This window comes from Shewanella sp. VK101, from assembly GCF_056497865.1.
Genome location: NZ_CM151402.1, coordinates 868,926 through 926,596, shown reverse-complemented (window position 1 = coordinate 926,596; position 57,671 = coordinate 868,926). Strand labels below are relative to the sequence as shown.

At 52.2% G+C, this 57,671-nt stretch carries 46 protein-coding genes (2 of these 46 cut by a window edge); 18 read left to right on the top strand and 28 right to left on the bottom strand.

Annotated elements, in window-relative coordinates; all coding sequences use genetic code 11:
* The 17 genes from tagH to hldE all read right to left on the bottom strand — a co-directional run.
* Positions 1–778: the 5' portion of a type VI secretion system-associated FHA domain protein TagH gene (gene tagH / locus ACSHSR_RS04150; protein ID WP_028781259.1), read on the bottom strand. Its footprint begins 551 nt before the window's first position; the window shows 778 of its 1,329 coding nt (coding positions 1–778); its start codon is at positions 776–778; the stop codon falls past the left edge of the window.
* 15 nt (positions 779–793) lie between these two features.
* The gene (gene tssG / locus ACSHSR_RS04145; RefSeq protein WP_044733760.1) at positions 794–1,804 is read right to left on the bottom strand and encodes a type VI secretion system baseplate subunit TssG; all 1,011 of its coding nucleotides are present in this window, start codon (positions 1,802–1,804) and stop codon (positions 794–796) included.
* On the bottom strand, positions 1,768–3,534 hold the full coding sequence (gene tssF / locus ACSHSR_RS04140; RefSeq protein WP_479631286.1) for a type VI secretion system baseplate subunit TssF: 1,767 nt from the start codon (positions 3,532–3,534) through the stop codon (positions 1,768–1,770). The genes tssG and tssF overlap by 37 nt, the downstream gene beginning before the upstream one ends.
* A 2-nt stretch (positions 3,535–3,536) precedes the next feature.
* Positions 3,537–3,965 carry a type VI secretion system baseplate subunit TssE gene (gene tssE / locus ACSHSR_RS04135; RefSeq protein WP_051472870.1) on the bottom strand — a complete coding sequence of 143 codons (429 nt, stop codon included), beginning with the start codon at positions 3,963–3,965 and terminating at the stop codon, positions 3,537–3,539.
* Positions 3,966–3,970: 5 nt separating this feature from the next.
* Complete coding sequence (gene tssC, locus ACSHSR_RS04130; RefSeq protein ID WP_025889984.1) at positions 3,971–5,446, bottom strand: type VI secretion system contractile sheath large subunit; 1,476 nt, start codon at positions 5,444–5,446, stop codon at positions 3,971–3,973.
* A gap of 85 nt (positions 5,447–5,531) precedes the next feature.
* A complete protein-coding gene (gene tssB / locus ACSHSR_RS04125) occupies positions 5,532–6,020 on the bottom strand; it encodes a type VI secretion system contractile sheath small subunit (RefSeq protein ID WP_025012103.1) in 489 nt (162 codons plus the stop codon).
* An 890-nt stretch (positions 6,021–6,910) separates the two neighbouring features.
* The gene (locus ACSHSR_RS04120; RefSeq protein ID WP_479631285.1) at positions 6,911–8,116 is read right to left on the bottom strand and encodes a hypothetical protein; all 1,206 of its coding nucleotides are present in this window, start codon (positions 8,114–8,116) and stop codon (positions 6,911–6,913) included.
* Between the two features lie 11 nt (positions 8,117–8,127).
* A complete protein-coding gene (locus ACSHSR_RS04115) occupies positions 8,128–9,243 on the bottom strand; it encodes a hypothetical protein (RefSeq protein ID WP_479631284.1) in 1,116 nt (371 codons plus the stop codon).
* A 479-nt stretch (positions 9,244–9,722) separates the two neighbouring features.
* Positions 9,723–10,829 carry an SEL1-like repeat protein gene (locus ACSHSR_RS04110; RefSeq protein ID WP_219018014.1) on the bottom strand — a complete coding sequence of 369 codons (1,107 nt, stop codon included), beginning with the start codon at positions 10,827–10,829 and terminating at the stop codon, positions 9,723–9,725.
* Between the two features lie 478 nt (positions 10,830–11,307).
* Complete coding sequence (locus tag ACSHSR_RS04105) at positions 11,308–12,429, bottom strand: SEL1-like repeat protein (RefSeq protein WP_219018015.1); 1,122 nt, start codon at positions 12,427–12,429, stop codon at positions 11,308–11,310.
* Positions 12,426–16,373 carry a hypothetical protein gene (locus ACSHSR_RS04100; RefSeq protein WP_274626147.1) on the bottom strand — a complete coding sequence of 1,316 codons (3,948 nt, stop codon included), beginning with the start codon at positions 16,371–16,373 and terminating at the stop codon, positions 12,426–12,428. The genes ACSHSR_RS04105 and ACSHSR_RS04100 overlap by 4 nt, the downstream gene beginning before the upstream one ends.
* A gap of 4 nt (positions 16,374–16,377) precedes the next feature.
* Entirely contained in the window at positions 16,378–16,905 is a 528-nt protein-coding gene (locus ACSHSR_RS04095; RefSeq protein WP_274626146.1) for a DUF4123 domain-containing protein, read from the bottom strand.
* 6 nt (positions 16,906–16,911) lie between these two features.
* The gene (locus ACSHSR_RS04090) at positions 16,912–18,993 is read right to left on the bottom strand and encodes a type VI secretion system Vgr family protein (RefSeq protein ID WP_479631283.1); all 2,082 of its coding nucleotides are present in this window, start codon (positions 18,991–18,993) and stop codon (positions 16,912–16,914) included.
* A gap of 313 nt (positions 18,994–19,306) precedes the next feature.
* A complete protein-coding gene (locus ACSHSR_RS04085; RefSeq protein ID WP_025890191.1) occupies positions 19,307–19,825 on the bottom strand; it encodes an Hcp family type VI secretion system effector in 519 nt (172 codons plus the stop codon).
* A gap of 372 nt (positions 19,826–20,197) precedes the next feature.
* Positions 20,198–20,677 carry a TetR family transcriptional regulator gene (locus tag ACSHSR_RS04080; RefSeq protein ID WP_025010373.1) on the bottom strand — a complete coding sequence of 160 codons (480 nt, stop codon included), beginning with the start codon at positions 20,675–20,677 and terminating at the stop codon, positions 20,198–20,200.
* A gap of 156 nt (positions 20,678–20,833) precedes the next feature.
* Positions 20,834–21,631, bottom strand: a complete 798-nt coding sequence (locus tag ACSHSR_RS04075; protein WP_479631282.1) for a hypothetical protein — start codon at positions 21,629–21,631, stop codon at positions 20,834–20,836.
* Positions 21,632–21,660: 29 nt separating this feature from the next.
* Positions 21,661–23,091, bottom strand: coding sequence for a bifunctional D-glycero-beta-D-manno-heptose-7-phosphate kinase/D-glycero-beta-D-manno-heptose 1-phosphate adenylyltransferase HldE (gene hldE, locus ACSHSR_RS04070; protein ID WP_479631281.1), 1,431 nt, complete (start codon positions 23,089–23,091; stop codon positions 21,661–21,663).
* Between the two features lie 105 nt (positions 23,092–23,196).
* Between hldE and ACSHSR_RS04065 the strand changes: the two genes are divergently transcribed.
* On the top strand, positions 23,197–24,120 hold the full coding sequence (locus ACSHSR_RS04065) for an LpxL/LpxP family Kdo(2)-lipid IV(A) lauroyl/palmitoleoyl acyltransferase (protein ID WP_045283114.1): 924 nt from the start codon (positions 23,197–23,199) through the stop codon (positions 24,118–24,120).
* A gap of 57 nt (positions 24,121–24,177) precedes the next feature.
* On the opposite strand, the gene ACSHSR_RS04060 is transcribed toward ACSHSR_RS04065, so the two are convergent.
* Positions 24,178–25,902 (bottom strand): potassium/proton antiporter, encoded by a 1,725-nt coding sequence (locus tag ACSHSR_RS04060; RefSeq protein WP_025010370.1) that lies wholly within the window; start codon positions 25,900–25,902, stop codon positions 24,178–24,180.
* A gap of 514 nt (positions 25,903–26,416) precedes the next feature.
* Between ACSHSR_RS04060 and ACSHSR_RS04055 the strand changes: the two genes are divergently transcribed.
* The 3 genes from ACSHSR_RS04055 to ACSHSR_RS04045 all read left to right on the top strand — a co-directional run bounded on the left by ACSHSR_RS04055 (position 26,417) and on the right by ACSHSR_RS04045 (position 31,322).
* Complete coding sequence (locus ACSHSR_RS04055) at positions 26,417–28,690, top strand: nitric-oxide reductase large subunit (protein ID WP_107005572.1); 2,274 nt, start codon at positions 26,417–26,419, stop codon at positions 28,688–28,690.
* Between the two features lie 85 nt (positions 28,691–28,775).
* Positions 28,776–30,296, top strand: a complete 1,521-nt coding sequence (gene norR / locus ACSHSR_RS04050) for a nitric oxide reductase transcriptional regulator NorR (protein WP_045283115.1) — start codon at positions 28,776–28,778, stop codon at positions 30,294–30,296.
* A 111-nt stretch (positions 30,297–30,407) separates the two neighbouring features.
* Positions 30,408–31,322 (top strand): L,D-transpeptidase family protein, encoded by a 915-nt coding sequence (locus ACSHSR_RS04045; protein ID WP_025890079.1) that lies wholly within the window; start codon positions 30,408–30,410, stop codon positions 31,320–31,322.
* A 68-nt stretch (positions 31,323–31,390) separates the two neighbouring features.
* On the opposite strand, the gene ACSHSR_RS04040 is transcribed toward ACSHSR_RS04045, so the two are convergent.
* Positions 31,391–32,212, bottom strand: a complete 822-nt coding sequence (locus ACSHSR_RS04040; RefSeq protein WP_115389205.1) for an N-acetyl-ornithine deacetylase — start codon at positions 32,210–32,212, stop codon at positions 31,391–31,393.
* A gap of 100 nt (positions 32,213–32,312) precedes the next feature.
* Positions 32,313–32,654, bottom strand: coding sequence for an FKBP-type peptidyl-prolyl cis-trans isomerase (locus tag ACSHSR_RS04035; RefSeq protein ID WP_025890081.1), 342 nt, complete (start codon positions 32,652–32,654; stop codon positions 32,313–32,315).
* A gap of 184 nt (positions 32,655–32,838) precedes the next feature.
* Here ACSHSR_RS04035 and zapE point away from each other — a divergent pair, with 184 nt between their 5' ends.
* Positions 32,839–33,957, top strand: coding sequence for a cell division protein ZapE (gene zapE, locus ACSHSR_RS04030; protein ID WP_479631280.1), 1,119 nt, complete (start codon positions 32,839–32,841; stop codon positions 33,955–33,957).
* Here the strand turns inward: zapE and ACSHSR_RS04025 are convergent.
* The 3 genes from ACSHSR_RS04025 to ACSHSR_RS04015 all read right to left on the bottom strand — a co-directional run bounded on the left by ACSHSR_RS04025 (position 33,928) and on the right by ACSHSR_RS04015 (position 37,331).
* The gene (locus tag ACSHSR_RS04025) at positions 33,928–35,367 is read right to left on the bottom strand and encodes an amidohydrolase family protein (protein WP_208124215.1); all 1,440 of its coding nucleotides are present in this window, start codon (positions 35,365–35,367) and stop codon (positions 33,928–33,930) included. The genes zapE and ACSHSR_RS04025 overlap by 30 nt on opposite strands.
* Positions 35,368–35,478: 111 nt before the next feature.
* Complete coding sequence (locus ACSHSR_RS04020; protein ID WP_208170590.1) at positions 35,479–36,807, bottom strand: MFS transporter; 1,329 nt, start codon at positions 36,805–36,807, stop codon at positions 35,479–35,481.
* Complete coding sequence (locus ACSHSR_RS04015; protein WP_051472794.1) at positions 36,804–37,331, bottom strand: nucleoside deaminase; 528 nt, start codon at positions 37,329–37,331, stop codon at positions 36,804–36,806. The genes ACSHSR_RS04020 and ACSHSR_RS04015 overlap by 4 nt, the downstream gene beginning before the upstream one ends.
* 107 nt (positions 37,332–37,438) lie before the next feature.
* On the opposite strand from ACSHSR_RS04015, the gene ACSHSR_RS04010 reads away from it, so the two are divergent.
* Positions 37,439–38,311 carry a LysR family transcriptional regulator gene (locus ACSHSR_RS04010; protein ID WP_479631279.1) on the top strand — a complete coding sequence of 291 codons (873 nt, stop codon included), beginning with the start codon at positions 37,439–37,441 and terminating at the stop codon, positions 38,309–38,311.
* Positions 38,312–38,332: 21 nt separating this feature from the next.
* Here ACSHSR_RS04010 and ACSHSR_RS04005 read toward each other — a convergent pair whose 3' ends face one another.
* From ACSHSR_RS04005 to glnE, 3 genes are all read right to left on the bottom strand, one after another.
* Entirely contained in the window at positions 38,333–39,121 is a 789-nt protein-coding gene (locus ACSHSR_RS04005) for a sensor domain-containing diguanylate cyclase (protein ID WP_082052689.1), read from the bottom strand.
* Positions 39,122–39,305: 184 nt separating this feature from the next.
* Positions 39,306–39,560, bottom strand: a complete 255-nt coding sequence (locus ACSHSR_RS04000) for a hypothetical protein (protein ID WP_096142556.1) — start codon at positions 39,558–39,560, stop codon at positions 39,306–39,308.
* A gap of 83 nt (positions 39,561–39,643) precedes the next feature.
* Positions 39,644–42,499, bottom strand: a complete 2,856-nt coding sequence (gene glnE, locus ACSHSR_RS03995) for a bifunctional [glutamate--ammonia ligase]-adenylyl-L-tyrosine phosphorylase/[glutamate--ammonia-ligase] adenylyltransferase (protein ID WP_479631278.1) — start codon at positions 42,497–42,499, stop codon at positions 39,644–39,646.
* Positions 42,500–42,735: 236 nt separating this feature from the next.
* On the opposite strand from glnE, the gene ACSHSR_RS03990 reads away from it, so the two are divergent.
* The 8 genes from ACSHSR_RS03990 (at position 42,736) to ACSHSR_RS03955 (ending at position 49,402) form a co-directional block, all read left to right on the top strand.
* Positions 42,736–43,686 (top strand): hypothetical protein, encoded by a 951-nt coding sequence (locus tag ACSHSR_RS03990; protein WP_044733743.1) that lies wholly within the window; start codon positions 42,736–42,738, stop codon positions 43,684–43,686.
* A gap of 31 nt (positions 43,687–43,717) precedes the next feature.
* Entirely contained in the window at positions 43,718–44,617 is a 900-nt protein-coding gene (locus tag ACSHSR_RS03985) for a DUF350 domain-containing protein (RefSeq protein ID WP_025010360.1), read from the top strand.
* Between the two features lie 4 nt (positions 44,618–44,621).
* Positions 44,622–46,349 (top strand): polyamine aminopropyltransferase, encoded by a 1,728-nt coding sequence (locus ACSHSR_RS03980; RefSeq protein ID WP_479631277.1) that lies wholly within the window; start codon positions 44,622–44,624, stop codon positions 46,347–46,349.
* Positions 46,350–46,428: 79 nt separating this feature from the next.
* Positions 46,429–46,842, top strand: coding sequence for a YjfI family protein (locus ACSHSR_RS03975; protein ID WP_025010359.1), 414 nt, complete (start codon positions 46,429–46,431; stop codon positions 46,840–46,842).
* An 11-nt stretch (positions 46,843–46,853) separates the two neighbouring features.
* On the top strand, positions 46,854–47,543 hold the full coding sequence (locus ACSHSR_RS03970) for a PspA/IM30 family protein (RefSeq protein ID WP_025010358.1): 690 nt from the start codon (positions 46,854–46,856) through the stop codon (positions 47,541–47,543).
* 6 nt (positions 47,544–47,549) lie between these two features.
* Positions 47,550–48,200 (top strand): hypothetical protein, encoded by a 651-nt coding sequence (locus tag ACSHSR_RS03965; protein ID WP_025010357.1) that lies wholly within the window; start codon positions 47,550–47,552, stop codon positions 48,198–48,200.
* Between the two features lie 6 nt (positions 48,201–48,206).
* Entirely contained in the window at positions 48,207–48,533 is a 327-nt protein-coding gene (locus ACSHSR_RS03960) for a hypothetical protein (protein ID WP_025010356.1), read from the top strand.
* Between the two features lie 71 nt (positions 48,534–48,604).
* Entirely contained in the window at positions 48,605–49,402 is a 798-nt protein-coding gene (locus ACSHSR_RS03955; protein WP_144191759.1) for an ion transporter, read from the top strand.
* Positions 49,403–49,481: 79 nt separating this feature from the next.
* Here ACSHSR_RS03955 and ACSHSR_RS03950 read toward each other — a convergent pair whose 3' ends face one another.
* Positions 49,482–50,966 carry a CYTH domain-containing protein gene (locus ACSHSR_RS03950; RefSeq protein ID WP_037436941.1) on the bottom strand — a complete coding sequence of 495 codons (1,485 nt, stop codon included), beginning with the start codon at positions 50,964–50,966 and terminating at the stop codon, positions 49,482–49,484.
* 232 nt (positions 50,967–51,198) lie between these two features.
* On the opposite strand from ACSHSR_RS03950, the gene ACSHSR_RS03945 reads away from it, so the two are divergent.
* The 4 genes from ACSHSR_RS03945 to putA all read left to right on the top strand — a co-directional run bounded on the left by ACSHSR_RS03945 (position 51,199) and on the right by putA (position 57,328).
* Complete coding sequence (locus ACSHSR_RS03945) at positions 51,199–51,879, top strand: TIGR00153 family protein (protein WP_025010354.1); 681 nt, start codon at positions 51,199–51,201, stop codon at positions 51,877–51,879.
* Between the two features lie 27 nt (positions 51,880–51,906).
* On the top strand, positions 51,907–53,175 hold the full coding sequence (locus tag ACSHSR_RS03940) for an inorganic phosphate transporter (protein ID WP_025010353.1): 1,269 nt from the start codon (positions 51,907–51,909) through the stop codon (positions 53,173–53,175).
* A 127-nt stretch (positions 53,176–53,302) separates the two neighbouring features.
* Entirely contained in the window at positions 53,303–53,881 is a 579-nt protein-coding gene (locus ACSHSR_RS03935) for a TIGR04211 family SH3 domain-containing protein (protein WP_025010352.1), read from the top strand.
* A 255-nt stretch (positions 53,882–54,136) separates the two neighbouring features.
* Positions 54,137–57,328, top strand: coding sequence for a bifunctional proline dehydrogenase/L-glutamate gamma-semialdehyde dehydrogenase PutA (gene putA / locus ACSHSR_RS03930; RefSeq protein ID WP_170946755.1), 3,192 nt, complete (start codon positions 54,137–54,139; stop codon positions 57,326–57,328).
* A gap of 75 nt (positions 57,329–57,403) precedes the next feature.
* On the opposite strand, the gene ACSHSR_RS03925 is transcribed toward putA, so the two are convergent.
* Positions 57,404–57,671: the 3' portion of a dicarboxylate/amino acid:cation symporter gene (locus ACSHSR_RS03925; RefSeq protein WP_025010350.1), read on the bottom strand. The gene runs 962 nt beyond the window's last position; only the last 268 of its 1,230 coding nucleotides appear in the window; the start codon falls outside the window, past its right edge; the stop codon is at positions 57,404–57,406.

Genomic DNA, 57,671 nt, shown 5'->3' with positions numbered 1-57,671 from the left:
GTACCCCTAAGCCGCGCAGCATAGGGCCGGTGGCGATATGGGTGCCTTCATCGGCGGGCCAATCATTGCCCAGGCCGTTTTTGACTTCAGATTCCAGTAAGTCCAGTGCATTCTCGTCCATAATATTGTCCATTTTCGCTCGTTTGTTCAGATGAATAGCCGAACCGGTATCGAAGTCCGTGTCGGCCTGGGCGGTAAAATTCTTGCCTTGCCAGTAGAGTTCCTTGGCCAGCAGGGATTCGGCGTTTTCCTGCTCTTTGGTCACAGATTCCTGGTCAAATTCAACGCTTTTGACCGCGGCCTGTTGTTGCCTGTCCAGTGCCAGTAAAGGGTCATCCAGGCTGGCATCGGTTTCTTCCTCTTCTTCGGCGGTTTCAGCCTGAATAAGTGAACCGTTCTCAGACTTGAACCATTCAGAAAGCTGGCCGGTTACCGGGTCATCGGCCTGCTCGCTGTCGAGCAGCGTCACCCGTACTTTGTAGGGGCCAATGGCGATATGATCGTTCTCATTCAGCCGGGCTTTGCGATCCCGCCCCAGCTCCACGGTGGAGCCGTTGAGAAACACCCGGCCGCAGAGATCTTCAATACAGAAATGACCGTCCAACCAGAGGATGCGACAGAAGTAGTCGCCTATGGTGCGCTCCCTGTCCCTGAGCACCCATTCGCAACCTGGGCCGGCGCCTATCAGGCCGCCGTCCTTGTTCATTCTTGTGTGGGGCACCAGGCCTGACTCCAACAGCTGGGAGTTCACCACATTCAACGCAATCAAATTACTCAAGAGGCCAACCTCCCTTTATTGCCTGATTTGAATCAATACGCTCTTGCGCGTGCTATCGCCCTTGCCGAGGAAAGAGGACCATCCCAATTGGCCGCCCTTTTCTTCCCCCAGTTGCAGCAGCGGGGCTTCATCTTCCCTGAGCGTCAGCTCAAGGTCATAGGCCATCTGTTCCCGCAGGATCACTTCCATCACCTTGCAAAGTGGCTGGAACTCCCTCCCGGATGGCAGAAAATCGCGAAAACGCTCTAACGACAGCTCTTCCATACAGAGCACAAACTTGCCGCAAAGATCGCCGACCCGCTCCCCAAGCATGGTGTCTTCCCCCAGCCTGGAGTTAGCCATCCCCAAACGGCAACGCTGGGACTCGGGGATCTCCACCTGTCGCAGTTGCCATTGGCGAATGCTCACCTGGGGCAGGTCGAAACAGTGCGCCACTATGCCGGCAACCGCCTGGGGCGAGCGGCTGCGACCGGCGAGCATGCCGGCGTAGGCCAGCATCTTGCACCAGTTGATTGGTGTGTCGCCGCGGATATCCTCGTTGGCCAGCCCCACCAGGGCGTAGACCTGGGCCGAAAAACTGTCGCTGGCATCGTCCTGAAAACGCACGTAATAACGGTATTTGCGCCACAGGCGATACAACAAGGAAATCAATCTGTTATTAAAGAAATCCAGAAAGTTGCGCCGAATGCCGTCTTCATCGTCGAGCAGCATATCCAGCAGGTAACTGGGCAGCGGCGACTGGGCGCCATTGAGACCGAGAAAACAGGTCTCCAGCCGCAGGCGCCCATCCCCCAGAGACTCGAGCATGGAGATATCCGCCGGCGCAAATCCAAGGCTTGGATTGGCGCTGAACTGCAACTCACCGGCCAGTTCCCACTGGGCATCTTCCGGATCTCTGCCTTCCAGTTGGTGCAATAACTCCACCAACTGGAAAAAGCTGTACTCACGGTAGTCCTGCGGCAGCCTGCTGCCCCCCGGCTCCGGAAAGGTTATATCAGCGGTTGTTGACCGCTCTGGATATCCCATGTGTACCTTTCCTTGTTATGAGCATTGATAACCACCAACTCATGAAACGAGTTGATGCTGGCGTAGAGGGCAAAAAAGTGGTTCAGCACAGTGCCGAACAGGTAAAGATCGCCCTCGGAGCCGAAATACTGTTGGTCGAGCACCAGCTCTGTCTTGAGGCCGCGAACCGGCAATCCCCTGACAATTCTTTCGGTCGGCCCGGACTGAATACTGCTGATGCCGTCGAGTCGCATCCGGGTGACCCGCTCGGCTTGTCTGTCGACCAACGCCTTGAAGTCATAGGCGCGGATGATGGAACAGATGGCATCACGGGACAGCAGTGACAGATAGTTGAGCGACAAATTGGAGATCAGGGTCCACAGCAAACTGCCATCGAGCACAGGTCGCAAAGGGTGGCTGGGCTCGGTGATATTGCTGAAACGGGCAAAGCTTGGCGATGTATCTGTGGCGACGCAGATGTCGCCCTTGCCCAACTTGGTCGGCAGTTGCCGGTTGGAGCAGGTCAGTGTCACCGACACGGCTTCTGTCATGTCCAGGCACTGGGTTTCATCGCTGCGCACAAATGAGAGGCAATGATCCAGGCCGTCGTTGCGCATGCTGTCGCGCACCCGCATCCGGTAATAAAGCGCGGTGCGATTACGGGCGCGCTCCACTTCATGTTGGAAGCTCTCAAACGGCGAATAGATCCGCTGTTGGCCGCGCATTCTGCCTTCATTGGAGTCCAGCCAACCCTGCACCTTGTCGACACTGAAGATTTCAAAGTGAGATGGATGGCGACTGGAAGGCACAATCGGGTATTCGACCCGCTTGCCGTTGAGATCGATAGGATCGGCGTCGTGCTCAAACAGGTTGATAGCCGGAACACAGTAGAGCAGGAAAGTATCCTGACGCACATGCACGTCGGCAGGCAACGTCTTGGAAAAAGTGAGTTTGAGGCTGAAGTCACCCTTGAGATATTCGGGGATACACTTGGCGATTCCCTTGATATCGAAGAAATGAAACGCCTCGGGGAATGTCAGGTACTCCTGCAGGATCCGATAGCCTTCATAGACGTTTTTCGGATAGGGCAAGATACCGCTGCCGGCCTCAAATCCTACTGACGCAAAGCTGCTGCGCGGCAAGCGATAACTGCCATGGGCGCCGACAATTTCGATAGAGTCCAGATAATGATTCAACCAAAGATACAGCATCTGGGCACTGTAGCTTTGGCCTCCCAGATAAAACCTGAGGCTTTCCAGCCCCATTTCAAGCAGGGAAAGGTCGCTGTTGTTATCAAAATCCAATTGAATAATAGAGGCTTCCCGGGAATGGGAAGCATCTATATGACGGATTTGCACCGGATAAACATCAACAGGACGACAGGTTCGAAAATGGCAGATCTGCCCTTCAACCGGATGACTGTCCAGCATACAACCGACCGCAATCTCCTGCCTGTGGGTGATCCCCTTCTCATGCGGATAGAAGCGCATGATGGTATGACTGGGAATAGGCCTGAGATAGTTGGGCCACAGCATGCTGATCATCGAGTGAGTAAACTCGGGGAATTCATCGTCAATCTTTTCCCTGAGTCGACCGGTCAGAAAAGCAAAGCCCTCAAGCAAACGCTCGATATCGGGATCAGTGTGGTTACCGTGAAGATAACGCGCCAACTGCGGATGGATATCCGAAAATTCCCGCCCCTGCTCTCTCAAGAAAGCAAGTTCATCCCTGAAGTATTTGTCCTGAGGCACTGCTAAACCACTCTGTATCTGCGACTGTTATCCAATAACAAATCGATCTTCAACTTATCCTTGTTGGAAGCCACTCTGATGCTGCCGTAGATGTGGAACCTGAGGTTCATCGGATTGCCCTCATCGAACAACACGCTGACATCAATATCTGTCAGCCTGGGTTCAAAGCGGCTCAGGCAAGCCTTGATTCCGTTACGCATCCTCAGGCCAAGATCCACACTGCCGGAACTGGCATCATTGAAATCGAACAGTCCCAGTTCAGGACAGCTCTGGCTTTCTCCAATGCGGGTATTGAGAATATGTGAAACATTACGTTTGATGGAATCGACGACAGCATCCAAGCTGCTGTCGCCATATCCACTTTGGCGTTCGGCTCCCAAGCGTTCAAAGAAGCCGACACCAAAAGTTCCGGAGAAATCATCGTTCAACAACGTGATTACTCCTGATCCAAACGTCCTACCAGCGACAGTTCAAAGTTGGCACCCATGTACTTGAAGTGCGGACGCACAGCCATGGAAACCTGATACCAACCTGGATCGCCCTGAACATCCATCACCTCAACCTTGGCGGCACGCAAAGGACGACGGCTACGAACATCTGCCGGTGGGTTTTCCTGATCGGCGACATACTGTTTGATCCAGTTGTTCAGCTCGCGCTCCAGATCCTGACGCTCTTTCCAGGAACCAATCTGCTCACGCTGCAACACCTTGATGTAGTGTGCCAGGCGGTTGATGATCATCATGTAAGGGATCTGGGTACCCAACTTGTAGTTGGTCTCGGCTTCCTTGCCTTCCTTGGTGTTGGGGAACACCTTGGGCTTTTGAATTGAGTTGGCAGAGAAGAAGGCCGCATTGTCACTGCCCTTACGCATAGTCAGGCTGATAAAGCCTTCATCGGCCAGTTCAAATTCCTTGCGGTCGGTGATCAAGACTTCGGTCGGGATCTTGGACTGCAAAGCGCCCATGGATTCAAACACGTGTACCGGCAGATCTTCCACCGCACCACCGCTCTGTGGGCCAATGATGTTAGGACACCAGCGATACTTGGCGAAGCTCTCGGTCAAACGGGTAGCCAGAGCAAACGCTGTATTACCCCAGAGGTAATCTTCGTGGCTGGCGCTGACATTTTCACGATAGTTAAAGCTGCGAACCGGGTTATCGATTGGGTCATAAGGCACACGCAGCAGGAAGCGAGGCGCCGTCAGGCCTATGTAGCGCGCATCTTCAGACTCACGCAGCCCACGCCACTTGGTGTACTTGGGGCTTTCGAAAGTAGACTTGAGGTCCTTGAGATTCGGCAGCTCTTCAAACGAGTCGACACCGAAGAATTCAGGCGCAACTGAAGACAGGAATGGCGCATGAGCCATGGCCCCAACAGCACCAACGTACTGCAGCAGCTTCATATCCTGAGTCGAAGGGGTGAAGGCATAGTTACCGACGATAGCGCCGACAGGCTCACCACCGAATTGGCCGTAACCGGCAGAATAAACATGCTTATACAGACCGGACTGAGCAGTTTCCGGTGAAAATTCAAAATCATCCAGCAACTCGTCTTTGGTAACGTGCAGCAATTCAATTTTGATATTCTCACGGAAATCGGTTCTGTCGACCAACAGCTTGAGGCTGCGCCAGGCTGATTCTATCTGCTGCACCTTTTCATTGTGCAGAATGGCATCCATCTGCTGGCTGATCTTCTTGTCCAGCTCAACCAACATCTTATCGACCAGAGCCTTGTTGACCGGCTCGGCAGTGTTGTCTGTCTCCAGAATGTTACCGATGAAAGCAGCAACACCACGGCGAGCAATGTCATAGCCTTCATCCACCGGCGCCATCCGGGTTTGTGCCATTATCTGATCGAGCAGCGTTGCATTGGCACTTTGGGAAGCGCCTGATGTTTGATTTTGAACATCCATGAATTTTGATTCCTCAATTACACTTGTGTCTATATCCGAGACATAATCCACAGCCTATCTCCATAACGGCTTATATTGGCTTGAATTATTGTTCCATCTGCTGCAATTCACTCAGCAGCTTTTCTCTAGACTCTTCCGTTGCAATTAATTCCTGCAACTTGGCTCTGAAGGCAGGAATATTTCCCAATGGTCCCTTAAGTGCAACCAAAGCTTCACGAAGTTCGATTAACTTTTGAATTTCAGGAACCTGCTCACCGATAGAATCAGGTGAGAAATCTTTGAGGGAATCGAATTTAAGATCAACAGACAACTCAGCACCATCTTCATCTGTCAATTTATTGTCAACTGTCGCAGAAATTGACAGATTGGCTTCTTTCATAACGGATTCAAAATTAGATTTATCAACTTGAACCGTCTTACGCTCTTCCAATTGAGAGTCTTCAGGATGACCCTTAAAGTCACCTAAAACCAACAACTTAAGAGGAAGTTCCATTTCACTCTGTTGATCACCCGTAGAGGGAACATATTTGATGTTAATACGTTCCTTCGGAGCGACTGAACCATCTTTCGCCATGAGATTATCTCCATATAAGATCTTTTACGACTGGTAAGTCCATTTCAAAAGCAGACCTAACTTACAAGCCCAACAAGTTATAGTCAATCGGCGTTTCAGACCTTAGTATAATAGGCGTAATCACATTTAATTAACAAAGGAAACAATAATATTAAAACATATAATACTTTAGTTGGGTAGATATTATCCCAAAAGGCTAAATTTAAGAACATTAGATAATCAAAACTACTTTTTTATAGAGATGGCATGACCTTAAAAAGTCAGTTTTAAATGCAAAAAGTAAGAGATCTCTTACAGTGAATAAAGAAAGATCCGTGGCATATTCTGCAAAAGCGGGAAAAAACCAAGACCTAAGTATTAGCGTTTGTTAAATTACAGTAACCGATCAAAACCCCATGCCAGAGACCAGAGACTAGAGAGCAGAGAGTCACCAAGGAAGCAAAGGAGCATTAAGGAAGCTACCTATGGGTCCCATACGCGCTCTACATAGGTAAACAGAAGTGGGTGCGAAGCGAGTCTCGCCGCGAATGCTACAAACAGTGACCACTTTTCTTTGCCCATTGTTTCCTGCTTTGGCACATCATTCTAGCTGCCCGGCATCTTGGATGGCGGCAGAGGTCCCAAACCTATTCGATACAAGCTAGAAAAGTGTTATCGCTAAGCAGCCTCGACAAGGAAGTGAGTGGTGCCAAGGATCCCCAAAAAAATCAGCACCTTTTCGCTGGATCTGGAGTGACTTCTTTAAACAGGTAAATGCTGCAGGAAGGCCCGAATGGTTAGGGACTCCTTCAAGGCCAAGAGTTCCTTATTTGCAGGGATGGGTTGCTAAGATCTCTGCTGAGATATAACTACATCAGCAGAGATCTTATCTTGTCGTATCCATGCTCTTGCTAGTGATAGGCTTCCACATCGTAAATTGCATCGATATAAATAACCGGCGTCATTTCCTCGACAATTCTCTTTGTCTTTTCTTCAGCCGCTGCAAGCTCTTCTTCGGTAATAGGTTCACCTACATTATCTAGCTCATATTCTAAAACATCTAAAGCTGACTGATCTCTAAAAAAATCTTTCTCAACTAATACATATGGAAGGGCTTTTATTAAATAGCTTCGATCGGAATTAATTTTAAACTCATCTATATTTCTGAATAGAATTCCGAGAACTGAATTATTGCCCAATTTTATAGCCCTATTTGCCCAGTAAGTGGCTCGTTCATAACCTAAAACAGGAGCAAAAACGCTGCTCAATAAATCCATTGCGGGTGTAAAATTATCATTGGCAGCCATAATCAAGAGGGAGACGACTTTTCTGGCCTTCTCATCGCTTAGTTTTCCATCTTCATAGCTCTTCCCATAGCCTTTCGCTAAATAGACCAATGGCGCATAGTACTTTTGCTTTGCCGCTTCAGCTGCCCTGTCGGCATCCATGGAGGCCGCATAACGACTCAGTACATCATCAGGATTGGCTCGCAAGCGCTGCAGGAAAGCTTCCCGCGCCTTATCAGCCCAGGCATCGTCGCAGTAACTGCCCAGATACCATTCACAATCCTGAAGGGTTTCTCCCGCCGGAACCAAGCGCCGCATCGCATAGGGGTTTCCAGCCATAGCAGCCTCATGGATCCATTTGTCTCCACCAGACAGAACACTGGAACGCAAGACCGTCATACCATACCATAACATGGCATCACTGCTCCCTGCCTCGGCCAGCGGCAAGAGTGCCTTTTCGGCCAAATCCCTTCTCAACGACTGCAACTCATATAAACCTTTGAATAAAGGATCACCGGGTTTGACCAAGCTACTGGCATAGATATCCGGATTGGGCTGACTCTCGGCCGCCAAAGCCAGTAACTCGTCATTATCAATAATCGCAGCATGGTGGCTGGGTTGTGCACTCTGGCCGCCATATAACCACAGCCCGAGCAAACATATCGATAACACCAATGCTGCAATGATTAATTTATGGGTTTTATTAAATTTTGATCTTTGAATCTGCACCATCAAAACAAGCCCTCTGTTTTCAGGATGGAGGAAAATGTCTCCCTTCGGGGCCAATTTACGGATGACACCTACTCTTCCCTCGCATCCTCGCTCGCTCATTATCTAAACATTTAGTAGTTATAAGACTCGACATCATAAATCTCATCGATATAAATAACCGGCGTTATTTCTGAGATAATTTTTTCAGCCTGTTTTTTAGCAACTGAAATTTCAGCATCAGTCACAGGTTCTTCACTCTTATTAAGTCTGTCTATAACCCTAAAGTCGACGTTACTTTCTCTATAATACTTTTCTGCCGCATATATATAGGATAAAGCGACCAGCATTTCATCTCGATTCGTTCCTTTAAGCCACTCTTTCTTATTCACGTGGATAATGGCATCTAAAGAGTTAAAACCTAAATGAAATGCTCTTTTGGCATAATAATTAGCCATTTCAAAACCGATAACCTTGTAAAAAGTCCCCGCCAGCATATCCATTGCCGGTGCAAAGTTATCATTGGCCGCCATTTTGAGTAGAGTCACCACCTTGGCTGCATCGGCTTCGTTGAGTTCACCAGCCTCATAAGCCCGGCCATATTTATGCGCCTGGCTAACCATAGGGGCATAATACTTCTGCTTGGCCGCTTCAGTTGCCCTGTCGGCATCCATGGAGGCGGCATAGCGACTCAACACATCATCGGGGTTGGCTTGCAAGCGCTGCAGGAAAGCTTCCCGCGCCTTGTCTGCCCAAGCGTCGTCGCAGTAACTGCCCAGATACCATTCACAATTTTGCAGGGTTTCTCCCGCCGGTACCAAGCGCCGCATCGCATAGGGGTTTCCTTGCTGAGCCGCTTTGTTAATCCACTCTACAGCTGAAGCAGTACCGTATACACCGGCGCCCATATTGGTCAGTCCATACCATAACATGGCACCTATGTTCCCTTCCTCAGCCATCTTACCGAAAACCTCAACGGCAATATCATCCTTACCCTCCTGCAACGCCTTTAAACCTACAAACAAAGGATCACCGGGTTTGATCAAGCTACTGGCATAGATATCCGGATTGGGCTGACTCTCGGCTGCCAAAGCCAGTAACTCGTCATTATCAATAATCGCAGCATGGGGGCTGGGTTGTGCACTCTGGCCGCCATATAACCACAGCCCGAGCAAACATATCGATAACACCAGTGCTGCAATGATTAATTTATGGTTTTTATTAAGTTTTGAACTTTGAGTTTGCATCATCAAAGCAAGCCCTCTGTTTTCTTTGTTCTGGAAGGGGGAAGCAGGGTATCCAACTCAGTCAGGCTCCAAGTTCTTTGCTTGAACAAGCCATTCCGCCGGTGTTCGAACATGGCCAAGTTTTCTGCCTCACTCACGGATTCTTGCAAAGTCCGGTATTTTTGGCTATCGGGAGCAACTATTTTACATCGACCATAGCCTACCCCCTTCCTACTTGAAGCTGCAGCGGTGTTGGCGACGTTCTATCACCCCAATCACATAGTGTATCTATGCTCATGGGGATTCACTCACTTGCCGCCTAGCTGCAGCTCCAATTAGTTTGGGGGTAACATCTCTGAGTCAGATAACAGCCATAGGCACTCTTACGACTGACATTTGCTTTGCCATTGAGGCCTGACCCTGGCTAATTCCATGAGTTGGTGATGCGAATAGCTAAGATCTCTGCTGAGATATAGTCTTGTATTGCCGCATCCATGCTCTTGCTAGTGATAGGCTTCTACATCGTAAATTGCATCGATATAAATAACCGGTGTTATTTCTGAGATGATTTTTTCGGCTTGTTCTTTAGCTTTGGATTCTTCTTTGCTTGTAAGTATGTACTTATTATCTTCCAAACGATATTTTATAAGCATTAAGAAACGATCTTCTCTAAAATAGTTTTTAGCAACATAAGCATATGGCAACAATGATTTCAGTTCATCTATATTTCCGGTAGAATCAAATGACCTCCGCCCTTCCACATAAATAGATACAATTGAGTTATACCCTAACATCAGTGCTTTCTCAGCATAAAACAATGATTCTTCCTTCCCCAAGTATTTACTGAATGATGCAGATAGCATATACATAGCTGGCGCAAAATTATCATTGGCCGCCATTTTGAGTAGAGTTACCACCTTGGCAGCATCGACTTCACTGAGTTCACCAGCCTCATAAGCCTGACCATATTTCAGCGCCAGCTTGACCATAGGGGCATAATACTTCTGCTTGGCCGCTTCAGCCGCCCTGTCGGCATCCATGGAGGCGGCATAACGACTCAGTACATCATCGGGGTTGGCTTGCAAGCGCTGCTGGAAAGCTTCCTGCGCCTTGTCGGCCCAGGCGTCGTCGCAGTATTTACCTAAATACCACTCACAGTTTTGCAGGGTTTCTCCCGCCGGTACCAAGCGCCGCATCGCATAGGGGTTTCCGGCCATAGCAGCATCATGGATCCATTTGTCTCCACCAGACAGAACACTGAGTCGTAAGACTGTCATGCCATACCATAACATGGCATCACTGTTGCCTGCCTCGGCCAGCGGCAAGAGTGCCTCTGCGGCCAAATCCTTTCTCAGCGACTGCAACTCATATAAACCTTTGAATAAAGGATCACCGGGTTTGACCAAGCTACTGGCATAGATATCCGGATTGGGCTGACTCTCGGCTGCCAAAGCCAGTAACTCGTCATTATCAATAATCGCAGCATGGGGGCAGGGTTGTGCACTCTGGCCGCCATATAGCCACAGCCCGAGCAGGCATATTAATAACACCAGTGTTGCAATGATTAATTTATGGGTTTTATTAATTTTTGATCTTTGAATCTGCACCATCAAAACAAGCCCTCTATTTTCTTTGTTCTGGAAGGGGAAGTAGGGTATCCAACTCAGTCAGGCTCCAAGTTCTTTGCTTGAACGTGCCATTCCGCCGGCGTTCGAACATGGCCAAGCTTTCTGCCTCACTCACGGATTCTTGCAGAGTCTGGTATTTGCAGCTATTGGGAGCAACTATTTTACATCGACCATAGCCTACCCCCTTCCTACTTGAAGCTGCAGCTGTGTTGGCGACGTTCAATCACCCCAATCACATAGTGTACCTATGCTCATGGGGATTCACTCACTTGCCGCCTAGCTGCAGCTCCAATTAGTTTGGGGGTAACATCTCTGAGTCAGATAACAGCCATAGACACTCTTACGACTGACCTTTGCTTTGCCATTGAGGCCTGACCCTGGCTAATTCCATGAGTTGGTGATGCGAATAGCTAAGATCTCTGCTGAGATATAGTCTTGTCTTGCCGCATCCATGCTCTTGCTAGTGATACGCTTCCACATCGTAAATTGCATCGATATAAATAACCGGCGTTATTTCTGAGATGATTTTTTCGGCTTGTTCTTTAGCTGCAGAAATTTCATCTTCAGTGAGTGGTGAATTCAATTCTCTTGCATGATACTGTATAAGCATTACATATGAATCATCCCTAAAGTAATCTTTAGAAACATATACATAAGGAAGGAGCAACAAAATATCTTCTCTCCCAATTACATTATCACCGTATCCTATATATGCTGCATAAATAGAACGAATAGCATTAGAATTGTATCCCAGTGCCAAGGCCCTCTTGGCGTAAACCAGTGCTTCATCCTGACCAATGTACTTTCTAAATGATGTGGATAACCTATACATAGCTGGCGCGAAGTTATCATTGGCCGCCATTTTGAGTAGAGTTACCACCTTGGCAGCATCGGCTTCACTGAGTTCACCAGCCTCATAAGCCTGACCATATTTCAGTGCCAGCTTGACCATAGGGGCATAATACTTCTGCTTGACCGCTTCAGCCGCCCTGTCGGCATCCATAGAGGCTGCATAGCGACTCAGTACATCATCAGGATTGGCTTGCAAGCGCTGCTGGAAAGCTTCCCGCGCCTTGTCCGCCCAGGCATCGTCGCAGTATTTACCTAAATACCACTCACAGTTTTGCAGGGTTTCTCCCGCCGGTACCAAGCGCCGCATCGCATAGGGGTTTCCTTGCTGAGCCGCTTTATTAATCCACTCTACAGCCGAGGCTGTACCGTATACACCGGCGCCCATATTGGTTAGCCCATACCATAACATCGCATCTGTATTTCCATCCTCGGCCATCTTACCGAAAACCTCAACGGCAATATCATCCTTACCCTCCTGCAACGCCTTTAAACCGGCAAACAAAGGATCGCCCGGCTTGACCAAACTACTGGCATAGATATCCGGATTGGGCTGACTCTCGGCCGCCAAGGCCAGTAACTCGTCATTATCAATAATCGCAGCATGGGGACTGGGTTGTGCACTCTGGCCGCCATATAGCCACAGCCCGAGCAAACATATCGATAACACCAGTGCTGCAATAATTAATTTATGGGTTTTATTAAATTTTGAACTTTGAGTTTGCACTATCAAAACAAGCCCTCTATTTTCTTTGTTCTGGAAGGGGGAAGCAGGGTATCCAACTCAGTCAGGCTCCAAGTTCTTTGCTTGAACGTGCCATTCCGTCGGCGTTCGAAAATGGCCAGGTTTTCTGCTTCACTCACGGATTCTTGCAGAATCTGATATTTTTGGCTATTTGGATTAATTATTTGGGCAGTGACCATGGCCTGTAATCCTTCTGAGGTCAGATAACAGCCATAGACACTCTCGCGGCGGACCTGTGGTTTGCCATCGCGACCAATCCCTGGCTCATCCCATTCGTTGGAATACCAAGTCATATGCTGACATAAGAAAAAGCTTAATGAATTGAACTTATTGAACGAAATAATTTGAGCAGAATCTTCTTCATAGTTAGCTTGAACTATAAATGAAGCCAATTTCAACCAGCTATCTAGCACTCTTTGCCAACGCCTGAGATAGGAGGCGGCCTCCTGGCCCTCCTTCACTCCCATTAACTCCAGCGCCTTGGTAAATTGGCGGCGGCGCAATACAACCTCCCTTGTATCGTCTCCCGGTTGCAGTTGCTGCATAATAAACAACAATGCTTCGACCTGAATGCCACTACTCTTGCCCCCAGGCATTGCAATCAAGGCATCAAAGAGCGGCGCCAAAGATTCTGGAGGTAGATTAAGCAACCAACTCTGCATTTTTTTCTGCTTGTCCACCTTCAAAATATTTTTAGCGATGATAGGCGCATAATCTTCCTGAGTCGACTTATGCAGCCAATCTGCGTAAACCCTTGGAGGGAATAGTAATATATCGGCCAGACTGAGCCCTGTGGCGATTGCCAAGGTCAATCTTTGGTTGAGTATATAAAAAAGCTTGGAGTCTTCATCGTCAAAGACGGCCAAGCGACTAAAGCCACTCTGCTTTAGCATGTTCAACAAACAGCCAACAAAAAGATCTGTACTGAAAGGGTCGATTGCAATATTCAAGCTGCCCTTTACCCCAGGGCCACAAACGACCTTGGCGCCGACGACCAAGAAGAAACAACCCGCGTCATAGCCCAAACGAAATGTCCCTTCAACACCAATACCTATCCCTGCAGCGCCGCCGGCAGTTATTGAACCGAGCTTTCGCCACTGATTGGTGTTTAATTGCTCCTTATATTGCTTCGTCTCTTTCGCTTCCTTCTCTTGCTTCTTATCAAGAACATCGGAAGACATTGGGGGTTTCCAATGAACTTCTCCTGTTACCGTGCCGCCGACCTCAGCACCGGCAAACAATTCAGCCGTGGCCCCAACTTGGGCGGCCCCTTCAAGATTAACCTTTTCCGGATTCCAAGCCTCTGTTTTTGAGCGATTATAGCCTGAGGGTCGAAATGCCGAGCCTCTAACGCCTATCTCTTTCTTATCTGAACTGGAACCTATGCTGATGTTTGTGGCCAAATTCAAACTGGCTGCTATAAGGCCGTATGTGGTTACCTGTAGCCAAAAACAAATTTCACCGGCTTGATACAGTTGCTTGACTTCACTACCTGAACCTGACTTGCGCGCAATATAGGGAAAATCAAGCTGTAACCCTTTCACTGGCATGGGGTTATAAGGCACATAAGCGTTCCCAGGAGCCTTGTTTCCCAAAGGAAACCAGGCACTGAAACCCAATTGTGCTCTGGCCAGATCCAGAGATAGATTAAGCGCAGTGTCTCCACTGAGTCTTTTGGCTACTTCAGAACCTTGGATAGCCAACCCCGGAGCCGTTAAAGAACTGGTTGCCGATGAGGTGAAACGCATAAGTTGGGCATCGGCGGAAACAGTATAGCCATCCATACTGGTGTTGGATTGGTAAGCCCAATCCTTGCCCAGTAAAGAATGCTCATTTTGAAAATGAATCAAGGACATATCAAGAGAAAGTTGTTTATTCTCAGAAATTTGATTCATAAACTTCTTGTATGCATCTTTAGGCAGTCGGACTTTTGTCTGTTTGACTGTCTCGGCCACATCCTTGGGAAATTGGTTCAGCTTAGGTTCTTTCTGCTGCGCTTCAGCCGCATTTAATTCGTCACGCTCCTCCTTGGATTCAACCGCTTTGGTTGAGGCTGATAAGGCCACCCGCTGAGAAATGTCTTTAACATGCCCCTTGCCTGAACTAACCAGGTGCTTTTCCGAGGATGCGGGTAGCAACCAAGATGGGGTTCTGAGGTAGAAAGGGGTACCTTCATCTCCTTCTGAGAGCAGATAACATTCAACAACCCTGAGATCATTGTTATCAGGCAGATTCATTATCATGCCCGGGTGCTTTACGGCAGGTCTCCAGTCTTCAAAATTCCAAAGCACTGAATAGGATTCCTTGTTGACTTTCTTACTGATATTGCTCACATCGCCCTTTTGAGCTCTGGAGTTTGCAAGCGTCTTCCAGTAATCCATTCGAACTTTACAGGCTTTCTTGATTAACAAAGGTTTTTCAAAGAAATCCGGAATGGATTCCAGTTTTATCTGCCGTAGGTCTTTAACTTGCTTCTCCCAAAAAGCATCCAGCTTAATATCCAGAGCTACCGTATCCCAATAGCCCCACTGAAAACCGCCACTCTCCATGAAAGCCTTGAGCCAGACATAGTCATCCGATTGCTCAAAATGCTTTTGTTTTCGATCCTTCTGTAACAGTTCAAAAAGAAGTTCTACCTGTTCATTATTCAGTTCATCATTACCCCAAAATGATGAACGCCGAACATTAATAACAGCATTATATTTTTTTGAATACTGCCTATATGAAGAAAACATTTCTTTATATAGATTATTATTATTCAACTCTTCTAATGTAAGACATTGTTCCTTGAGGACCATACCGGAAAGATTAAACATCAAAAGATTCCAGTAAAAACCATATTTCCTAGCATCATAGCCTAAAGAATCACTAAGGCTACTTAATTTAGACCAGGAAATTTCTGGCTCATTAAAAATATCATCATACTGAAAGAACTCTTCTCCCCAGAAATAGTTAAATGTTTTAGCAGCCTCACTATCACTTTGGGAAATTAATGACTTATACTCAAATCCCAAGGTGCGTTTCAGGCTGCTGACATAGAGACCTATATTCTTCTCTTTATCACTGGTAAAGTAATTTAAATTTTCATCATAAATAAACTTAGTGCCATCATCGGTTTCCCAACCATTGGCCTGTTTTTTGGCTTTATCTTCCAGCTTTTTGCATTCAGCCAACACATATTCTTTCAGTTCTAATTCAATTTTTTTTCTGGCCTCGCCCAAGACATATTGGGTATTCAAGCTATCCAAAGAGCCTGATGGGTAATGATTAGCCGCTCTTACGCGCAACTCAACCTCACTCTTGATAAAAGAATGTTTAGCCAGCAACTCAAAGCCTACGCTGCGGGCATAATCATCCAACTCATTAAGTTCAGCCTTTACCCAGAGTCCCAGCCCTTGGGTCCATTTGAGCAACCATAATGTTTTGTACCTTTCTTTATCTGCCGCATCAGAAAGAAATATCTCATACGGTAAATAGTCATAACGAGAGAGCAACCCAAGCTCATTGAGCTTTTGCAGCATCTTTTCATTAAAGTCGGGCGCATTGATATCCATGTCACTGAGCTGCAAATGCTGTCTTTCTTGCTTGAGTCTTTCTAACGCTTCAGAGGTCAGGGCATACCAATAGCGCTTCCCATCCTTTGGATGATTTGGCACATAGAGTACGTCTTCATACTCCACATAGGCACCTTCACAGGTTGTAATTCCTTTTCCACAGGCCCCATCCTCTGGAGGCTTAACGGTAGGCAGATGCTTGTTGACGTCAATAGGTACGACTTCATACTTCCAACTGATGAATTTATTCTGCAGCTCCAGAGTATTCATGTTCGCCAATTCGGCATAATCCATTTTGTGATAGTCGGCCAACATTCTCAGGCATTCATCCTGGACGTTTTGGCAGGCCCTAAGTGCCAAGTTATCTTTATGATTCATTTCACTAAATCCATTTACTAAAAACGGCTGAATTAAAGCTATAGCTTTCAACGGCTTTGGGTGTGTGTTTCAGAGACCTGATTTCGCCCTGCTGTGAGGCCCACCAAAGCGCCGAGGCTGGCCCCAGAAGGGTGTCCCTGTCATCGGCATCCAGTTCAGAGTACAAGGGGTCCAGCGTTTGATTGCTGTAATATCTGAAGATGGTCTGGCGCCCCAGGATCCTGGGCTGTAACAGGGCCAGCAAGTGTTGTTTCAGTGTGTCGAACGCCCCAGCCTGGCTGCCAAAAATCACCGCCGAGCTGCGCCAGAGGGAGTCATTTTGCCATATGGGCAACAGGCTGCTGTCGTGGCGCAAACGAAAGATGACCGGGCTCTGTGGCATCAGGTAGGCAAATGGACTATTGATGAAGAGATCGGCCAATTCGGGAGCCGCTTCATGTTGATAAGCCAGCTGCATCACCTTGGGATAACGAATTTTGTCGGTCAGCATCCAATATTCGACACCGGCCAATTCAGGCAGTAACTCACTCATGGCCCATTACCCCTTGTGCTTCAAGCAGGGGCAATCTTCCAGAGGACAACTGCCATCGGTTTGCTTTTGGCACAAGCGAGCCACGGCGACATTGTTGTAGGAGAGCATTTCCATGCTGGCGGGAGCCAATTGTAGAGGTAAGGGATTAGGAAGCTCAGCAGCGGCCACTTCTCCCGGAAGCTCCGGCGCTTTACCGCCATAACCACTGCCTGATGCCGCGCCGCCGCCGGCATTAAGGTTGATCCCTGGGCCGGAAAGATGCACCCCGGCCGGGTCCACTTTGACAAAACTGCCACCGGCTTTGACCGTGATTTCAGAGGAAGACTCCAACACCACCTTTTGCCCCGCCTTGATATGAATTTCATCACCGGTTTCATTGACCCACACGGAGCCGGCTTTTAGATGTAAGCAGCCATCCACTATTAGGCTCTTATCACCCGTTACCTGCTGACGGGACTCGCCCAACACTGTCAGGTGGTCGTTGCCGCCGATGCGGCTGCGCCTTTCATTGTCCACATCCAGGTGGCTGTCGTGCTTGATATGCTCGTGTCTGTCATTCTCGGTCAGTAGGTTCAGGTCTTTCTGCGCGTGCAGGTAAATCTCCTCTTCCCCCGCTTCATCCTCAAACCTCAGCTCGTTGCTGCCCTCGCCCTTGTGGCTCTGGGTCTTCAGCACAGTGCGGGTCTTGTGGGCCGGCAGCGCGTAAGGCACCTGGTTCACCGCATGGAAGGCCCGGCCGGTGATGATGGGTTGGTCCGGGTCGCCGTCCAGAAACGACACTATCACTTCATGCCCTATCCGTGGCAGTGCCATAAAGCCATATTGACCACCGGCCCAGCCCTGGCTGACCCGTATCCAGCAACTGCCGTGCTCGTCACCCCTGGCATATCTGTCCCAGGGGAATTGCACCTTCACCCGGCCGTATTCGTCACAAAATATCTCTTCATCCTTCGGCCCCACCACGGTCGCTATCTGCGGCCCCGCCATCTGCGGTTTGGTCTTCGGCTCCGCCTGCCATTGCATGGAGGATGGCACCGCCACTATCTCGTTACTGTAAGTCGTGCCGCGGCTGCTGTTGTCCTCTTCCGCCGCATTGCCCTGCTCGCCGGTGTGGCTGACCCCCACTATCACCCATTCGCGATTAAGGCTCGCATCCGGGTGTTCGCTCAGGGCAAACTTCTGCCCGCTCAACGCCTGCAGTTGGTCACTCTTGAGCAGCAGCTGTTCGCTCTCCCGTCGCAGTCCCGCCAGGCGCACCTTGCTGAACAGTTTGCCGTCGGCATCGTCCTTGTAACGCCCCGGGTAGTCGAAGTGTTCATAGCCGCTCTGTTGCCAGTCTGCATCCTCTGTGCTCGGTTGCAAGAAGCTGTAGGCCGGTTTGCGGAAGCTGTAGTCCTTGAGGGTGGCCCCGCTCTCGGCACGGCGGTGGCGGTATTCGGCGCTGCGGACACTCGCCTGCTCGGCGAGTCCTCCCGCCAGGGCGTTGTAGGGGTAGCTGTGGGAGCTCAGGCTCAGTTTGTCCAGTGCATCGCACAGCACCAGGGTGTGTTTGTCGCTGCTGTGCTCGAAGTAGTAGAACAGTCCCGCTTCGCGGGTCAGGCGCTCGAAGAAGTCAAAGTCGCTCTCGCCATACTGCACGCAGTATTCCCGTTTGCGGCTTTCATGGCGCGGGTCACAGCGAAAGGCGTAATCGGTAATGCCCATTTCACCGAACAGTACCGCGATGATGTCGGTCAGGCTCTTTTCCTGGAAGATGCGGCTGTTGCGCCGCAGTTGCAGGCGGCTCAGGGCCGGCTCCAGTCTCAGCCGGTAGCGGGTCTGTCTGTGGCCGCTGTCGCCGCGGCCAAAGCGGCTTACTATGCCGTGCAATTCTCGCTGGCATTCGCCGTCCTGCCACCAACTCAGTACCCCGCTCTGGTCCACCAAGTCACTCGCCTTGATATCGTCCCGGCGACTCAGCAACTCAAGCTCAACCACATAAGGACTCGACAGCGATTCTTTCAGCTTGAACGACAGCACCGACAGGCTATCCTCTGCCAAACTGCCTGCCTTGAATCCAAAACGCATGCCGCTCCCTTGATGACTCATCTTCGCTGTCCTTATTGTCCCTGTCCTTTCGCGGTACTCTTGCTGCTCAGGCTTGTTACTTAAGCTACTGCCTGGCTTGCCTCAGCCCTGACCTTCTTTTGGGCTTGCTCGCTGTCGCCGAGTGCCGTTTTGCTCTTGGTTTAAATGCGATTGACTCGAATGTCTGTTGAATGTCCGTTTAGCCGAATTGCACCAAAAGCCATTGGCCTGCTCTCTGGCTCTCAATCAACTATTTACACTGTCAGTTGACGTCCCCGCCAGAAAACACCCCAATGGCAAACAGCCACCGCAAGGCGGTGGCTGACACACACTATCAGGCTTCGATGGGCTTGCGCCAGTCATCCGCACCTGAAGTACCGGCACTCACGTGGTCCCAGTCTATCTTGCGATAGGCCATTGACACCTCAACCAATTGAGTGAAATCCGCCTTGTTCGGGTCCTGGCAGTGTGGCATGTGGCAGTTGATGTCCACTATCGTCGCACCTTCAAGCTTGGTGGTGAAGAAGTGCTCCTGCTTGCCCTCGATAGAGGTGCGGTACCACTTCAGCTCAACCTTGTTCAGCTTCTCACCGGATGACAGCGAGTTGTACATCAAAGGCACCGCCTTGTTCAGCGCCACGGTGAACTTGAACGGCTTGTGCACCCGTTGACCCGAAGGCATACCTGACTGTGGGTCGGTCGGCACTGTCACCACATGGTTGAATTCCTGAACCAGCATCTCGTCTTCATGACCTTCCACAAAGATGTCGCCCACTGACTCGGCCGTAAACGCGCCTGCAGTGATGTTGCCCTGGGTTTGGCCTTCGATGGAGATATAACATGGTGTTGGCATGGTTAATTCCTTTTACTGTTGAATGAGTGATAAAACCTCATCACCCAATGCCAGAAGCATGCCAAATCGTAAGCCACTGTTTTACAACAACATCCAAACCCACTCCCACTCACCGGGCAATTTCTTGCCCGAACCCGGGCAATTTTTTGCTCGCCGGGCAACTTCTTGCCCGAAGAGAGTTGCCTGAAAGAGTTGCCCGAAAGGGATGCTCGAAAAGAGTGGCCCAAGGAATAAGCGGAAGTCGATTGGATTTTGTGTACCAATAACGCGTAATTCGATAAGAAAATGAATGGATAAAAAAACAGCAAGCCTTAGCTTGCTGTCTCAATTATCTCTACGAATCGCTTGAATGAGAGTCGCTTAAACGGAATTTCAAGCGGCGCAGGCGATACCGGGATCGGAAAGCAACATAACGGCGCTGCGTCCCAGGAGATCGTTGATCATCTGCTCGCCCTTTTCACCCAGCTCTATCTGGGCATTTTCCCTGGCCATGGCCACGGCGCGAAACAGGGTAATCTCAGGATTGTTGTGTCCACAGAGACTAAAGAAGAGTCTCAATACTGCCCTGTGCTCTGCTTGTTGCAGCGCCTGCATCCAGGATTTTTCGAGTGCTTCAACACTGGAAAAATCCAGAGCGGCCAAAAACAGCCGACCAATGCGCACATCCAACCTGGCAAGAAAATCGATTTTGCGCGGAAAATGGTGACTGATCCCCGTGCGGCTAATCCCCGTTGCTTCTGAAAGAGTTGTGTAAGACATAGCCTCAAAACCAATAGTTAAGATTTGTTTGAGAGCTTCGTCCATAATCTGATTGATAGTCAGCTCAGTCTGAGCCTTTGAACGCTTGGCCATTCTTGTCTGCCTCTTATCCCCGTTGTTTTTATTGCCAACGAGCTTATCAAAGGCATAGAGAGAATACTGCCAAAAAGAGGGGTGTTAACAGCGTTTTTCACTTTTGTTCAGCAAGGGTTCAGCTAGGACAGCTGAAAAAAAGCCTTATTTGTCACATTATTGCAACATTTTTTCTTTAACCAACCAACGATTGGCCATTTCAGTTCCCACCAACTGTTTCAGAGTGGGTTGCAGCACTTTGCCCAGTTGCTCACGACGCCAAAACATATAGCCAGGAAGGGTTTGCCGACCAGCCCGGTTAAAGAGATGCTGCAGCAAGCTGGAAAACTCTGCCACTTCACCTGGAGAATAATGGCGGATCTCTGGATAAAAACTGAGCACAAATGTAGCAAAATCAGCAAATTCCGCGATTTGCTTCAGATCATACTTATTTAACACTTGTATCAGATAAAGTGGACTCCAATGTGACAAATTGCCGATATCGGAAAATACTGCCAGGTTACGACGGTGGTATTGTTGCCACACAAGTTCCAGACTGTTCCATTCTTTAGCACAACGCCAAGCCAGATAGGTATCAGCCAACCACTCGTGGTCCAATTCAGACAACTCGGCAGGCAGAATGTTTCCCTGCAAGCGCTTTACTTCCAGATGCCCTAATTCATGCCACAGGGTTAGTTGCGGCTGATGCTGCAACAAGAGTTCATGGTTTTGGCCATTCCAGATAGCAGTTTGACTTTGTGGGAGATAGTGCGGCGCCCAGAGAACGATACCGGCAACGCTTTCATCTTCGACGGGCAGAGACATGGCGCCTCTCATTCCCAGTGCATCGAAGAAAGCCTTTTGAGACAGGGGCAGTTGTTGTTTGACTCTATCGGGGAGTTGTTGCAGACACAGTGACAGTTCCGATGGCGGGCATATCAAGGCTTGTTTTGGACCTACATCAGCCCAAAACAAGCTTCCCGATAGCAACACCGCCATCAACATCAGGGCTTGGCCATAATATTCTGAATAATGGCGGTAGTGGAGATACCATCTTCGAACCCCAGCACCTTGACACTGCCACCGGCGGCGATCACCTCTTCACCTCCGGCTATCTCCTCCACCCGGTAGTCGCCCCCCTTGACCAGGAGATCGGGCAGCAATCTAGAGATCACTCGCTGCGGTGTATCTTCACTGAAAGGCACCACCCAATCGACAGCGGCCAGCCCCGCCAGTACTGCCATTCGCCGCTCAAGACTATTGACCGGACGCCCATCGCCCTTGAGCCGTTTAACCGAAGCGTCATCATTGACCGCCACAATCAATCTATCGCCCAAGGCACGGGCTTCTTTGAGGTAACTGACGTGCCCGGCATGGAGTATGTCAAAGCAACCATTGGTCATCACCACCCGCTCACCTCTGAGCTTGGCTTGCTGCATGGCGTACAGCAGTTGATCTTCGCTGACCACACCAAAGCCTGATTCTCCCTGATGTTGAGCCAGGGCCTCGATGAGTTCAATGCGGCTGACTGTGGAAGTGCCCAGTTTGCCAACCACCACACCGGCGGCGGTATTGGCAATGGCACAGGCTTGCGGCAGGTCGCTGCCGGCCGCCAAAGCTGTGGCGAGTGCCGAGATCACAGTATCTCCGGCGCCGGTCACATCATAGACTTCCCGTGCCACTGTAGGGATATGCAGCTCATCCCCTTCGCTGGTGATCAGTGTCATACCCTTTTCAGAGCGGGTAACCAGAATCGCTCCCAGTTGATGCTTGCTAATCAAAGCCTGGGCCTTGGCCACCAGATCGGCCTCAGAGCTGACAGTACCCACCACAGCCTCAAACTCACTCATGTTGGGAGTAATTAAACTGGCACCGGCATAACGGCCGAAATCGCTGCCCTTGGGGTCCACCAAGACACTGATCCCCTTGGCTCTAGCCTTGGCGATAAAGGCCTGAGGCTCAAAGATGGCACCCTTGGCATAGTCAGACAGCACCAGCACCTTGCAATCGTCCAGTAGAGCTTCGCTCTGCGCCAATAGCGCCTGGCTCTGCTCCTGGGCAAAGGTCTCTTCGAAATCCAAGCGAATAAGCTGTTGGTTACGACTCAGTACCCGCAGTTTGGTGATTGTGGGTTTATCTTCAACCGTCAGCCACTTAGGCTCCACACCTAGAGTACTGACACCTGTATTCAGAGCCGATGCGGCTTCATCGACTCCGACAATACCGGCCAGTTGCACCGAGCCGCCCAGCGCCGCGATATTCAGCGCCACGTTGGCTGCTCCGCCGGGCCTATCCTCTATCTGATTGATACGTACCACAGGTACAGGCGCCTCGGGTGAAATACGGCCGGTTGGGCCAACCCAGTAACGGTCGAGCATCACATCACCAACCACCAGAACCTTGGCTTTTTCAAATGGGGGCAGAGTTACCTTCATAACGGACTTGTCTTATTAGGCAAAATAAACCCCGATTGTACCTAATTTTCACACTGAATTGGGTTAGAATATGCGGTAATTTTTCCTGTAAACGGGTTTATCGTTTTGGTAGAGAAAGCACAATTTTCCGCTCACTTGTATCACCCTAAATTCTGGTTGCTGTGGCTGGCTGTCGGTCTGGCCAGGCTGACCCTCCTACTGCCTCTCAAGTGGCAGATGAAGCTTGGCAGTGGCATAGGTCTGCTGGCAATGAAGCTGGCCGGAAGCCGGGTTAACACCGCCAAACGCAACCTGGAGTTGTGTTTTCCACAAATGAGTGAGGCCGAGCGAGAGACGCTGCTCAGACGTAATTTCCAGGAAACCGGCAAAGCGATTTTCGATACCATCAATGCCTGGTGGTGGAGCAACGACAAAGTGCAGAAGCACATGCAGATAAAGGGCCAGGAGCATGTGGAGCAGACACTGGCTGCCGGTCAGGGAGTTATTCTGTTTGCGGTTCACTGCTTGCCGCTGGAAATGGGTGCAAGAATATTTGGCCAATTTCAGCCCGGGGTTGGTGTGTACCGCCCCCACAACAACCCTGTAATGGAATATCTGCAGGTGAAGGGCCGTTTGCGTTCAAACAAGGCGCTGGTTCCCAAGCGGGATCTAAGGCAGATGGTGCGTTGCCTGCGTAACCCTGATGTCATTTGGTACACAGCAGATCAGGACTTTGGCCGCTCCAGCGCCATCTTTATCCCCTTCTTCGCCGTTCCCGATGCTGCCACCATCACCGGCGGCACCACTTTGGCCAAGCTGGGTAAAGCCAAAGTGCTGCCCTTCTTTGTTGAGCGCAACACCGACGATACGGGTTACAACATAGAGATCCAGGCGCCGCTGGATAACTTCCCCGGCGAAAATGAGGTGGAAGACGCCAAACGCGGTAACGGCATTGTCGAGCAGTTGATCAGCCGTAATCCGGCGCAGTACATGTGGCTGCACCGCAGGTTCAAGACCCGCCCCAATGAGAGTGATCCCTCGCTCTATTGAGAAAGTAGCCGTAAAAATGCCGACTCAAGGTCGGCATTTCTTCGTTCTTCGCTTTTTTCAGTCTTCAGAGGGCAATCTCAAACCAACCCGGCTGACTGTCCCTTCCTGCACCTCGGCGACTATCCAGTCCAGCCCTTGCCAGAGGAATTGATCCCCCACTACAGGGTGACTGCCGAGTTGCTGTAGCAGTAAGTCGGCAACCCGCATCTGCTCATATTCGGGTTCCAGCTGCATGCCGTAAATCGGTGCCATATCGGCCAGCATCACATCCACTGAAATAAAGAAGTCACCAAAGAAGCGGGGCGCCTCGCGTTTTTCTGGCGCCTCACTGAACAGCTGACTCAGAGGCTCCAAATCGTCCTCTTGCCCCAGCACACAAAGAATGTCATCGGCCATCAGCCTGGTACTCCCCGAAGGGTGCAACAGTTCGTTATTGCGAAATACGGCAGCAATCCGGGTTCCCGCCGGCATGGCAAGACGCCTCAGAGGCTCACCGATACACCATTTATTTTCACTGAGACGATAGACAAATATCTCCCATTCACTGGTGGGATAAATTTCCACCCCGGCGCGGGAAATAGGTGCCGGTTTGGGTGGCAACTCCACCTTGGCCAGCTGCGCCGCCTTGGACAAGGTACTGCCCTGCAGCAGCAAGGAAACCATCACCACGAAGAAGGCCAGGTTGAAGTAAAGCTGCGCTTGTGGCAGCCCCGCCATCATGGGAAATACCGCCAGAATAATGGGCACTGCGCCGCGCAGCCCGACCCAGGAGATAAACCATCTGTCTCTGTCATGGAAGCTGCGAAACGGTAGCAAACTGAGCCAAACCGCAATCGGCCGCGCCAGAAAGATCATCCCGAACGCCAGTGCCAAACCCGGTAAGGCGATATCTTTCAGATCCGATGGCGTCAGCAAGAGTCCCAGTACCAGGAACATGCCTATCTGACTGAGCCAGGTCATACCATCGAGCACGTTGAGAATCGAGTGTTTGCCACGGGTCGCCTTGTTACCGAGAAATAGACCCACCAGATAAATAGACAGAATACCACTGCCTCCCAGGGCATTGGAGATAGCGAAGATCATCAGTCCGCCACTCAGCACCAAAATGGAGTAGAGGCCTTCCGGCAATTGATTGCGATTGATAACCTGCCACAACAGCCAACCGCCGCCGACACCGAGGATCCCGCCCAGGCCAAACTGTTTGATAAAGCTCAGTGCCAAATAGCTGCCCGAGAGTTCATCGCCACTGCTGCCGAGAATGGCAATCAGAGTCACGGTCAAAAACACAGCCATGGGGTCGTTACAACCGGATTCGATTTCCAGTGTCGAACCGACACGCTCATTCACGTTTTTGCCTTTAAGCAGGCTAAATACCGCCGCGGCATCGGTCGAACCGACAATGGCTCCCACCAACATGCCCTGGAGTAAATTGAGATCGAATAACCAGGCAGCCAACAAACCTGTCAGCGTGGTGGTTAACGCCACCCCAAAAGTGGCCAATGACAAGGCCGGCCACAATGCCACCCTGAAACTGGCAACCCGGGTACGCATGCCACCATCGAGCAGAATAACCGCCAGAGCCAGGTTGCTGACCAAATAAGCAACTGAATAGTCATTGAATACTATGCCGCCTGGGCCATCTTCACCGGCAAAGATACCCACCGCCAGAAATACCACCAAAATAGGAATACCGAGTCGCGAAGACAATGGGCTGAGCAGCACGCTGACTGCAATAAGCAAGGCCCCGACAAGGAAAAAGCTGTTGATGATATCTGCGTTCAAATGACCCTCCAGTTGAAAATGCGGGGAAGCTAATAAAAGAGAAACCTGGCTCTAACGAGACTCCGGAAAACACGTGGGTTACAGACGGGATTATATCATTAATTCGGGTTATTTTTCAGTAGAAACAGTTGACTTATTTTTACTGCCAGCGAAAAAGACCAGTAAAAGAAGCCAGGTAAACCCTTAAAAAATGGAAAATTTACCTATAAAACATCAAATCTTGACCCAAAGAAACATAAACTCAAATTAATGAAAAAAACTTTATTTTTTCAAATAATTAAAGAATTTGAAATCCAAGAATTCTCGTCAAGATATCAGTTATGGCCTCTGGACAAACAACCAGTGTCATAATGACAGCTACCAATGTTAAAAAGACACTTTAAACACAATCAAGATGACACCATCAAAAACACACAAACAAGTAATGCACTGATTAAAAACAAGAATAAAAGTTGGCACGTTGGCTGCTCTATGTAGGAAAACCTATCAAATAGACTTTGTCAGAGGGATGCCAATGAGCAGACAAAAATTCACCCTGATCGCACTGTTACTTGTGTTGGTCGCTTCTTTCACTGTACTTCTCAGTATCGGCAGTGAAATCTATCGGGAAAAACCACCGATTGCCGATGTCTATAGCGACAGCCAGGGCCAAGTGGTTTTCAGCGACAAGGACATAGAACAAGGGCAGTTGGTTTGGCGCTCCATGGGCGGACATCAACTTGGCTCAGTCTGGGGCCATGGCGCCTATGTGGCTCCGGATTGGACCGCAGACTGGCTACACCGTGAGGCCGAAGCCTGGCTGGATATTCGAGCCAAGGAGACATACAACAAGCCTTTCAATAGCCTGGACAAGAGTGCTCAGGCCGCATTGGAGCAAGCTTTAAGGGACGATTTGCGCCATAACACTGTCACTACAGACGAGAGAGGTCACACCCGGGTGGTGCTTTCCGACACCCGTATCGCCGCCATGGCGCAAGTGAGTCAGCACTATCAATCTTTGTTTGGTGACGATCCCGCGCTGAATGAGCTTCGGGAAGCCTATGCGATGAAAACCAATACCATAGGTTCTGCCGAGCGCCGTCAACAGCTCAATGCCTTCCTGTTTTGGGGCGCTTGGGCCGCAGTGACCGAGCGCCCGGATGCCAATTACAGCTACACCAATAATTGGCCCTACGATCCACAACTGGGCAATACACCGACATCAGACAATATCGTCTGGTCGATTCTGAGCATAGTGACTCTGCTGGCCGGTATCGGTGCCCTGGTTTGGTATCATGCCGCCGGCAAACATGAAGCCCTGCCAGCTCCTGCCACTGAAGATCCCCTGTTCAGACACAAACCCACCCCTTCACAAAAGGCCACGGGTAAATACTTCATTACCGCTATCGGCCTATTTCTGCTGCAAATACTGCTCGGTGGCGTCACGGCGCACTATGCGGTTGAGGGCCAGGAGTTTTACGGTATTCCCTTGAGTGAGATCCTGCCTTATTCAGTGACCCGCACCTGGCATACTCAACTGGCAGTATTCTGGATAGCGACGGCCTGGCTCGGTACCGGGCTCTATATCGCACCGGCGCTTTCCGGCCACGAGCCCAAATATCAACGCTTCGGTGTCAACCTATTGTGGGTCGCTCTGCTGGTAGTGGTGCTGGGCTCCATGGCCGGTGAATGGCTGGGGGTACAACAATACTTCTCACTGGACAACAACTTCCTCTTCGGTCACCAGGGATATGAATACATAGATCTCGGCCGGGTTTGGCAATTGCTGCTGTTGGCCGGATTGATGATCTGGCTGGCGCTGGTGAGCCGCGCTATGTTGCCCGCCCTGAAACAGGAATCTGAGCTAAAGCCTGTGCTCTGGGTACTCTACGCCTCTTGTGTTGCTATCGGCCTCTTCTATGGTGCCGGGCTGTTTATGGGTAAACACACTAACCTTGCCATCGCCGAATATTGGCGTTGGTGGGTAGTACATCTGTGGGTTGAAGGCTTCTTTGAAACCTTTGCCACCTCGGTTATCGCCCTGATGTTTGTGCGTCTTGGCCTTATCCGTGCCCGCAGTGCCAATGGTGCGGTACTCTTCTCTACCCTGATCTTCCTGACCGGAGGCCTGATAGGCACACTGCATCACCTCTATTTCACCGGCACCCCCACTTCGGTCATCGCCTGGGGCGCTATCTTCTCGGCGCTGGAAGTGGTGCCTCTGGCCCTTATCGGTTTTGAAGCGGTGGAAAGCTATCGCCTGCGCCGGGCCGCTCCCTGGATGCAACGCTATCACTGGGCCATCATGTTCTTTGTTGCCACCGCTTTCTGGAATCTGGTGGGCGCCGGTGTACTGGGCTTCCTGATCAATCCACCGATTGCCCTCTATTACATTCAAGGGCTGAATACCACTGCCACCCACGCCCACGGCGCCTTTATGGGAGTCTACGGCATGTTGGGGATAGGCCTGATGTTGTTCTGCCTGTCAGGACTTGCCGGTAAACTGCGCTGGGAAGACAAGTGGCTCAAGGGGGCATTCTGGAGCCTGAATCTGGGACTGGCCGCCATGCTGTTCCTGTCATTGCTGCCGGTGGGCATAGTGCAGTTCTTTGCCGTGCTGGATCATGGCTACTGGTTTGCCCGCTCGGCAGAGGTGATCCACAGCCCGCTGGTAGAACGCCTGGTATGGATGCGGATGTTCGGTGACATCATCTTCTCCGTCGGCGGTTTATTGCTGGGCGCCTTCCTGCTGGGATTGTTGCGACAGGCGGTCAAGGCCAAACGCTTGGCCATTGCTACCAGTCACTAGCCACTCACACTGAAAAATAATGTCAAAATGACATTCCACTGTCCCTGGGGTAGACTCACCCCAGGGATTTTATTCAGGTCAGCTTATGCCACTCAGCCATTCCGATCTCACCCGTATCGCGCTGGATATCACCTCAGGTTTGCCAAACAGCGACAGATTCAGCCGTCTGCTGGCGACGGTACGGGACAATCTCCATTGTGATGCCGCCGCTCTGCTGCGATTTCAGGGCAATAGCTTTATCCCACTGGCAATCGACGGCCTCAGGGCCGATGTACTCGGTCGCAGCTTCAACATCACAGAGCACCCGAGACTGGAGGCCATCGCCCGCGCCGGCGATCTGGTGCGCTTTCCGGCAGACAGCCAATTGCCGGATCCCTACGATGGCCTGATAGCCGCCCACACAGATAAGCTCAAGGTGCATGCCTGTATCGGCCTGCCGCTGCTGGACAAGGAACAACTGATAGGCGCCTTGACCATAGATGGTCTGGACCCTTGCCAGTTCGACGATTTCAGCGATGAAGAGTTGCGAAGCCTGAGCGCCATCGCCGCCGCCTCCCTCGGCAATGCCCTGCTGCTGGATAAGTTGGAAAGCCTGTCGCTACAGAGCCAGAGTCAACCGCTGCCGGAAACCGGCCACAGTGAACTTCTGGGGGAAAGCCCGCAGATGTTGGCGCTGAAGCGGGAAATTGCCGTGGTCGCTCCCAGCGACCTGAACGTGTTGATCCTCGGTGAAACCGGCACGGGTAAGGAGCTGGTTGCCAAGGCAGTACACGCCGCCTCGCCCAGAGGCAACAAGGCTCTGGTGTACCTCAACTGCGCCGCCCTGCCAGAGTCGGTCGCCGAGAGTGAACTCTTCGGTCATGTCAAAGGCGCCTTTACCGGCGCCATCAGCAATCGCGCCGGTAAGTTTGAATTGGCCGACAAGGGGACTTTGTTTCTCGACGAGATAGGCGAGCTCAGCCTACCGCTGCAGGCCAAGTTACTCAGGGTGCTGCAATACGGCGATCTGCAACGGGTTGGCGAAGATAGAAGCCTGACAGTGGATGTGCGGGTTATCGCCGCCACCAATAAGGATCTCAAAACCGAGGTGGTTGAAGGCCGCTTTCGCGCCGATCTCTACCACAGGCTGAGTGTTTTCCCGCTACTTGTGCCGCCACTGAGAGAAAGGGGCCGCGACATACTGCTGCTTGCCGGGCATTTTCTTGAACGTTGCCGCAGCAAGCTGGGGCTGGAGCGTCTGAGTCTGTCCGCCGAATCGGAAGCCTGGCTGCTGGCCAACGACTGGCCCGGCAACGTCAGGGAACTGGAGCACCTGTTGCACCGTGCCAGCGTGTTGGCGCGCGCCGCCAGTGACCATAACCAATGCCAGTTGCAACTGGGTGAGTTGCAGTCAAAGAGCCCCTCTCCAAGTGCGCTGCCGCGCCAGTTGGACACCACAGTGCCTGCAGAAGCCATCACGCTCAAGCAAGCTACAGCGGAGTTCCAAAGACAGCTGCTGCGCAGTGTGTTGGAACGGCACCAATACAACTGGGCCGCCAGTGCCCGCGAGTTGGGTGTCGACCCTGGCAACCTGCATCGACTGGCAAAACGCCTGCAACTGAAATAGTTTTTTTGCCGCAATCTGTTGAAATCTGCGCCGGAAAAGGTAAGGATGCCTGCTCGACTCTGATGCCTGAAACCATGGCGACTGACAGCGTTTAATGAAGAAAAATATCCTATGACAAGAATTCCCCGCCTCGCCCTGTTACTGGGCCTGTTGCTTCCCGCCTGCCTGTCGCAGGCCGTTGAATATCCTCTGCCGCCAGAGGGCAGCAGTATCGTCGGTGACAACCAGTATTATGTGGTGCCCGATGACAAGCGCACACTGGAGAGTGTTGCCGACGAATATCAACTGGGGCTGACCAACATGACCGAGGCCAACCCAGGGGTCGACCCTTTTCTTCCCAAGCCCCGCAGCACATTGCTGATCCCTCACAAGCTGATCCTGCCGGATGCCCCCCGTAAGGGGATAGTGATAAACGTGGCCGAAATGCGCCTCTACTACTATCCCAAAGACAGCAATACGGTACAGGTCTTACCCATAGGCATAGGCCAGATAGGTCGGGATACCCCGGAAAACTGGGTGACCAAGGTTTATCGCAAACGCGCCAACCCCACCTGGACCCCAACGGCCAGGATCCGCAAGGAATATGCCGCCAACGGTATCACCCTGCCCAAGGTCTGGCCCGCAGGCCCGGATAACCCCATGGGCTTGTATGCGCTTTATATCGGTAACCTGTATGCCATTCACGGCACCAATGCCAGCTTCGGTATAGGCCTGCGTGTCAGCCAGGGGTGTGTCCGCCTGCGTAATCAGGATATCGAGCATCTGTTCAATACTGTGCCCAACGGCACCCGGGTACAGTTTGTCAATCAGCCGATAAAGGCCAGCCTGGAGCCTGATGGCGGTCGCTATCTGGAAGTGCATCAGCCGCTGTCGCGCACCGAGGCCGAGTTTGAATCCACCGCACCTGTGGTATTGAAGATGACCCCGGCCATCAGCCGCTTTATCGCCCATGCCGACACCGATTCGACCGTGCTCAAACGCCTGTTGGATGACAGAAGCGGTATTCCGACCCGCCTCAATCCCTGAAAGCCTTTCAAAAGCAAGACCCCAGCCTAGGCTGGGGTCTTGCTTTTGAGCGGTATCGCTTTTGGCTGTTACCCCTTGATGGGAGCCAACTGCTGCTGCACAAAGGCGTGCATCACGGCGCTGTTGGCCAGAATTCGCTGATCCAGGTTCTGGGTTGCCGGTGTTTCACTGCAAACACCCACCTTGGCACCGGTGCGAACCAGCCAGGCCTCGAACGAAGTATCAAAGTGGTTGAAGATGACCCCGTCTTGCACCGGACAGCCATCGATATCACCATCGGCGGCAATATCAAAGAAACGCCCCAGAGTATCACGCAGCTGCAAACTGAACTGGCCGGGTGATTGTCTGGGCTCAAAAGAATAGATATAGGTGTGCTGCTGCAACACATCTTCATGACAGGTCAATATGCCTTCACGGCTGGCGCCCTGCAGCAGTTGGCCATATTCCAGTAGCAGCTTGCCTTCAACCGAAGGTGAACTGGCTTCGCCCTCTTTGGGCTGTAAAAACCCCCGGTTGGGGTTTTCACCGAACTTATTGAATCTGTGCCCCTTGGCAAAGCCAGTGGGGTTGACCAAAGGCAACAAGCTTAGATTAATTCGCTCGAAAATATCCTGTTGCAGTTCACTGAGGAAATGCAGCATCCCCCAAGGGCCGGCAGCCTCTTCACCGTGGAATCCGGCACTGATCAACACAGAGGGCAGCTCCGCCGTCGCTGAGGGCGACTGATACAGCTCCAGTGGATAATCACCTATTTCGCCCAGCTTCTTGCGCCCCAACTGCAGACGCTCAACTTCCTGTTGCAGTTGGGCATAGAAATGTTCGATATCCGTACTGTCGCAGGCAAAAATGTCTGAATGCCATTGAAAAGATGCGAAGGGGGAACGGCTCATAGTGCTTTTATGACTCAGATGAATGAAGGGCAAAGCTATAATATCAGCTTTATATAAAAACAAAATCCATCTGAGCCAATAGCGCTCAAAAGCCCTGGACTCAATCGTCGCGGGTCAGAACTTCCAGCAGTTCAATTTCAAATTCAAGATCTGAATTCGGCTTGATCAGCGCCCCAACCTGGCGTTCACCATAAGCCAGATGTGCCGGAACCTTGAGTCGGCGTTTGCCACCGACCTTCATCCCCATCAAGCCCAGATCCCAGCCCTTGATCACCCGCCCTGTGCCAATGACACACTGAAAGGGACGCCCCTTGTCCCAGGAAGAATCAAATTGAGTACCGTCACTCAACCAACCTCGGTAGTGAGCCGTAATAAGCGCTCCTTTCACCGCGGCTTTGCCCTGACCTTCCTCAATATCTATGATTGCCAATTCTGCCGTCATGGCTTGTTCCTCAACCTATGGCTCAAAAGGCGCATCTTATCCGTAAAAGGAACTGAACACTATTCCACGGATAGATGAAGCGGCATGGCAGGCACTTTTCCTTCAGGCTCAAGCCCTTGCTATACTGGCCGCCCGCGGCACTTATATGGCACTTAAATAACAGTCACAGGATGGGACGTCCAGAATGAAGCACACAATTTCCCCCTCTGAACGCTATGCCCAAGGCCCTTGGCAGCAAGACCCCGCCCAGTTGCCTGCGCTGGCAGCGCTTGATAAGCATTTTCAGGCGCTCGGTCAGGGAAACAAAGTCCCCGGGCTCTACCTGTGGGGGGATGTCGGCCGCGGCAAGACCATGTTGATGGATCTCTTTTTCAATGCCGTCGAGGGGCAGCCCAAGCTCAGACTGCATTTTCATCACTTTATGGCCAGGGTTCACAGAGATCTGAACCGCATCAGCGGCACCCGTGAGCCTTTGGATCAGATTGCCGCCACACTGGCCAAAGAATGCCGCCTGCTGTGCTTCGATGAGTTTTTCGTCTCGGATATCGGCGACGCCATTATTCTCGGACGTTTACTCGAAGGCCTGTTTAACCGTGGCGTTATGCTGGTCAGCACTTCCAATACGCCAATCGAGCGCCTCTATGAAAACGGCCTGCAGCGAGAGCGCTTTTTACCGACTATCGACTTGTTGCAACAGAAGATGGAATCGCTGCACCTCAATGGCGAGCAGGACCATCGCCTCACCAAAGGCGCGCCCCATGCCCAGGCGGCACTTCCCCTGCTGCAGCTTGGCAATGAACCTGACTTCAGCCAGTGGTTTTCAAAAAACGCCTCGGGCCCAGGGCAACTCTGCATCATGGGCAGACCGCTTTTTTTCCAAGCTATGGAAGCCACACAATCCCTGGCCTGGTTTCGCTTCGATCAGCTCTGCGAAGGGCCGAGATCCACTCTGGATTATATGGAGCTGGCCGAAACACTGAATACTCTGCTGCTGAGCCATGTGCCCAAGCTTGGCGGTGAGCGCCGCGGCTGGATCCGCGCCCGCGGCACCGAATATGCTGCCGAAGCCGTCAGCACAGGCGATAGAAAACTCAGTTATGCGCCAGAGGATGATGCCGCCCGGCGCTTTATCGCCCTGATAGATGAGTTTTATGACAGGGGTAAACAACTGGTGCTACATGCCCAAGTACCACTGGAGCAGCTTTATCAGGGCGGCGCCCTCAGCTTCGAGTTTCGCCGCACCTACAGTCGCTTAACCGAGATGCTGGGCAGCTCAGAGCTGGCGCCTGGCGTTATCCAATAGGCGCACTGACTCGGCCGCCTCGGTACGCATAGCGTCCAGCGCTTTGCTATCAAACAAGGTACCGCGATAGAAGAGCCCTCTTATCGATTGAGTGGCACCTATGTCCTGCAGCGGATTGTCCTGCAGCCATAGCAGTTCTGCCTTTTTGCCGACTTCAATGCTGCCATAGTCCTTGCTCTGGCCCATGAAGCGGGCGCCATTAATGGTAGCCGAACGCAGAATATCGGCATTGTTCACCCCAGCCTGTTGCCAGAGTTGCAGCTCAGTGTGCAACCCTTCGGCGGGGTAAACATAAGTGTTGAGCGCAGCAGAATCGCTGCCCGCCAGCAGGGTAACCCCGGCCTGCAACAGTTTTGGCAACTCGGCAGCCAGCGCATGATAGTGTTGCTTACGTGTCTGCCACTGCTGAGGTGTTTGCGCTCCCATACGCTCAATTCGCCAACGATATTTGTCGGTAAAAGCTTGGGTCAGAAACGCCATGAAAGGATCTTGGTTGTGATCTTGAGTATCGAGCCAGGCCAACTGGTGGCCGCCAATCAAGGTTGGTGTCACGGCAACGCCTTTGGCTGCCAACATGCGGTAACCCAGCTGCGCCTGCTCCGGGTCGAACCCATCACGATACGCCTGGCTCGCCTGCTTAGTGCTCATGCGTCCGGCCGCAACCGCAGCAGCAATTTGAGGCTCTTGGGCATTTCCCAGCCTAAGTACATATGAAGCATGTTCTATGCTGGACAGCCCGCTCTTGGCGGCTTCGAAAATGCTGACCCCATAGGGAATATGGCTGGATACCAGATGTCCACGGGTACGGGCCTCTTTGAGTGTTTCCAGATAGAGAGCCGCCGGCATGGTATTTTCAGTGATCTTGATAAAGTCGACCGCCATACTCTCAAGCTTGTCCATGCCTTGACGCATTTCGGCGCCATCGGCCACTTCCAGATCGCCATTCCAGACAGAGTCCGGACCTTCAAACTTCTGCCCGGCGCTGAAAATTCTCGGCCCCAAACGGTTACCGGACTCAATCTGTTTACGCCATAACAGCACTTCCGGCGCCAGATCGCTGGCCGCTTCACGCACCGCGGTAATGCCGTAGCTTAAGTAAAGCGGCAGTAACAGGGCATTGTCCTCCACCAGTTCTCGGCCTTCGAAGTGCACATGCATGTCCCACAAAGATGGCATCAAAATGCCGCCCTGAAGATCCACAGTGCGCTCAGCCGTTAACTTGGCAGAGCTGTCTTCAATGGCGCTGATCCGGCCCTCATCGATCGCCAGTTGTTTACCTGATAGCAAACGCCCCTGCTCCACATCCAGCAAACTGAAATTGGTCAGCAGCCACTCATGGGGTTTGGCCTGCAGCGGCGGGGTAAATGATGTGGCCAAGAGACATAACAGCGACAGTTTTTTCAATGACATTCCGGCTTCCTTAATTATTATTTTAGGTCTAATAAACAAATTGTTACCAACAGTTCCAGGTCTCTGGAGAGTCACAATACCAACCTCTCCCGCCGAGGAATGATTTCGGCCTTATTGAGCATGAACCTTGGAGACTCCTTGCTGCTCATCTGTCACCCGGTGCGCAGGCAAACCTGATGGACCAAAACCAAAACAAAGCACGGTCACCACCAAGACAAACAACCAATGCAACAACCACAGTGGAGCAAAATCGGTACTGCTCTGCATCACAGGCGCTGCGCCATCAAGCAACAAGGGCGGTAAGATCAAGGGAGGCAGCGCCGCCAGCAGGAAGCCGCCGCCCTGCACCATGGCACTGAGGCCGACCGTCTGCTCGGCGCCGCGGTATTCTTCATGCACCAGGACCAAGGTAAGTGAAAAGCTGCCGCCAAGCCCCACGCCAAGCAGAAGACTCCAAAGCACAGGGGCGCCCTGAGGCCACAAAGCCAAGGCCATAAAGCCTACTAATTGCGCGATAAGAGCCAACCATAACCAGGGACGGCGGTCGGCTTTTGCTTGCTTGCCGGCGAAACGACCTACCAGCAGCGGCAACGTCAGGGCTGAAAACATCTGTGCCAGCGCCATCAGGGCCACCAGCCGCCCACTTGCAAGCTGAGACATGCCCAGTTTCTGATAGCTGAGCGGTAACCAAGCCACCAGGCTGGCATAGCCTCCATTGATAAGCCCGAAACTCAGCAACAAATACCAGGCCTTTGCCCGGCGCCATGGCAAGCTTGGTTTAGCGGGCGCGGGATTATCCTCCTCTGATGTACTCACAATAGAGCCTTCAGTCAGAGGTGCGACTCTGGAAACAGCCGGTTGAGAGTCACGCCTGGCCAACCAAAGTGCGAGTAACAACACAGGTATGCAAGGCAGCGCCCATAATGCCAACACCGAAGCCCCCTCTGAAAACAGCGTTATCAACCAAGGAGTGACTCCAGCGCCCAGAGCGCCGCCGCCCATCAACAGCGCCGAGTATCCCCCCATTAATACCGGCAAGTGTCCGGCGAAATGCTGTTTGATAAGCCCTGGTAACAGCAGTTGCATCCAAGCTACGGCAAGCCCGGCCAGCAAGGTGGAGAGCCAAAGCAGTGGCATGGTAACTCTTGCTCTGAGTACTAGCGCCAAAGTCAGCAAGCCGAGGCTAAGAGCCACACCGGGCAAGCTGGAGAGCCTTTTAGGTAACCAAGGGGCAGTCAGTGCTCCAACCCCCATCAGCAACATTGGCATTGAGGTCAGCCATCCCAGAGCCTGCACCTCAATACCAAGCTCGCTACTGAGCTGTGCCAGCAAAGGCCCGGGCGATGTCAGAAAAGGCCTCAACGCCAGTGCACCACCAAACAATAACAGCAGCAGAGCCACTGCTTTCAGCCTGGTCAAATACGGCTGTTGAAGTGTCATTGCTCTTCGCTATCCCCAGTTGGATTTGCCTGAGCATCATGTGCCAAAGCGCCATAGAGCCAGGCAGGTTCAAAGGAGCTTTGACAACGACGAATGGTAAACCCCGGGCTTTGTGCAAGCTTTTGGCTCTCCAAACCCAGCAAACCATAGCTGGCTTCACTGGAGAATCCCCAGAATTCGGCATCGTGATTATCGAATACATAGCGTATCTCACGTATGCCTGCCATCAAGGCGGCAGCCAAACACATGGGGCAAGGGTGACCACTGGCGTAGAGCACGGCACCATCGAGTTGTGTCGTCTCTAATGACTTGGCCGCCGCACGTATGGCCTGCATTTCGGCGTGAGCCGAAGGGTCGCAGTCGGCTGCGACTCGGTTGACACCTTGTGCAATAATCTCCCCGTCTTTCAGCAACAGGGCGGCAAAGGGTCTGGCGCCGGACAGCAGATTATCTTTGGCCTTGATCACCAAGTGTTCTATTAGATCGGCTTCTGTCAGCGGCATGCTTGTGAGTGTTGCTTTCATTCTGTGGTTTCCAGGCAAATTTTCCATCCAGTCTAAAAACTGCCTATTTGATTTGGAAATTAAATAATGAAATATTCATCAGTGGAATTCTCACTAATCCGGTACTGATGAAAACACCTCATTCTCCCGCCAACCTGGCACTGCTCGATCCTGTATTACTGCGGGCCTTTGTCGCCGTCGCCGACAGTGGCAGTTTCACCCGCGCCGCGGCCGCCACTCACCTGACCCAGTCAACAGTTAGCCAGCAGCTTCGCCGTCTGGAGCAACAATTGGGTTATCCTTTACTGGATCGCAGTGGCCGTTATGCCCAAACCACACCTGAAGGTGAGCGACTGCTTACTTATGCCAGACAGATACTGGCGCTGATGCGGGAAGCCGGAGGTCGAACACAAGAGGCGTTTACCCCACTTCGATTGGGAGTGCCGGAAGATTTTGCCGGTGAGGTACTGACCCTGGTGTTGGCCGAGCTGCAACGCCAGGAGCCGACATTACAACTGGAACTGACATCGGGGCTGAGCCAAGGCCTTTATGAAGCATTTCGTGATGGCAAACTGGATATAGTGCTGGTGAAACAACGCCTCGGCGCCAGTCGCGGCGTCGCCTGCTGGCCAGAACCTGTTTGCTGGTTCGACAGTCGCAGCCACTCGCTGGCAGAAAAGCGCCCGCTACCTTTGGTGGCCTTTCCCAATGGTGGTTTATATCGAAGTGAGATGATCCAGCTGCTTGATGAAACCGGGATAGAGTGGCAAATGGTGCAAGTCAGTAATTCACTGTCACAGGTGAAAGCCGCTGTAGCCGCAGGCATAGGAGTGAGCCTGTTGCCCAAACGCCTGCTCACAGACGCTCATATTCAGCAAGAGACTCTGCCACCGCCATTACCGATGGAACTGGTACTGCATGCTGCGCCCAGCCTGAACCATATGGGCAAGCGGTTAATTCAGGACTTGGTCGCCCGTTGCAATGACTTGATGGTTACTTAAGAAAACAAAACGCAAACCCAGCTAATCGCGCCCCGGCTTTCTGCGGTACATCAAGCCGTCGGCCTGAGCCATCAACTCGGCCAAGCTCCTGGGTTGGGCCGGATCGTATAGGGCTTCTCCGAGGCTGGCACGGATCTGATAGGGTTTTGCCAAGCGGAAGTTGAGTTCGGCCAAGGCTTTACGGAACCTCAACTTGATGGCCCTGACATCCAATGGTCGCAAATGGGTCAGCAGTACGGCAAACTCATCACCTCCAAGCCTGGCTACCACATCCGACTCGCGGAAACAGCTCACCAGCATGGCGGCAAAGGCCTGCAACACGGCATCACCTTCACTGTGACCATAGGTATCATTAATGGGCTTGAATTCGTTGAGATCCAGATACAGCAAGGCACCGTAGAAACTTTCACGACAACAGGAAGACAGTGCCATCTCCCCCAGTAACTCAAAGCCCCGGCGGTTGGCCACGCCGGTGAGTTCATCCTGACAGACCTCTTCCATATGCTGCAGTTCGTTTTCCACCATATGGCCGAGATCTTCCAGACACAGCTTATCTTCCTGGGACAGTTCTCTTGGGCGTACATCTATGATGCAGAAGGTGCCAACCCGACAACCATTGCGCATAGTCAAAGGATAACCGGCATAAAAGCGGATATGGGGAGCGCCGGTAACCAGAGGGTTGTCGGCAAAACGAGGGTCCTTGAGAGTATCCGGGATCAGCATGGATTCAGGCGACAGGATGGCATGACCACAAAACGACTGATCTCTGGGTGTCTCCCTGAGGGAGATACCTAAGGAAGGTGCGAACAAGTCCCATGCGTGCTCTGCGTCGGCTTACAGGCCTGGATGCAAGGCGTGGTTCGCAGCAAATGGCCCTAGTCCTTTGCAAGAAGCACAACACAGCAGGCAGGCTTGTAAGCCACGCCCTTTGGGGCTTTCACAGCAACCGGCTCTCTGCGTTATCCGACTTCGACAGGCCCCGGCATGCCTTCAGTCAGATGCCTTGAACGCCAATTGCTGTGTCAGCCAGAGTGCCGCGAGGACTTATTCGCACCTTCCCTAAGCTGGACTTGAACCATTGTCGTTTGGCATCAACCAAACTAACCAAACAGATGGGTACTTCAAACAGTCGCTGCGCCATGCGGCTGATGCGATCAAAGCGCTCCTCTGCTTCGGTATCCAACACCCCGAGTCCTTGCAGGGTAGCCAGCCTTAGTGGCTCATCCAAGGGCTTTGGGGGTCTTGGCATAGGCATTCCTCAACAGTGGCTTCAGGCAAAGCAATCGACAAAACTTCTCCGTTAACTATAGATAGCCTGAGCGCACCGGTAAACTATTGCCCCAGGATAAGCTCATAGATGTTACTGACCCGTTCGGCCGGCTCCGCCACTTTTTCCTGTGCCACCAGCCCAGGCAAACCGGCCAGAGTCAACCTGTGGTTTTCATCCCTCAGCATGCAATAGGCCTGGGTCAGATGCTGCGCCGACATCAAGGGCAGCAGCTCAAGCTCGGCCAACACCTCAAAAATCCGCACATTATCAGACCAGATACACAGCTCGGGGTGCTTATGGGCATGGGCCAGCACCAAATACTGAGCGATAAACTCAATATCGGCGATACCGCCAACGCTTTGTTTAAGATCGAACATTCCCTGCGGCGCTTTGAGCAGATGGTCGCGCATCTTAAGGCGCATCTCACGCACTTCGCTGGCTAGCTGTTTCCTGTCTCTTGCTTGGCGCAGCACGCTGTCACGCACCGCCTGAAATTCCTGCGCCAGGGCGTTATCGCCGAAGACAAAGCGAGCACGAACCAAAGCCTGATGTTCCCAGGTCCAGGCCTCCTGCTGCTGATACTCGCCGAAATGCCCAATTTCACTGACCAAGAGCCCGGAGGCGCCCGATGGTCGCAGGCGCATGTCTACCTCGTAAAGCTCGCCCGACATGGTGCGGGTGGAAAACAGGTGTAATATCCGCTGCGCCAGTTTGAGATAGAAGTGCCCTACATCCAACGGCTTGTCACCGTCAGTCGAACCGCCCTTGGCATTGTGCAGAAACACCAGGTCGAGATCCGAGCCGTAGCCCAGCTCAATGCCACCCAGCTTGCCATAGCCGACGACGGCAAAACCTATCTCCCCTTCAGCCAGGCCAGGCGGCACGCCGTGGCGCTCTGTCATTTGCTGCCAGGCCTGTTGCACTACTTGCTCTATGATGGCTTCGGCAAGAAAAGTCAGGTGATCGCTGACCTGCATGATAGGTAAGACCCCGGTGACATCCGCGGCGGCAATTTTCAACTGTTGCGACAGTTTAAACTGCCTGAGCGCCTCCATCTGCTGCTCCATATCCTCTTCCGGAACCCGCAGCAGGTATTGGCGCAGTTCACTGCCGTAGTCATCCAGAGAGGTGGTGTCATAAAGCTGCGCCGGATCGATCAGTTCATCCAGCAACATGGGGAATTTCGCCAGCTGCTGGGCAATCCAGGGACTGGCACAACACAGGCTCACCAATTGTTGGCGGGCGCCAGGGTTTTCACACAGAAGTTCAAGATAAGTGGTACGGGTGAGGATCTGCTCCAGTACGCCGGTTACCGGCTTGAATGCCTTCCCGGGATTGGGCTGCAGCGTCAGCTCCTCAAGCATTTTCGGCATCAGCTTATCCAGGGTATCCCGCCCTCTTGGCCCTATGGCCCGACGTGATACCGTCTCGCGCCAATGAGCCAGACTGCTCCAGAGTTCATTGTCTTCTATGCCTCGCTCGGCCAGCAGCGATTGTATGTCTCCCTCGCTGTCACAGACCCAAAGCTGACAGGCCCAGCTGTCGCTTTGCTCCTCATTGTCTTCATCACCGCCGACGGTATCGCGAAAATGGCGATGAATCTTGAACATAGCGGCCTCAACCTCACTGCGCAGTTCTGCTTCATTGGCCATCTCCAACGCGTAGCAGAGACGATGCCAATCCAGGCCGTTATCCGGCAGGGTCTGGGTCTGTTTATCCCCTATGGCCTGCAACAGGTTTTCTACCCGGCGCAGCAGCAGATAACTCTGCTTGAGTTCATCTACCGCCAGATACTCAAGTTGCCCCAAACTAAAGAGGGTATCTATGGCATCGAACAAGCTTTGACTGCGCAGCGCCGGCTCCCGGCCGCCGCGGATAAGCTGAAAACTCTGCACCACGAACTCCACTTCGCGGATACCGCCGGCACCGAGTTTGATGTTGTCCTTGAGCTGGCGCCGCCGCACTTCCTGGGCAATCAGGCGCTTCATCCGCCTTAAGGAATCTATGGCGGAAAAGTCGATATAACGCCGGTAAACAAAGGGGCGTAGCAGGTCGTGAAGCTCATCCGAGTATTGAGTCCAGGGACCAAGCGCGCGGGCTTTGACCATGGCGTAACGCTCCCAGTCACGCCCCTGCTCCTGATAATAATCCTCAAGGGCGCTGTAGCTGACCACCAGCGGGCCACTCTCTCCATAGGGGCGCAAACGCATGTCGACCCGGAACACAAAGCCATCGACTGTGACCTGCCCCAGCAGATTGACCAGGCGTTGCCCCATGCGGATAAAGAACTGCTGGTTATCCAGGCTGCGCCGACCGCCCTGGGTCTCACCGTGTTCCGGAAAGGTAAAGATCAAGTCGATATCAGATGAGAAGTTCAGCTCACGGCCGCCCAGCTTACCCATCCCCAGGATCATCAAAGGTTGTGGCTTGCCGTCGCAGTCACAGGGGGTTCCCAGACTCTGGCACATTTCGCGATAGAGCCAGTCTCTGGCGCCAATTATCAGTGCCTCTGCCAATACAGAGAGATCGAGCAGTGACTCCTGCAGCGGGCTATAACCCATGAAGTCGCGCCAGGCGAGGCGCACCATTTGCCGGTTGCGATAGTTTCGCAGCACTGACTTGGCGGTTTCTTCCTGGGTGACAGGGTCGAGCTGGGATTGGATTTCGTCGGCAAAGTCTTGTCTATCCAGGCGAGTGAGCTGGCCGCTAAAGAAGGGGGCAATCCATTCAGGGTGGCGGCACAGCTGAGTGGCAACATAATCACTCAAGCCCATAACCCGCTGCAGCTCCTGCTGCTCTATGAGGCTGAGCTCGGTGACCACCTCAGGCCAGCGCTCCACCAGCAGGTGCCAATGCTTACCGGCCTGTTTGCACAGCAACTCGGAAAACGGCTTTTGACTGTCACACCCCAATTCCATAGTTATCCCTGTTCGATTGTATTCAAGACCATTTAGACATATTATGTCATCTTTGCCGCACAAACGTCCGCTCGACATGGATTTTAACCGGCCGATGCAGATGATTCTGACTTCACCCCAATTCTTGTGGGTGATACTCTGTGCACAGATTACACCAACTTGCACTGACGGCCTACGGGGACCAGAGGTTTTAGCACCGTTTGCCTGGCTCAAGTGCTTATCATAATGGAGAAAACATGGCAGGAATGCTGATCCGTATTCTCAGTCTGCTGATGCTGTTATCACTGACAGCCTGCGGTGACGACAGACCCGAGCAGATTGCCCAGTTGCAACAGCTGAATGACCAACGTCTGGAAAAACTCGGCCAGATGCTGGACAAAGACCAGCTGCGCAATGGCATCTTACTCAAACAGTATGGTCAAATTCTGGCGCAGCAGCGGCCGGAGCTACAGCCGCTGGTGGAGCAACTAACACTGGATGCCACCAGTAAGGGACCACTGTACAAGTCACTGGAAAGCAGGGTGAAAGACGCCAAGGTGGCGAGCAACTTTGTCAATCTTGACCAACAGTTGGAAGAGGGAAACAACCTCTATCAAGCGCTGGACTCTAGCCTGTTCAACGACATGCTGTCAGATCCCGTCAATGTGATTGCCGATATGTCAGAGGGCAAACTCGCCAGGGTCAACGCCATCAGCCGCGAGGCTTCAACCCTGGCCAATGGCTCGGAAGACTTTGGTGCCGGCAGCCAGTTAGTAGGTAACCCCGCCTATGGCCAGTGGCAAACCGATTCCAACGGCATGTCCTTTTGGGCCTGGTATGGCATGTACTCCATGTTTTCCAACCTGTTCCACAGGCCGGTTTATTATGACAACTGGTCCAGAGGCAGGGATTACAGTTACTACAATGATGTGGGGCGCTATCGCTATACCTCCCCCAAGCAGGCTAAGGCCCAAACCCAGGTCTATGAGCGCACCAAAAAACGTTTCGACTCTCAAGGCAAACGCTTTGACAGCCCTTATGCCAAGTCCCGCTCCGGCTCAAGCGCCCTCTCTCGTCAGAGCAGCGCCGCACCCAAGCCATCCAGCAGTGGGCAAACGGCCAGTAAGTTTCGCTCTAATTACTCTAAAGACAGCAGTTTCCGTAATTCTGGCAGTCGCACCAGCCGTGGTGTCAGCCGGGGCAAATAACTCAGCCAGGATCACAACTTAAGGAATGAACATGACTCTATTTCAGGAATTCGGCATCACTCAGGAACTGGCCGTCATACTCGCCATCGACCTTTCTATCGCCGTGGTACTGCTCACTCTGACCCGCTACCTGCAGGGCTGGAGTGTTCGGGTAAACAGCAGTGAAGAGCTGGCAGTCAGAGACAACTTCGCCTTCGGCATCAGCACCGCCGGCGCTGTGGCGGCACTGGGTATAGTACTGACCGGCGCCATTACCGGCGCCGCCGCTCACAGTTATCTGCAGGAAGCCATCGGCATGAGCGCCTACGGCCTGTTTGGTCTAGTGCTAATCAAACTGGGGCGCTTTTTGCACGATAAAATCGCCTTGAATAATATCGACAAGAATGCCCTGGTACTTAAAGGCAATGTGTCGGTTGCCATAGTCGATGCCTCGGCCGCTATCGCCACTGCGATTATTATCCGCGCCGTGCTGCTATGGGCCGAAGATCTGACCCTGGATACCTTTATTGCCATCCTCAGCGCCTTTGCTATTTCTCAATTGATGCTGGTGTTACTGACCCGCCTCAGAGAGAATCGCTACGCCGCCCGCAACCAAGACAGCTCAATGCAGCAAGCGCTGGCGCAGGGAAATACCGCCCTGGCGATACGCCATGCCGGGGCGATGATCGCCATGGCGCTGAGCTTCAATGCCGCCAGTCACTTTATCGTCTTCAGCCCTGAAGCCTATGTCACCAACGCCCTTGGCTGGCTGGTGTTCTCCTTCATTATGTTGGTGGTACTGAGCCTGTTGCTACCCTTGGTCAAACTCCTGGTGCTGGCAAAAATTGACCTCGCCGATGAGGTGGAGAAGCAGCACAACATAGGCTTGGCCGCAGTTGAAATGGCGATCAGCATAGCGGTTGCGCTGATCCTCACCGCTTTGATGGCCTGATCCAGTGGCATTAAGTAGTCACACCAACACCCAAGAGCCCAACAGACGTCACTTAGGTGCCCTCGATGATGCCTTGCTTCTGGGGATCATGGGGGTACTGGCGGCCTGTGGTCTGATATACGAATACCTGTTTTCCCATTATGCCGGGCGCATTTTGGGCGCCCTCGAGGCGGCCATCTACACCATGATAGGCTTGATGATAGTCTCCATGGGCTTGGGGGCCTTTGCCGCCCGCAAGATAAAGTGCGCCTTCAGTGGCTTTGCAGTATTGGAATTGACTGTCGCCTTGCTGGGCTCACTGGCGATTCTGATCACCGCGGCCGTCATCGGCTTTGGCCACGAGCTGCCGGAACTGATAGGACGAACTCTGGGGCTACCGCCGGATCATCTGCCTCAGGGTGGCTTTATCGGCCGTTTTCAGGAGTTGTCCCGCTACCTGCCCTATTTCTGGGGTGTGTTGCTCGGTTTGATGATAGGCATGGAGATCCCGCTCATTGCCAGGGTGCGTCAGGCACTGTCCGATGAACACCTGCTGCACAATGCCGGCACCATTTATGGCGCCGACTATATAGGTGCCGGTGTGGGTGCGGCGCTCTGGGTCGGCTTTATGCTGGCGCTGGATATCCAGCTGGCTGCAGCCATGACCGCCGCCTTTAACCTCTTGGCCGGGTTTATCTTTATCATTCGCTTCAGGGACAGGATCCGCGCCGCCAACTGGTTACTGGCGGCACACGTACTGGCCACAGGAGTGCTGCTGATGCTAGCCATCAAGGGGCCGACCTGGGAGCAAGGATTCAACAACCTCCTGTATCAAGACAAGGTGGTCTATGCCAAGGCTACCCGGTTTCAGCAACTGACACTGACCAAGCGCCTGATGGGTAACCATCTGCCACCGGTTTACTCCCTCTATATCAATGGCAGGCTGCAGTTCTCCTCCAGTGATGAACATATCTATCACGCCTTTCTGGTACATCCGACTCTGGCTGCGAGTGCCCGTCACGATAAGGTGTTGATCATAGGCGGCGGTGATGGATTGGGCTTGAAACAGGTACTGAAATGGCAACCCAAGCAGGTCACTCTGGTGGATCTCGATGCCGAGATGGTCAAGCTATTCAAAGAACCCGGGGCTGACGTACCGGAAGATCTCAGGACAGCATTGCTCGGCCTCAACGGCAACGCCTTTGCCGATCCCAGGGTGGAAACGGTTTTCGACGATGCCTTTAACGGTGTCGACCGCTTGCTGGCCCGCGGCGATAAATACGATGCCATCATAGTGGATCTGCCTGATCCCTCACATCCGGATCTCAATAAGCTCTATTCAGACCTGTTTTATAAAAAACTCAGGGAACTTCTGAGCGCAGATGGAGCCATCAGTATACAGTCCACCTCGCCTTACCATGCGACCAAGGCCTTTATCTCTGTAGGCAAGACCCTGGCGCTGGCGGGATTCAAGGTGAATCAGTATCACCACAATGTGCCCAGCTTTGGCGAATGGGGCTGGACCATAGGGACACTCAATGGCCAGGATGCCAAGAGTCGGCTGCAGCAGATGCAGCAACTGCCGGTGGAGGATGACTGGTTGACGCCTGGGCTTATCCGCGGAGCCTTCGAGTTTCCGAAACAGTTTTACACTAAGATGGACCAGGTTCAGCCCAACACCATAGGCTCACTGCAGCTGTATTACTACCACCTGCAGGCATGGACAGATGAACAAGGTGTAGCAACCTTTTAAACAGGCAAAGATAACGCTTGACATATTATGTCTCGGTGTTATCTTTAAACGCAGACATAATATGTCAAAGAGGACAAATATGAATATTCACACTATTGCCAATCATTTAAATGGACTTGGCGACAACAGCTCTACTGGGTTCCAGTTTGACTGTTACCCCATTGAAGGGGATGTAGAAGTGTTGCAGGTCAATGTGGTTGGCCGTGAAGAGATCCCCGTATTTGTTTCGGTAACGGAAAACCAAATCCTCTGCATCAGTTATCTCTGGGGAGAGGATGAACTCAAGCAGGAACGCCGTGCCGAGATGTTTGAAACCATGTTGGAACTCAACATCCCTATGCCACTGTCTTCATTCGCCAAGATTGACGATAAATATGTGGTTTACGGTGCACTCTCCCTGCAATCGAGCATGCTGGAAATAGAGCAGGAACTCTCTGTCCTGTCTGACAACTGTCTCGAAGTCATTGACGAACTGGTCGACTTTTTGAAATAAGGAGCCAAATCATGGGCATACTGAACAAAATTCTTACAGCATTCCGCGGTGGGGCCAACGAAGTCGGCCAAAGCATAGTGGATGCCAATTCAACCCGCATCTTCGAACAGGAGATCCGTGACGCCGAGAAACACCTCACCAAGGCCAAGCGTGAACTGACAGATGTGATGGCCAAAGAGATGCAAGCCAGCCGTGAAATCGATCGCATTAAGCGTGCTGTCGCCGAGCATGAAGGCTATGCCACTCAGGCACTGGAAAAAGGCAATGAAACTCTGGCACTGGAAGTGGCCGAGAAAATTGCCCAGCTGGAAATGGAACTGGCCGAGCAACAAACTGCCAATGACAGCTTCAGCGCCCATGCTGCCCGCCTGAAAGATCTGGTGAAGAAGACCGAACGTCAGCTGGCCGACTATCAGCGTCAGTTGAGCATGGTCAAGACCACTGAAAGCGTGCAAAAGGCCACGGCTTCTATTACCGACTCTTTCGCGTCAAGCAACTCCAAGCTGCTCAACGCCAAAGACTCACTGGAGCGTATCAAGGCACGTCAGCAACAGTTTGACGACCGCTTGAAGGCTGCCGAAAACCTGGAAGCCGAGAACAGCGACCAATCGCTGAAAGCCAAGCTGGCTGAAGCCGGTATCGGCGAGCAAAAGAGCAACGCCAGCGATGTGCTCGAGCGTTTGAAAGCCAAGAAAGGCTGATAACCTATGGGATTCTTTGGCAGCCTGTTTGGCAAAAAAGAAACTCCAGTGCGTCAGCTTAAGCACCCATCAGAGCTGCAAAAGGGCGATATGATCTCCCTTGATGACAGCTTTGCCCTGCCCGCGCATCTGCGCGGGCAGCAGCTTAGGGTCGAAGCCGTCAATACCTATGAGTATCAGCGCAGTCAGTCGACTGAGTGGGTACTCAAGGGGCACAGCGGCGAAGCCATCTATCTGGGGCTGGATGAAGACGACGAAACCTGGCTGGCTTTCTCGCTGAAGATAAGCCGCGCTCAGGTCGATGCCTTATTCGATCTGGATGATTTCTCCGCGATCTTCGATGAGCCGGGGAAAGCAGAGCTGAGTACCAAGGCACTCACTGCCGAGACTGAGATGCTTGAGCAATGGCTCGGGAAACACTACCATCAGGTCAGTTTTGCTGAGTTTGGCTATTTCCACCGGGAAGATTACCGTGGACTCAGGCCGCCTCAGGATGCTGACGGTGCAACAGGTGATGCCTTCGAAAGCTATCAGTTGCTGGATGACGATGAGTCTCGCGCTCTGGATATCGAAGTCTATGAAGGCGGCGAAACCGACGTTGCGCTGACCCTTTACCGCCCCCTCAGCGATATTCGTGACTACTGGCCAGGAGAATAATGCGGCATGAGCAAGAACCACCCTTATCCGGAAAAATGGTTACAAAACCAAAAGGCTGCCAAGGCGACTCAGGTAGCTTTTGATCTGGATGAAAGGTTTCAATACTCCATCCGCAAGGCGGCCCTGGATACAGGTGTCAGCCCTTCAGATCAGATACGCATGATATTGGGTTTATCCGTGGCCAAGCGTCCCAAGCGGCCACGGTTAACCGTTTCGCTCAGCCCCACCGATTATGTCCAGCTCGCCGAAAAATACGGCCTTGCTCCGGATGCGCAATTGGAAATCAAAAAACGGGTATTGGAAGACCTGGTACAATTCGTAGACGAGCAATAAACAAGCGCGTTTACAGCTAACGGCAAGTCTTTTACCCTGAAAGGATACAAAGTTTCTCAATGGAAGAACCAATGCCGGATAAATCTCGCTGGTTCCTGAAACCGCCTGTTCAGGTCTCCCCTTTCGAATTGGCGATGATGATGTTGTCGCTGATCTCTGTGGTTGTGATCCTTATCATGACCTTTGTCCCTGTCGATCCTGAAACCCACAAGTTGTTGTTTTATATCGATACGGGTATCTGCTTTATCTTTATGAGTTATTTCCTGGTGGGTCTGTTCCGGGCAGAGAATAAACTCACCTATATCAAGTCTCACTGGGTCGACTTTGTCGCCAGTATTCCGGCGATTGAAGCACTGCGCTTTGCCCGTTTATTTCAGATCCTCAGGGTATTGAGGCTCATTCGCATGAGTCGTTCCCTGATAGGGCCACTGCTGAAGCAAAGGCGTCAGGCCACCATCGCCAGCTTGCTGGTATCCATGGTCACCATCATCACCATAGCCTCGGTATTGATGTTGCTGGTGGAAAGCGGCGTCGAAGGTGCCAATATTCAAACCGCCGAAAACGCCATCTGGTGGGCAATAGTGACCATTTCCACCGTAGGTTACGGTGACTTTTACCCTGTGACTACAGTAGGCCATGTAATAGGTGGCGTGGTCATCGTCTGCGGGGTCAGTTTCTTCGGGGTTATTTCCGGTTATATGGCATCACTGTTTGTCGCTCCCGATGAGCAGGAGAGCCTGGAAAACCAAAGCAAGGTCATCAAGAGCGAGTTGGATCTGGTACTCGAACGCATGGAAGCCAACCAACAACAGATGCTGACGGAAATCGCCGACTTGAAACAGAAGCTGGCGCAGCAGCAACGGGACTAATCAATCGACTAAAAAGGACGCCGAGGCGTCCTTCTTTGTGCTTACTTCCGGGCTATTCGTCCGGAACTCTTACCAGGCATCAGCGCCAGTAGGGTTGCTGCTGCAGTGCCATCTTGCGGGATTGTTCCATGGCAAAAATCAGACTCTGCTGTTTGTCTGCCAAAGCCTCGGCAAGCTCTGGCGCCAACTGCTCGGCCATAGCATAAGCGCCAAGACTGATGATCCCCTGACTCAAGTCCTGCCAGGGCGCGCGGAAACTATCGCGAGCCTTGGATGAGTAGAGACTGCCATAGGCCAGCCCCACCAGAATGCCTTCATCCAAGGGAGCTGCCAGCTTGAGATAATCATCACGGCTGAGTTCGTCTCCCGGCATGGCCGCCAGCAGTTTTTGCCAGGAAGCCTCCTGCAGACCGTCACAGGTTCCCTTCAAGCCCCCTGCCACGGCTATCTGCATCTCGCCACTGGCCAGCTCAAGCAACATATTCACCAGTTGCAACTGCAGCTGACCATAACGGCAATCCTGCCATAGCGCTTGCAAGCGGCTGCGGAAATCCATCTTTTGCAACTGTTGCACGGCTCGCTCGCGCACGCTCTCGGCATTGGCCAACTTACCAAGCAACAATTTATCCTGGGCCAGACGCGTGAGAGAGTTGGCTTCTGTTACAAAGGCGAGTTGCTGCTCCAGCCAGGAAAATCCCGCATCTGTCTGGCTGTTGCCCAGAGTAAACTGGCCCAGGGTCAAGCGCAGCAGGCGCACACAGGAGCGCAGACGCTGCCACAATAACGCTTGCCCTGCCGGGTCATCCAAACTCTCGGCAATCATGCCCTCCAACAGCTGCCAACGCTCCAGCGCCGTTTCCAGCACCACCAGGAGGGTAGCTTTGATATCACTGTCGCAGGGCAGGCTGATATATTGCAGCGCCTCCAACGCCAGCGGACTGGCCTGCTGCGCCAGACGATAACCTCGCTGCGCCTTGCTGGCCTTCCCAAGACGCATGGGCAGATTGGCAGCAACCTGCTGTGCCAACGGCAAGAGATCGGCCGCCCGGCCACGCTTGAGTTCAAACTCCAACTCACAAAGCGATTCGCTCTGGCCCCCGGCGGCGATAGTGCCGGTATCCAGAGCCAGTTCTATCAGGCTCTCCCCCTGAACCACCAACCAGCGGCAACGCTGAAAATCGGTATGAAACAGGCAGGTAAGCCGGGCCTGCAACGCATCGATGTCGGAATTCTCAGGCCAAATTTCGGCGGGAAATAGCGACAAAACCGGGCTATTGGCGTCTATATCGACATTGTATTCCGGCCGACTGTGGATCCCACCGCTGACACGACCGGCCGTTTTTATGGTTTGCTCCCGCTTGCCATCACATCCGCGGACTCTAAGGCCCATATCCAGCTGACGCAGTGCCAGCTCGGGCGTATCATAATAGCCATTACTTAGCTGCTGGCACCCTTGGGATGTGGCAGCGGGTAAGGAGTTCAGAAATGTGGTCAGGCGACTGACTTCCGTGGCGGGGAAAAAGAGCTTAAGTTCTATCTCATTTTGTTGATTGTCGGCATCCATGGTGCACTACTGCTCATTTTGTCATCAAAAATTCATCATCTCGTCATTTCGAGGTCACAATGTCATATTGTTGTCACAAAAATGACCTAGGATTATCCTGTCGGGTGATATATAACCCGATAGAATAAGAACTGACGTGTTTTCTGTAAAAACACAGTTTCAATAAGCGGACGCTTGGGTTAACATTCGCCCGCTTTTCCAATAGTGGAATAACCTAAATAGGTAAACGGCTATGCCAGTAAACTCTATTTTAGGCGTGTTTGCAAAATCGCCGATAAAACCTCTGCAAGAGCATATAGACAAAGTATACGATTGCGCTTCGTTACTTGTGCCCTTCTTCGAAGCAACCATAGCTGAAGATTGGGACAATGCGGTCACTATTCGCAAGAAGATCAGCCAAGAGGAAAAAGAAGCTGACTCACTGAAACGCGAAATCCGCCTGACACTGCCAGGTGGTTTGTTTATGCCAGTAGAAAGGACTGACTTGCTGGAGCTCCTGACTCAACAGGACAAAATCGCCAATAAAGCCAAAGATATTTCAGGTCGAATCATCGGCCGCCAACTGCTTGTCCCTCAAACCATCCAAACCCCTTTCATCGCTTATTTGCAGCGCTGCCTGGATGCAGTCGCCCTGGCCAAAGAAGCGATCAACGAGCTCGATGATCTGCTGGAAGCAGGCTTCCGTGGCCGTGAAGTGGATTTGGTAGCCAAAATGATCAGTGAACTCGATGCCATCGAAGAAGACACTGATGATCTGCAAATTCAGGTGCGTCGACAGCTGTTCGCTATGGAAGCTGAACTGAATCCTATCGATGTCATGTTTCTCTATAAGATAATTGAGTGGGTTGGTGACCTGGCAGATCTTGCCGAACGTGTCGGTTCCCGCCTTGAGCTGATGCTGGCTCGCGTCTAACAAACAAAAGGTTATCAAGGTAACAACATGGTTGATGTATTAGTCACCTATGGCCCCTGGCTCATAGGTATCGCGGCTGTTTTCGGGTTTCTTATGGCCTGGGGCATTGGAGCCAACGACGTGGCGAATGCAATGGGTACGTCTGTTGGTTCAAACGCAATTACCATTAAGCAAGCGATCATTATCGCAATGATCTTTGAATTCGCCGGGGCCTATCTAGCCGGTGGCGAAGTCACCAGCACCATTCGCAATGGGATCATAGATTCCAGCTACTTTACCGAAGTGCCGGAACTCCTGGTCTACGGCATGATAGCTTCGCTACTGGCCGCAGGCATTTGGCTGGTCGCCGCATCAGCTCTGGGCTGGCCGGTTTCCACCACTCACTCTATCGTGGGTGCCATCATAGGTTTTGCCGCCGTGGGCGTGGGCACTGAAGCCGTTGCCTGGGGCAAAGTCGTTGGTATCGTTGGCTCTTGGGTCATCACCCCTGCGATTTCCGGCTTTATCGCCTTTATGATTTTCCAGAGCGTACAAAAACTGATTTTCAACACCGAAGATCCTCTGGGTAACGCCAAACGTTATGTGCCTTTCTACATGGCCTTTGCCGGCTTTGTAATGTCTTTGGTCACCATCACCAAAGGATTGAAACACGTTGGTCTCAAGTTCAGCACTGTCGAAGCCTATCTGCTGGCACTGGCGATTGCCATTCTGGTGGGTATCGCAGGTAAAATTGCCATCAGCCGCCTGAAAATGAGCAGCAAAAATGACCGCCAAACTCAATTTGGTAACGTGGAAAGAGTCTTCGCTATCCTGATGGTAGTGACTGCCTGTTGTATGGCTTTTGCCCATGGTTCCAATGACGTGGCCAACGCCATCGGCCCATTGGCCGCGGTAGTCTCTGTAGTCAGCAGTGGCGGAGAAATCGGCTCTAAGTCAGCTTTGGTTTGGTGGATTCTGCCTCTAGGCGCCGTCGGTATCGTTATGGGACTGGCCATATTCGGTAAGCGCGTAATGACCACCATAGGCAAAAATATTACTCACCTGACCCCAAGTCGCGGCTTTGCCGCCGAGCTGGCTGCTGCGTCAACCGTGGTTATCGCCTCGGGTACAGGTTTGCCTATCTCCACCACTCAAACTCTGGTGGGTGCGGTACTGGGTGTGGGCATGGCCAGGGGTATTGCCGCCATCAATATCGGTGTGGTTCGCAACATTGTGGTCTCTTGGGTCGTCACCCTGCCAGCCGGTGCCGGCTTGTCTATTCTGTTCTTCTTCACCATTAAAGGTGTGTTCGGCTAACAGAAATAGCTGTAGAAATCACGGTAAATATCATGATTATAAGAGGGAAGTCGAATGACTTCCCTCTTGCATTGGCGCCCTCAAATCCCTAGCATGTGGGCAGTATTTTGCGACAGAGAATGACTAAGTGTTAAGACTCCTGACTCTCATAGGGATGATGCTCCTGTCTCCCACCCTATTGGCCCAAGGCCAGACGCGCTATATTTCGGACGATGTCTTCATCTATATTCATGGTGGACCCGGCACTCAATACCGGATCCTGGGTAGTGTCGAAGCCGGTCAGCAGATAAGCGTGTTGCCTGAGCGCCAAGGCGATTACACCAAGATTATCGACCATAAGGATCGTGAAGGCTGGGTATTGACCAGCATGATCTCCAAGGACAAGTCGCTGCGTTTTCGCGTCTCAGAACTGGAAAGCCAGTTGGCCGAAGCCAAAGGCCAGCTCACAGGACTTCAGAGCGAAAATGGTGACTTCAAGGGCGAGCTTGGCAGCCTCAAGTCTCAGCTGAGCAAGGCCCAGGCGGAACTGGCTGAAGCCAGCACAGAACGCGACGAAGCCATAGCTAAGCTCAAGTCGATGAAAGACAATGAACGTTTCCGTATGTGGCAGGAAGGCGGACTCATCGCCGCCCTGGGTTTAATCCTCGGGGTCATTCTGGTTTACATGCCAAGACCACAGCGACGCAAGAAAGATCGTTGGATGTAATAGCATTTTTTCCCTTCTCAAAGGCCAGTGTTTAAAACCACTGGCCTTTTGTTTATGTGACTTTACAGCTGGGCTACGTAAAGCCAATTAAACAATTTTCACATTCCCGCCAAGATTGGTGTCACAGATCACATTTTGATTGTATAATCGGCGCGCGCAAGCGCCAATATTGTATACAAAAATAATAAAGCGTCTTTTGCGTCAGACATATTCCAGGTAATTCGAGCAGTCCTTAACTGCCCCCAACCGGCTTAGATGGAAGCGATAACTATGTTCAAAGCGAGTGAAGTTCTGGCAGGCCACTATGATAGCGCCAATCTCGACGAACTCTTTAAAGCCATCAGTGACAACTATATTGTCGACGAAGAGCAATATCTGTCCGATCTGATCAAGCTAGTCCCGTCGAGTGACGAAACCATAGAGCGTGTGACCCGTCGCGCCCACGACTTGGTCAGCAAGGTTCGTCAATATGACAAAAAAGGTCTGATGGTAGGTATAGACGCTTTTTTACAGCAATACAGCCTTGAGACTCAGGAAGGCATCATACTCATGTGCCTGGCCGAAGCCCTGCTGCGGATCCCGGATCCGGAAACGGCCGATGCCCTGATTGAAGACAAGCTATCAGGTGCCAAATGGGACGAGCATCTATCAAAGAGTGATTCTGTATTGGTCAACGCCTCGACATGGGGCCTGATGCTGACGGGCAAAATCGTCAAACTGGATCGCAACCTGGATGGCAGTCCAAGCAACTTATTGAAGCGCTTGGTTAATCGCCTGGGTGAGCCGGTGATCCGTCAAGCCATGTATGCCGCCATGAAGATCATGGGCAAACAGTTCGTACTCGGCCGCACAGTTAAAGAAGCGCTGAAAAACAGTGAAGACAAGCGCAAGCAGGGCTATACCCACTCTTACGACATGCTGGGTGAAGCCGCACTGACCCAGAGAGACGCCCAGAAATACTTCCAGGATTACTCCCACGCCATCAGCGAATTGGGAGCCCAGCAGTACGATGAATCCCAGGCGCCCAGACCGACGATTTCCATCAAACTGTCGGCGCTGCATCCCCGCTATGAAGTGGCCAATGAAGACAGAGTCATGTCCGAGTTGTATGCCACAGTGATCAAACTGATTGAGCAGGCTCGCAGCCTGAATGTCGGTATCTCTATCGATGCCGAAGAGGTAGACCGTCTTGAGTTGTCGCTCAAGCTGTTCCGCAAGCTATACAACTCAGAAGCCGCCAAGGGCTGGGGCCTTTTGGGAATAGTGGTGCAGGCATACTCCAAACGGGCACTGCCTGTACTCCTGTGGCTGACCAAGCTTGCCAAAGAGCAAGGCGATGAAATCCCGCTGCGACTGGTGAAAGGCGCTTATTGGGACAGCGAACTCAAGTGGGCTCAACAGGCAGGTGAAGCCGGTTACCCTCTCTACACCCGCAAGGTGGGGACGGATCTCTCCTATTTGGCCTGTGCCCGTTTCCTGCTGTCGGACAAGACCCGTGGTGCCATCTATCCACAATTTGCCAGCCATAACGCCCAGACGGTCGCGGCCATCAGCGATATGGCCGGCGATCGTGAGTTTGAATTCCAGCGTCTTCATGGCATGGGACAGGAACTGTACGACACTATTTTGGCGGAAAGCCGAGCTCGCACCGTCAGAATTTATGCCCCGATAGGTGCCCATAAAGATCTGCTGCCCTATCTGGTGCGCCGTCTACTGGAAAACGGTGCCAACACTTCATTTGTGCATAAGTTGGTGGATCCCAAGACACCGATCGATTCACTGATCACCCACCCTCTGGTGACAGTCAAACAATACAAAACCCTGGCCAATAACAAGATAGTGAAGCCTGCCGACATTTTTGGCAGTGAACGCAAAAACTCCAAGGGACTCAATATGAACATTCTCTCTGAAGCCGAACCCTTCTTCGCAGCACTGGATCAGTTCAAGACTCATCAATGGCATGGCGGCCCGCTGATCAATGGTGAAACCCTGAGCGGCGAGTCAAAGGCGGTTGTCAGCCCCTATGACACGACACAAACCGTCGGTCAGGTGGTTTTTGCCGACAACCAAGCCGTCGAGCAGGCCATCAGTTCAGCCGTCGCAGCTTTCCCTGCCTGGTGTCGCACACCGGTGGAAAAGCGCGCCAACGCGCTGCAAAAACTGGCCGACCTGCTGGAAGAAAATCGCGAAGAGCTGATCGTGCTCTGTACCCGCGAAGCAGGCAAGAGCCTGCAGGACGGCATAGATGAAGTCCGCGAAGCCATCGACTTCTGCCGCTACTATGCGGTGCAGGCCAAGAAGATGATGAGCAAGCCCGAGCTACTCCCTGGGCCGACCGGCGAATTGAACGAGCTGTTTGTTCAAGGCCGCGGTGTCTTTGTCTGTATCAGCCCCTGGAACTTCCCGTTGGCGATTTTCCTCGGTCAGGTGACTGCTGCCCTTGCTGCCGGCAACACGGTTATCGCCAAACCTGCCGAGCAAACCTGCCTGGTGGGTTACCGCGCCGTACAACTGGCCCATGAAGCCGGGATCCCCAAAGAAGTGCTGCAATTCCTGCCGGGCACAGGCGCCAGTGTCGGCGCCGCACTGACCAGCGACGAACGTATTGGCGGCGTATGCTTCACAGGTTCTACCGGCACGGCCAAGGTGATCAACCGTGCTCTGGCTGCCCGCGAAGGCGCCATCATTCCGCTTATCGCCGAAACCGGTGGTCAAAATGCCATGGTGGTAGACTCCACCTCCCAGCCGGAGCAAGTGGTCAACGATGTGGTTGCCTCTTCTTTTACCAGTGCCGGCCAGCGCTGCTCGGCGCTACGGGTACTCTATCTGCAGGAAGATATCGCCGATCGGGTACTGGAGATCCTCAAGGGTGCCATGGATGAACTCAGCATTGGCTATCCAGGTTCAGTGAAGACAGATGTCGGCCCTGTGATCGATGCCACAGCCAAGGCTAATCTCAACGCTCATATCGAGCACATCAAACAGGTAGGCAAGCTTATCAAACAGGTGGAGCTGCCCGCTGACTGTAAGGATGGCCATTTCGTTGCTCCAACAGCGGTGGAAATCGATTCCATCAAGGTGCTGGAGAAAGAACATTTCGGCCCGATACTGCACGTTATCCGTTTCAAAGCCTCAGAGCTGGACAAGGTGATTGCCGATATCAACAGCACAGGCTTTGGTCTGACTCTGGGAATCCACAGCCGCAATGAAGGCCACGCCCTGAGCGTTGCCGACCGAGTCAATGTAGGTAACGTCTATATCAACCGTAACCAGATTGGCGCTGTGGTGGGTGTACAGCCCTTCGGTGGTCAGGGGCTTTCCGGCACAGGCCCCAAGGCTGGCGGGCCACACTACCTGACCCGCTTTATGACAGAAAAGACCCGCACCAACAACATCACAGCCATAGGTGGCAATGCCACTCTGCTATCACTGGGTGATGCGGAATAATCTCCACCCATGAAAAAAGCCAGGAATAGTTTCCTGGCTTTTTATTACCTGCTCACGGCAAACAAACTCACGCTATCAGCTCTTGGCTTCCTCGGGACAAAAGTTGTCCATCACCAGAGCGCAGGCTGCATCGCCGGTAATATTCAGCGATGTACGTATCATGTCAAATACCCGGTCGAGGGCAAACAGCAGTGGCAGCCCATCAATAGGGATCTTGGCCGCCAGTAATACGGCCACCACCAGGAAAGAAGGTCCCGGCACCCCGGCCTGGCCAATAGCGCCCAAGGTGGAGGTGAAGATGATAGCCGCATAGGCGGCAAGGCTCAGATCAATGTTATACATT

Bases quoted from the DNA above. Each gene is read 5' to 3' on its own strand.
- ACSHSR_RS04045 (WP_025890079.1), top strand. From the start codon at position 30,408: ATGACAAGAATTCCCCGCCTCGCCCTGTTACTGGGCCTGTTGCTTCCC.
- hldE (WP_479631281.1), bottom strand. From the start codon at position 23,091: ATGAAGGTAACTCTGCCCCCATTTGAAAAAGCCAAGGTTCTGGTGGTT.
- glnE (WP_479631278.1), bottom strand. From the start codon at position 42,499: ATGGAATTGGGGTGTGACAGTCAAAAGCCGTTTTCCGAGTTGCTGTGC.
- ACSHSR_RS03955 (WP_144191759.1), top strand. From the start codon at position 48,605: ATGCCGGATAAATCTCGCTGGTTCCTGAAACCGCCTGTTCAGGTCTCC.
- ACSHSR_RS03990 (WP_044733743.1), top strand. From the start codon at position 42,736: ATGGCAGGAATGCTGATCCGTATTCTCAGTCTGCTGATGCTGTTATCA.
- ACSHSR_RS04100 (WP_274626147.1), bottom strand. From the start codon at position 16,373: ATGAATCATAAAGATAACTTGGCACTTAGGGCCTGCCAAAACGTCCAG.
- tssC (WP_025889984.1), bottom strand. From the start codon at position 5,446: ATGGATGTTCAAAATCAAACATCAGGCGCTTCCCAAAGTGCCAATGCA.
- ACSHSR_RS04095 (WP_274626146.1), bottom strand. From the start codon at position 16,905: ATGAGTGAGTTACTGCCTGAATTGGCCGGTGTCGAATATTGGATGCTG.
- ACSHSR_RS04090 (WP_479631283.1), bottom strand. From the start codon at position 18,993: ATGAGTCATCAAGGGAGCGGCATGCGTTTTGGATTCAAGGCAGGCAGT.
- ACSHSR_RS04025 (WP_208124215.1), bottom strand. From the start codon at position 35,367: ATGTCATTGAAAAAACTGTCGCTGTTATGTCTCTTGGCCACATCATTT.
- tssB (WP_025012103.1), bottom strand. From the start codon at position 6,020: ATGGCGAAAGATGGTTCAGTCGCTCCGAAGGAACGTATTAACATCAAA.
- ACSHSR_RS04010 (WP_479631279.1), top strand. From the start codon at position 37,439: ATGAAAACACCTCATTCTCCCGCCAACCTGGCACTGCTCGATCCTGTA.
- ACSHSR_RS04015 (WP_051472794.1), bottom strand. From the start codon at position 37,331: ATGAAAGCAACACTCACAAGCATGCCGCTGACAGAAGCCGATCTAATA.
- ACSHSR_RS03965 (WP_025010357.1), top strand. From the start codon at position 47,550: ATGGGATTCTTTGGCAGCCTGTTTGGCAAAAAAGAAACTCCAGTGCGT.
- ACSHSR_RS04115 (WP_479631284.1), bottom strand. From the start codon at position 9,243: ATGATGCAAACTCAAAGTTCAAAACTTAATAAAAACCATAAATTAATC.
- ACSHSR_RS03950 (WP_037436941.1), bottom strand. From the start codon at position 50,966: ATGGATGCCGACAATCAACAAAATGAGATAGAACTTAAGCTCTTTTTC.
- zapE (WP_479631280.1), top strand. From the start codon at position 32,839: ATGAAGCACACAATTTCCCCCTCTGAACGCTATGCCCAAGGCCCTTGG.
- ACSHSR_RS03945 (WP_025010354.1), top strand. From the start codon at position 51,199: ATGCCAGTAAACTCTATTTTAGGCGTGTTTGCAAAATCGCCGATAAAA.
- ACSHSR_RS03970 (WP_025010358.1), top strand. From the start codon at position 46,854: ATGGGCATACTGAACAAAATTCTTACAGCATTCCGCGGTGGGGCCAAC.
- ACSHSR_RS04085 (WP_025890191.1), bottom strand. From the start codon at position 19,825: ATGCCAACACCATGTTATATCTCCATCGAAGGCCAAACCCAGGGCAAC.
- ACSHSR_RS04040 (WP_115389205.1), bottom strand. From the start codon at position 32,212: ATGAGCCGTTCCCCCTTCGCATCTTTTCAATGGCATTCAGACATTTTT.
- ACSHSR_RS04120 (WP_479631285.1), bottom strand. From the start codon at position 8,116: ATGAGCGAGCGAGGATGCGAGGGAAGAGTAGGTGTCATCCGTAAATTG.
- ACSHSR_RS04110 (WP_219018014.1), bottom strand. From the start codon at position 10,829: ATGGTGCAGATTCAAAGATCAAAAATTAATAAAACCCATAAATTAATC.
- ACSHSR_RS03940 (WP_025010353.1), top strand. From the start codon at position 51,907: ATGGTTGATGTATTAGTCACCTATGGCCCCTGGCTCATAGGTATCGCG.
- ACSHSR_RS03975 (WP_025010359.1), top strand. From the start codon at position 46,429: ATGAATATTCACACTATTGCCAATCATTTAAATGGACTTGGCGACAAC.
- ACSHSR_RS04035 (WP_025890081.1), bottom strand. From the start codon at position 32,654: ATGACGGCAGAATTGGCAATCATAGATATTGAGGAAGGTCAGGGCAAA.
- ACSHSR_RS04020 (WP_208170590.1), bottom strand. From the start codon at position 36,807: ATGACACTTCAACAGCCGTATTTGACCAGGCTGAAAGCAGTGGCTCTG.
- norR (WP_045283115.1), top strand. From the start codon at position 28,776: ATGCCACTCAGCCATTCCGATCTCACCCGTATCGCGCTGGATATCACC.
- ACSHSR_RS04000 (WP_096142556.1), bottom strand. From the start codon at position 39,560: ATGCCAAGACCCCCAAAGCCCTTGGATGAGCCACTAAGGCTGGCTACC.
- ACSHSR_RS04080 (WP_025010373.1), bottom strand. From the start codon at position 20,677: ATGGCCAAGCGTTCAAAGGCTCAGACTGAGCTGACTATCAATCAGATT.
- tssG (WP_044733760.1), bottom strand. From the start codon at position 1,804: ATGGGATATCCAGAGCGGTCAACAACCGCTGATATAACCTTTCCGGAG.
- ACSHSR_RS04055 (WP_107005572.1), top strand. From the start codon at position 26,417: ATGAGCAGACAAAAATTCACCCTGATCGCACTGTTACTTGTGTTGGTC.
- ACSHSR_RS03985 (WP_025010360.1), top strand. From the start codon at position 43,718: ATGACTCTATTTCAGGAATTCGGCATCACTCAGGAACTGGCCGTCATA.
- putA (WP_170946755.1), top strand. From the start codon at position 54,137: ATGGAAGCGATAACTATGTTCAAAGCGAGTGAAGTTCTGGCAGGCCAC.
- ACSHSR_RS03960 (WP_025010356.1), top strand. From the start codon at position 48,207: ATGAGCAAGAACCACCCTTATCCGGAAAAATGGTTACAAAACCAAAAG.